The sequence below is a fragment of the Variovorax sp. YR216 genome (assembly GCF_900107745.1).
GTDB lineage: Bacteria > Pseudomonadota > Gammaproteobacteria > Burkholderiales > Burkholderiaceae_C > Variovorax.
In genome coordinates this window covers 113,458-168,045 of sequence record NZ_FNRO01000013.1, presented here as the reverse complement: position 1 = coordinate 168,045, position 54,588 = coordinate 113,458, and the positions used below count along the sequence as shown (strand labels likewise).

57 protein-coding genes (2 of these 57 cut by a window edge) are annotated in these 54,588 nt (G+C 67.6%); 31 read left to right on the top strand and 26 right to left on the bottom strand.

The features are described 5' to 3' along the window. The 6 genes from BLW05_RS25895 to BLW05_RS25870 form a co-directional block, all read left to right on the top strand. Positions 1–117 carry the 3' portion of a GntR family transcriptional regulator gene (locus tag BLW05_RS25895; protein ID WP_093166442.1) on the top strand. Its footprint begins 600 nt before the window's first position, so 117 of the gene's 717 nt are visible here — the last part of the coding sequence; its start codon lies beyond the left edge, outside the window; its stop codon occupies positions 115–117. 65 nt (positions 118–182) lie between these two features. Further along, a complete protein-coding gene (locus tag BLW05_RS25890; protein ID WP_093166441.1) occupies positions 183–734 on the top strand; it encodes a VOC family protein in 552 nt (183 codons plus the stop codon). A gap of 52 nt (positions 735–786) precedes the next feature. Further along, the gene (locus tag BLW05_RS25885; RefSeq protein WP_093166440.1) at positions 787–1,650 is read left to right on the top strand and encodes a fumarylacetoacetate hydrolase family protein; all 864 of its coding nucleotides are present in this window, start codon (positions 787–789) and stop codon (positions 1,648–1,650) included. Positions 1,651–1,747: 97 nt separating this feature from the next. Continuing rightward, positions 1,748–2,719: a Bug family tripartite tricarboxylate transporter substrate binding protein gene (locus tag BLW05_RS25880; RefSeq protein WP_093166439.1), complete on the top strand. Its 972-nt coding sequence runs from the start codon at positions 1,748–1,750 to the stop codon at positions 2,717–2,719. 10 nt (positions 2,720–2,729) lie between these two features. Further along, positions 2,730–3,308: an amino acid synthesis family protein gene (locus BLW05_RS25875; protein WP_093166438.1), complete on the top strand. Its 579-nt coding sequence runs from the start codon at positions 2,730–2,732 to the stop codon at positions 3,306–3,308. A 31-nt stretch (positions 3,309–3,339) separates the two neighbouring features. Further along, a complete protein-coding gene (locus BLW05_RS25870; protein ID WP_093166473.1) occupies positions 3,340–4,332 on the top strand; it encodes a zinc-dependent alcohol dehydrogenase family protein in 993 nt (330 codons plus the stop codon). 11 nt (positions 4,333–4,343) lie between these two features. On the opposite strand, the gene BLW05_RS36080 is transcribed toward BLW05_RS25870, so the two are convergent. Further along, a complete protein-coding gene (locus tag BLW05_RS36080) occupies positions 4,344–4,511 on the bottom strand; it encodes a hypothetical protein (protein WP_177142820.1) in 168 nt (55 codons plus the stop codon). Positions 4,512–4,717: 206 nt separating this feature from the next. Here BLW05_RS36080 and BLW05_RS25865 point away from each other — a divergent pair, with 206 nt between their 5' ends. Genes BLW05_RS25865 through BLW05_RS25840 form a run of 6 tightly spaced genes read left to right on the top strand, consistent with a single transcriptional unit; the run spans position 4,718 to position 10,193 of the window. Next, a complete protein-coding gene (locus BLW05_RS25865; protein WP_093166437.1) occupies positions 4,718–5,980 on the top strand; it encodes an aromatic ring-hydroxylating dioxygenase subunit alpha in 1,263 nt (420 codons plus the stop codon). A 2-nt stretch (positions 5,981–5,982) separates the two neighbouring features. Then, a complete protein-coding gene (locus BLW05_RS25860) occupies positions 5,983–6,456 on the top strand; it encodes an aromatic-ring-hydroxylating dioxygenase subunit beta (protein WP_093166436.1) in 474 nt (157 codons plus the stop codon). A gap of 13 nt (positions 6,457–6,469) precedes the next feature. Continuing rightward, on the top strand, positions 6,470–6,784 hold the full coding sequence (locus BLW05_RS25855; protein WP_093166435.1) for a non-heme iron oxygenase ferredoxin subunit: 315 nt from the start codon (positions 6,470–6,472) through the stop codon (positions 6,782–6,784). A gap of 24 nt (positions 6,785–6,808) precedes the next feature. Continuing rightward, positions 6,809–8,062: an NAD(P)/FAD-dependent oxidoreductase gene (locus BLW05_RS25850; protein WP_093166434.1), complete on the top strand. Its 1,254-nt coding sequence runs from the start codon at positions 6,809–6,811 to the stop codon at positions 8,060–8,062. Between the two features lie 41 nt (positions 8,063–8,103). Further along, positions 8,104–9,468: an MFS transporter gene (locus tag BLW05_RS25845; protein WP_093166433.1), complete on the top strand. Its 1,365-nt coding sequence runs from the start codon at positions 8,104–8,106 to the stop codon at positions 9,466–9,468. 14 nt (positions 9,469–9,482) lie between these two features. Further along, positions 9,483–10,193: a fumarylacetoacetate hydrolase family protein gene (locus BLW05_RS25840; protein ID WP_093166432.1), complete on the top strand. Its 711-nt coding sequence runs from the start codon at positions 9,483–9,485 to the stop codon at positions 10,191–10,193. Between the two features lie 100 nt (positions 10,194–10,293). On the opposite strand, the gene BLW05_RS25835 is transcribed toward BLW05_RS25840, so the two are convergent. The 7 genes from BLW05_RS25835 to BLW05_RS25805 form a co-directional block, all read right to left on the bottom strand. Next, complete coding sequence (locus BLW05_RS25835; RefSeq protein ID WP_093166431.1) at positions 10,294–11,226, bottom strand: LysR family transcriptional regulator; 933 nt, start codon at positions 11,224–11,226, stop codon at positions 10,294–10,296. A 66-nt stretch (positions 11,227–11,292) separates the two neighbouring features. Then, a complete protein-coding gene (locus BLW05_RS25830) occupies positions 11,293–11,709 on the bottom strand; it encodes a GFA family protein (RefSeq protein ID WP_093166430.1) in 417 nt (138 codons plus the stop codon). A gap of 14 nt (positions 11,710–11,723) precedes the next feature. Beyond that, positions 11,724–12,188 (bottom strand): SRPBCC family protein, encoded by a 465-nt coding sequence (locus tag BLW05_RS25825; RefSeq protein ID WP_093166429.1) that lies wholly within the window; start codon positions 12,186–12,188, stop codon positions 11,724–11,726. 2 nt (positions 12,189–12,190) lie between these two features. Then, on the bottom strand, positions 12,191–12,505 hold the full coding sequence (locus BLW05_RS25820; protein ID WP_093166428.1) for an ArsR/SmtB family transcription factor: 315 nt from the start codon (positions 12,503–12,505) through the stop codon (positions 12,191–12,193). 134 nt (positions 12,506–12,639) lie between these two features. Then, positions 12,640–13,494, bottom strand: coding sequence for an ABC transporter permease (locus BLW05_RS25815; RefSeq protein WP_093166427.1), 855 nt, complete (start codon positions 13,492–13,494; stop codon positions 12,640–12,642). Positions 13,495–13,533: 39 nt separating this feature from the next. Continuing rightward, a complete protein-coding gene (locus BLW05_RS25810) occupies positions 13,534–14,316 on the bottom strand; it encodes an ABC transporter ATP-binding protein (RefSeq protein ID WP_093166426.1) in 783 nt (260 codons plus the stop codon). Continuing rightward, positions 14,313–15,323, bottom strand: coding sequence for an ABC transporter substrate-binding protein (locus BLW05_RS25805; RefSeq protein WP_093166425.1), 1,011 nt, complete (start codon positions 15,321–15,323; stop codon positions 14,313–14,315). The genes BLW05_RS25810 and BLW05_RS25805 overlap by 4 nt, the downstream gene beginning before the upstream one ends. 147 nt (positions 15,324–15,470) lie before the next feature. Here BLW05_RS25805 and BLW05_RS25800 point away from each other — a divergent pair, with 147 nt between their 5' ends. Further along, positions 15,471–16,145 carry a response regulator transcription factor gene (locus BLW05_RS25800; RefSeq protein WP_093166424.1) on the top strand — a complete coding sequence of 225 codons (675 nt, stop codon included), beginning with the start codon at positions 15,471–15,473 and terminating at the stop codon, positions 16,143–16,145. Between the two features lies 1 nt (position 16,146). Next, the gene (locus BLW05_RS25795) at positions 16,147–17,562 is read left to right on the top strand and encodes a sensor histidine kinase (protein ID WP_093166423.1); all 1,416 of its coding nucleotides are present in this window, start codon (positions 16,147–16,149) and stop codon (positions 17,560–17,562) included. Here the strand turns inward: BLW05_RS25795 and BLW05_RS25790 are convergent. The 5 genes from BLW05_RS25790 to BLW05_RS25770 all read right to left on the bottom strand — a co-directional run bounded on the left by BLW05_RS25790 (position 17,559) and on the right by BLW05_RS25770 (position 22,825). Further along, positions 17,559–17,903, bottom strand: coding sequence for an FHA domain-containing protein (locus BLW05_RS25790; RefSeq protein ID WP_093166422.1), 345 nt, complete (start codon positions 17,901–17,903; stop codon positions 17,559–17,561). The genes BLW05_RS25795 and BLW05_RS25790 overlap by 4 nt on opposite strands. Positions 17,904–17,979: 76 nt before the next feature. Next, positions 17,980–19,272 carry an MFS transporter gene (locus BLW05_RS25785; RefSeq protein WP_093166421.1) on the bottom strand — a complete coding sequence of 431 codons (1,293 nt, stop codon included), beginning with the start codon at positions 19,270–19,272 and terminating at the stop codon, positions 17,980–17,982. Next, positions 19,272–19,724, bottom strand: coding sequence for a MarR family winged helix-turn-helix transcriptional regulator (locus BLW05_RS25780; protein WP_256330494.1), 453 nt, complete (start codon positions 19,722–19,724; stop codon positions 19,272–19,274). The genes BLW05_RS25785 and BLW05_RS25780 overlap by 1 nt, the downstream gene beginning before the upstream one ends. A gap of 134 nt (positions 19,725–19,858) precedes the next feature. Beyond that, positions 19,859–20,815, bottom strand: coding sequence for a DUF5996 family protein (locus BLW05_RS25775; RefSeq protein WP_093166419.1), 957 nt, complete (start codon positions 20,813–20,815; stop codon positions 19,859–19,861). Between the two features lie 114 nt (positions 20,816–20,929). Next, on the bottom strand, positions 20,930–22,825 hold the full coding sequence (locus BLW05_RS25770; protein ID WP_143044925.1) for a hypothetical protein: 1,896 nt from the start codon (positions 22,823–22,825) through the stop codon (positions 20,930–20,932). A 180-nt stretch (positions 22,826–23,005) separates the two neighbouring features. Here BLW05_RS25770 and BLW05_RS25765 point away from each other — a divergent pair, with 180 nt between their 5' ends. Both BLW05_RS25765 and BLW05_RS25760 read left to right on the top strand, forming a co-directional pair. Continuing rightward, entirely contained in the window at positions 23,006–23,668 is a 663-nt protein-coding gene (locus tag BLW05_RS25765) for a response regulator (protein ID WP_093166417.1), read from the top strand. Between the two features lie 15 nt (positions 23,669–23,683). Then, positions 23,684–25,615 (top strand): sensor histidine kinase, encoded by a 1,932-nt coding sequence (locus tag BLW05_RS25760; RefSeq protein ID WP_093166416.1) that lies wholly within the window; start codon positions 23,684–23,686, stop codon positions 25,613–25,615. Between the two features lie 6 nt (positions 25,616–25,621). On the opposite strand, the gene BLW05_RS25755 is transcribed toward BLW05_RS25760, so the two are convergent. From BLW05_RS25755 to BLW05_RS25745, 3 genes are read right to left on the bottom strand one after another with little or no spacing between them, the layout of a single operon-like run. Further along, positions 25,622–27,232, bottom strand: a complete 1,611-nt coding sequence (locus BLW05_RS25755; protein WP_143044924.1) for a hypothetical protein — start codon at positions 27,230–27,232, stop codon at positions 25,622–25,624. Then, positions 27,222–28,469: an ATP-grasp domain-containing protein gene (locus BLW05_RS25750; RefSeq protein WP_218135229.1), complete on the bottom strand. Its 1,248-nt coding sequence runs from the start codon at positions 28,467–28,469 to the stop codon at positions 27,222–27,224. Before BLW05_RS25750 ends, BLW05_RS25755 begins: the two co-directional genes overlap by 11 nt. Further along, on the bottom strand, positions 28,466–29,974 hold the full coding sequence (locus tag BLW05_RS25745; RefSeq protein ID WP_256330493.1) for a pyridoxal phosphate-dependent decarboxylase family protein: 1,509 nt from the start codon (positions 29,972–29,974) through the stop codon (positions 28,466–28,468). The genes BLW05_RS25750 and BLW05_RS25745 overlap by 4 nt, the downstream gene beginning before the upstream one ends. A gap of 161 nt (positions 29,975–30,135) precedes the next feature. Here BLW05_RS25745 and BLW05_RS25740 point away from each other — a divergent pair, with 161 nt between their 5' ends. Together BLW05_RS25740 and BLW05_RS25735 are read left to right on the top strand one after the other, a co-directional pair. Then, positions 30,136–30,609, top strand: coding sequence for a MarR family winged helix-turn-helix transcriptional regulator (locus tag BLW05_RS25740; protein ID WP_177142819.1), 474 nt, complete (start codon positions 30,136–30,138; stop codon positions 30,607–30,609). Next, positions 30,606–32,129: a DHA2 family efflux MFS transporter permease subunit gene (locus BLW05_RS25735; RefSeq protein WP_093166412.1), complete on the top strand. Its 1,524-nt coding sequence runs from the start codon at positions 30,606–30,608 to the stop codon at positions 32,127–32,129. Before BLW05_RS25740 ends, BLW05_RS25735 begins: the two co-directional genes overlap by 4 nt. Before the next feature lie 107 nt (positions 32,130–32,236). On the opposite strand, the gene BLW05_RS25730 is transcribed toward BLW05_RS25735, so the two are convergent. From BLW05_RS25730 to BLW05_RS25720, 3 genes are read right to left on the bottom strand one after another with little or no spacing between them, the layout of a single operon-like run. After that, positions 32,237–33,568 carry an aspartate aminotransferase family protein gene (locus BLW05_RS25730; RefSeq protein ID WP_093166411.1) on the bottom strand — a complete coding sequence of 444 codons (1,332 nt, stop codon included), beginning with the start codon at positions 33,566–33,568 and terminating at the stop codon, positions 32,237–32,239. Positions 33,569–33,596: 28 nt separating this feature from the next. Then, on the bottom strand, positions 33,597–35,141 hold the full coding sequence (locus BLW05_RS25725; RefSeq protein WP_093166410.1) for an amidase: 1,545 nt from the start codon (positions 35,139–35,141) through the stop codon (positions 33,597–33,599). A gap of 5 nt (positions 35,142–35,146) precedes the next feature. Then, positions 35,147–36,136 carry a Bug family tripartite tricarboxylate transporter substrate binding protein gene (locus tag BLW05_RS25720; protein WP_093166409.1) on the bottom strand — a complete coding sequence of 330 codons (990 nt, stop codon included), beginning with the start codon at positions 36,134–36,136 and terminating at the stop codon, positions 35,147–35,149. A 132-nt stretch (positions 36,137–36,268) separates the two neighbouring features. Between BLW05_RS25720 and BLW05_RS25715 the strand changes: the two genes are divergently transcribed. From BLW05_RS25715 to BLW05_RS25680, 8 genes are all read left to right on the top strand, one after another. After that, entirely contained in the window at positions 36,269–37,192 is a 924-nt protein-coding gene (locus tag BLW05_RS25715) for a LysR family transcriptional regulator (protein WP_256330492.1), read from the top strand. A gap of 111 nt (positions 37,193–37,303) precedes the next feature. Beyond that, entirely contained in the window at positions 37,304–37,657 is a 354-nt protein-coding gene (locus tag BLW05_RS25710) for a RidA family protein (protein WP_093166408.1), read from the top strand. Positions 37,658–37,676: 19 nt separating this feature from the next. Beyond that, positions 37,677–38,915 carry an NAD(P)/FAD-dependent oxidoreductase gene (locus BLW05_RS25705; protein ID WP_093166407.1) on the top strand — a complete coding sequence of 413 codons (1,239 nt, stop codon included), beginning with the start codon at positions 37,677–37,679 and terminating at the stop codon, positions 38,913–38,915. 232 nt (positions 38,916–39,147) lie between these two features. Beyond that, positions 39,148–40,266, top strand: coding sequence for an ABC transporter substrate-binding protein (locus tag BLW05_RS25700; RefSeq protein ID WP_093166406.1), 1,119 nt, complete (start codon positions 39,148–39,150; stop codon positions 40,264–40,266). A 12-nt stretch (positions 40,267–40,278) separates the two neighbouring features. Continuing rightward, positions 40,279–41,316 carry an adenosine deaminase gene (locus BLW05_RS25695; RefSeq protein ID WP_093166405.1) on the top strand — a complete coding sequence of 346 codons (1,038 nt, stop codon included), beginning with the start codon at positions 40,279–40,281 and terminating at the stop codon, positions 41,314–41,316. Further along, positions 41,313–42,110: an ABC transporter ATP-binding protein gene (locus tag BLW05_RS25690; RefSeq protein ID WP_093166404.1), complete on the top strand. Its 798-nt coding sequence runs from the start codon at positions 41,313–41,315 to the stop codon at positions 42,108–42,110. The genes BLW05_RS25695 and BLW05_RS25690 overlap by 4 nt, the downstream gene beginning before the upstream one ends. Further along, a complete protein-coding gene (locus BLW05_RS25685; protein WP_093166403.1) occupies positions 42,110–42,931 on the top strand; it encodes an ABC transporter permease in 822 nt (273 codons plus the stop codon). The genes BLW05_RS25690 and BLW05_RS25685 overlap by 1 nt, the downstream gene beginning before the upstream one ends. Before the next feature lie 33 nt (positions 42,932–42,964). Then, positions 42,965–43,969: an isopenicillin N synthase family dioxygenase gene (locus BLW05_RS25680; RefSeq protein ID WP_093166402.1), complete on the top strand. Its 1,005-nt coding sequence runs from the start codon at positions 42,965–42,967 to the stop codon at positions 43,967–43,969. 9 nt (positions 43,970–43,978) lie between these two features. On the opposite strand, the gene BLW05_RS25675 is transcribed toward BLW05_RS25680, so the two are convergent. Continuing rightward, positions 43,979–44,923 (bottom strand): LysR family transcriptional regulator, encoded by a 945-nt coding sequence (locus tag BLW05_RS25675; RefSeq protein ID WP_177142818.1) that lies wholly within the window; start codon positions 44,921–44,923, stop codon positions 43,979–43,981. Between the two features lie 352 nt (positions 44,924–45,275). On the opposite strand from BLW05_RS25675, the gene BLW05_RS25670 reads away from it, so the two are divergent. Continuing rightward, on the top strand, positions 45,276–47,033 hold the full coding sequence (locus BLW05_RS25670; protein ID WP_143044923.1) for an ArnT family glycosyltransferase: 1,758 nt from the start codon (positions 45,276–45,278) through the stop codon (positions 47,031–47,033). A 17-nt stretch (positions 47,034–47,050) separates the two neighbouring features. Here BLW05_RS25670 and BLW05_RS25665 read toward each other — a convergent pair whose 3' ends face one another. Further along, a complete protein-coding gene (locus tag BLW05_RS25665) occupies positions 47,051–48,076 on the bottom strand; it encodes a 4-hydroxythreonine-4-phosphate dehydrogenase PdxA (protein WP_093166399.1) in 1,026 nt (341 codons plus the stop codon). 25 nt (positions 48,077–48,101) lie between these two features. Then, entirely contained in the window at positions 48,102–49,091 is a 990-nt protein-coding gene (locus BLW05_RS25660; protein WP_093166398.1) for a Bug family tripartite tricarboxylate transporter substrate binding protein, read from the bottom strand. Positions 49,092–49,196: 105 nt separating this feature from the next. Here BLW05_RS25660 and BLW05_RS25655 point away from each other — a divergent pair, with 105 nt between their 5' ends. Beyond that, on the top strand, positions 49,197–50,135 hold the full coding sequence (locus tag BLW05_RS25655) for a LysR family transcriptional regulator (RefSeq protein ID WP_177142817.1): 939 nt from the start codon (positions 49,197–49,199) through the stop codon (positions 50,133–50,135). 24 nt (positions 50,136–50,159) lie between these two features. Here the strand turns inward: BLW05_RS25655 and BLW05_RS25650 are convergent, their stop codons facing one another. Then, positions 50,160–50,618, bottom strand: coding sequence for a hypothetical protein (locus BLW05_RS25650; RefSeq protein WP_093166397.1), 459 nt, complete (start codon positions 50,616–50,618; stop codon positions 50,160–50,162). A 92-nt stretch (positions 50,619–50,710) separates the two neighbouring features. Between BLW05_RS25650 and BLW05_RS25645 the strand changes: the two genes are divergently transcribed. Together BLW05_RS25645 and BLW05_RS25640 are read left to right on the top strand one after the other, a co-directional pair. Then, complete coding sequence (locus BLW05_RS25645) at positions 50,711–51,634, top strand: DMT family transporter (RefSeq protein WP_093166396.1); 924 nt, start codon at positions 50,711–50,713, stop codon at positions 51,632–51,634. Between the two features lie 78 nt (positions 51,635–51,712). After that, positions 51,713–52,135 (top strand): FHA domain-containing protein, encoded by a 423-nt coding sequence (locus tag BLW05_RS25640; RefSeq protein WP_177142816.1) that lies wholly within the window; start codon positions 51,713–51,715, stop codon positions 52,133–52,135. A gap of 28 nt (positions 52,136–52,163) precedes the next feature. Here the strand turns inward: BLW05_RS25640 and BLW05_RS25635 are convergent, their stop codons facing one another. Genes BLW05_RS25635 through BLW05_RS25630 form a run of 3 tightly spaced genes read right to left on the bottom strand, consistent with a single transcriptional unit; the run spans position 52,164 to position 53,645 of the window. Beyond that, the gene (locus BLW05_RS25635) at positions 52,164–52,469 is read right to left on the bottom strand and encodes a hypothetical protein (RefSeq protein ID WP_143044922.1); all 306 of its coding nucleotides are present in this window, start codon (positions 52,467–52,469) and stop codon (positions 52,164–52,166) included. A gap of 26 nt (positions 52,470–52,495) precedes the next feature. Continuing rightward, positions 52,496–52,636, bottom strand: a complete 141-nt coding sequence (locus BLW05_RS36075; RefSeq protein ID WP_177142815.1) for a hypothetical protein — start codon at positions 52,634–52,636, stop codon at positions 52,496–52,498. A 19-nt stretch (positions 52,637–52,655) separates the two neighbouring features. After that, positions 52,656–53,645 carry a zinc-dependent alcohol dehydrogenase family protein gene (locus BLW05_RS25630; protein WP_093166393.1) on the bottom strand — a complete coding sequence of 330 codons (990 nt, stop codon included), beginning with the start codon at positions 53,643–53,645 and terminating at the stop codon, positions 52,656–52,658. A 142-nt stretch (positions 53,646–53,787) separates the two neighbouring features. On the opposite strand from BLW05_RS25630, the gene BLW05_RS25625 reads away from it, so the two are divergent. Next, on the top strand, positions 53,788–54,588 hold the 5' portion of the coding sequence (locus BLW05_RS25625) for a sulfonate ABC transporter substrate-binding protein (RefSeq protein ID WP_093166392.1). Its footprint extends 222 nt past the window's final position; the window shows 801 of its 1,023 coding nt (coding positions 1–801); the start codon lies at positions 53,788–53,790; its stop codon lies off the right edge, out of view.

Here is a 54,588-nt window from a genome sequence, read left to right as displayed (position 1 = left end):
GACGCGGCGCTGCGGCGCGACGCGGACACCGCCTGCGCGCTGCTCGAGGAGCACATCCTGAGCACGCAGCGCAACGTGCTCGCCGCGCTGCGGCATGCCGAAGGCGCCGAGCGGTAGTCGGCACCCCTGACGCGCAAGCGGCCGCAGAGCCGTATTTCGCTACACCAACAACTGGAGACTTCATGCTCAAGGTCAACCGACCCACGCCGTCGCATTTCGGGATCTACGTGACCGATCTCGAACGCATGGTGGCGTTCTATACCGAGACCTTCGATCTCACGATCACCGACCGCGGGGAAGGGCGCACCTTCAAGAACACGCTGGTGTTCACGAGTGCGAGCCCCGACCAGCACCACCAGCTCGTGATCGCGTCGGGCCGCCCGAAGGAGGCCACGTTCAGCACTGTGATGCAGATCTCGTTCGCGGTGCCGGGCATCCAGCACCTGCGCGACATTTCGGCACGCGCAGCGGCGCGCGGCGCCACCGAGATCCGCGGGCTCAACCACGGCAACGCACTGTCTGTCTACATGCTCGACCCCGAAGGCAACACGGTCGAGATCTACGTGGACACGCCGTTCTACGTCTCGCAGCCGCACGGCGACCCGCTCGATCTCTCCAAGGACGACGAGACGCTGATGCGCGAGACCGAAGACATCTGTCGCCGCGACCCGAGCTTCATGCCGCTCGCGCAATGGCAGGCGCAGTTCGCCCGAAAGTCGCCTGCGCCCCACTGATCCGTCATTCCCTCAATCACCTTTCGCATTCACCCACCGGAGTCCCTCACCCATGAAGCTTCTTTCCTTCGTCCATCAAGGTCGCGAAACCTGGGGCGCCGTCGTCGGCGACAGCGTCGTCGATCTCGGCCGTGCGTTCCCGCAATACGCCACCCTTGCCGACTACATCGCAGCGGACGGCCACAAGCAGGCCGCGCAGCATGTGGAAGGACTCGTGCCGGCCGCGAAGCTCGCCGACATCACGTACCTGCCCGTGATCCCGCGGCCCGAGAAGATCGTCTGCGCGGTGCGCAACTACATGGACCACCACCAGGAAGTGCTCGCGGCCGGCATGCAGCGCGAGCTCTCGGAGCAGCCGCCGATCTTCCTGCGCGTGTGGCGCTCGCAATGCGCGCACGACCAGCCGATCGTGCGTCCGCGCGTGTCGGAGTCGCTCGACTGGGAAGGCGAGCTTGCGGTGATCATCGGCCGCGGCGGCCGCGACATCGCGGAGGCCGACGCCTTTGATCATGTGGCCGGCTACGCCTGCTACAACGACGGCAGCGTGCGCGAGTGGCAGTTCCACGCCAAGCAGATCGCCTCCGGCAAGAACTTCGAATCGACCGGCGGCTTCGGCCCTTGGATGGTCACCGCCGATGAAATCGCACCGGGGCGCGAGCTCAAGCTCGAGACCCGGCTCAACGGCGAAGTGGTGCAGAGCAGCCACACCGGCCACATGATCTTCAGCATCCCGAAGCTGATCAGCTATGCCTCGACGATCTTCACGCTGGTGCCCGGCGACGTGATCGCGACCGGCACCCCGGCCGGCGTGGGCTGGAGCAAGAAGCCGCCGCGCTTCATGAAGCCCGGCGACGTGTGCGAAGTCGAGATCGAAGGCATCGGCGTGCTGCGCAATCCGATCGTGCAGCAGGCCTGAGCCTGCCTGCCGAAGCCCCCGGCGCGGTGCCGGGGCACGCGGCACGCGCAGGCGGCGCGGCGCGGTCCATCGATAGAAAAAAGAACGGAGACAAACCATGCGGCGCAGAGCATTTCTCGCTGCAGGCCTCGGCCTTGCCTGCACAGTTTCGACAGTTCCTGCCTGGTCACAGGCTTACCCGGACCGGCCGATCCGGATCTATCAGGGCTTCGCGGCCGGCGGCAATGCCGACACCATCGCGCGCGTCGTCGGCGCCGAGATGACCAGGACCCTGGGCCAGCCTTTCTTGATCGAGGCCCAGACCGGCGCCGGCGGCACGATTGCCGCGGCCACGGTCGCACGCGCCAAGCCCGACGGCTACACGCTGCTGCTGGCGACCGGCGGCCATGCGGTTGCCGGAGCGCTCTACAACAAGCTCGGCTATCAGACCGTCGGCGACTTCCAGATGATCTCCACGGTCACCTACTTCCCGTTCCTGATCGTGGTGCGCGCCGATTCGCCCTACCAGAGCCTCACGCAACTGCTTGCGGCGGCTCGTGCCGATGCCAAGGGCGTTTCCTACGGCTCCGCCGGCGTCGGCTCGACGCACCATCTTGCGGGCGAGTTGCTCGTGCGCAGCGCCAAGGCCGAGATCCTGCATGTGCCGTACCGCGGTGACGCGGCCTCGGTCACTGCGTTGCTGGGCGGCGAGGTGCCGATGATCATCGCGCCGCCGACGGCCGTGATGACCAACATCAAGGCGGGCAAGCTGCGCGCGCTCGCGACCACGGGCGCGCAGCGCTGGAGCGCGATGCCCGAGCTGCCCACGGTGGCGGAGCAGGGTGTGGCAGGTTACGAGGTCACCTCGTGGGCCGGCTTGATGGCGCCCGCGGGCACGCCCCGGCCGATCGTCGAGCAGTTGCGTGCGGCGGCGCTCAAGTCGCTGCAGGTGCCCGGCGTGCGCGCGCGGCTCGAAGACATGGGTGGCGAGGCACGCGGCAGCACGCCCGAGGAAATGACCGCGATGGTGAGCACGGAACTCCAGAAATGGACGACCATCGTCAATGAAGCACACATTCCCAAACAGTGAGGTTCCCCAGATGTCCCTGATCGAGATCCGCAAACGCAGCCTGAACGTCGAGACCACCTACCACGAAGGCGGTCCGCCGGTCGCGACGCCGCTGAAACTGGCCGCAGCCTGCGCCGTCATCCGCAACCCCTATGCAGGCCGCTACGAGCCCGACCTGATGCCTTTCATGGCCGAGCTGCGCACGCTCGGCACCTTGCTCGCGACCGAACTCGTCGATCTGCTGGGGCGCGACAAGGTCGAGGTCTACAGCAAGGCCGCGATCGTCGGCGTGAACGGCGAACTCGAGCATGGCGCGGTCTGGCACGAGGCCGGCGGCTGGGCGATGCGCGAGGTGCTCGGCGAGCCCAAGGCCATCGTGCCGTCGTCCAAGGCCGTCGCATCGGCCGGCTATCGCCTGATGGTGCCGCTGCACTACATCCACGCGGCCTACGTCCGCAGCCATTACAACTCGATGGAAATCGGCATCCAGGATGCGCCGCGCCCCGACGAGATCCTGTTCGCGCTGCTCATGGGCACCGGCGGCCGCGTGCACGCGCGCCTCGGCGGCCTGAGCAAGGACAAGGTGTCCGTGCACGACGGCCAGCGCTAGACGCGACCAGGGAGCACACAGGATGCAGACGATGCAAGCCATTCAGGTGCGCGTGCCGGGCGGTCCCGACGCGCTCGAGCAGGTCGAGTTGCCGGTGCCGCAGTGCGGGCCCGGCCAGGTGCTGGTCCGCGCCGCCGCGATCGGCGCCGGCGGGCCCGACGTGCTGATCCGCAACGGCACCTACAAGTGGATGCCGCCATTGCCGGCGATTCCGGGCAACGAGATGGCCGGCACCATCGTGGCGGTCGGCAACGGCGTCGATTCCGCGCGCGTGGGCGAGCGCGTGTTCGTGAGCTCGCGCGAGCTGCCCGAGCGCGGCGGCTGCTATGCGCAGTACATCGCGGTGCCAGCCGATGCCCCTTTCGCGCTGCCGGACGAGATCAGCGACACCGACGCCTGCGGCCTCGGCAACCTGCAACTGGCGCAGGCCATGCTGCTCGGCACCAACGGGGGCCTGCCGGTGCGCTCGATCCTGGTCCTCGGGGCCGCGGGCGGCGTCGCGACCGCGCTGGTGCAGCTCGCGCGCCATCACGGCATGACCGTGATCGGCACCGCTTCCACGCCGGCCAAGCAGGCGCACGCGCTGGCCCATGGTGTGACCACGCTGGTGGACGGAGACCCGACGGGCCTTCCGGCGCGTGTCCTCGAAGCCACCGGCGGTCGCGGTGTGGATCTGGCCTTCGACCACGTGGGCGGCGAACTGCTGATGGCCTGCATCCGCTCGCTCGCGCCGCTGGGCACCGCGATCTCCTACAACATCGCCGGCGGGCCGCCGTCGCGTGACGTGTTCATGGAGCTGCGTTCGCTGCTCAGCAAGAGCCTCGCGGTGCGGACCTTCTCGATCCACACCTTCGATCAGGACCGCTCGCAGCGCCGGGGCCTCATGGAGAGCGCCATCGCCCTGATGCGCAGCGGGGCCGTCAAGGCGCCTCCGGTGCAGGTGTATCCGCTGGCCGAGGCGCGTCGCGTCCACGAATTGCTGGATGCCGGATCGACGCTCGGAAAGCTGGTTCTCGAACCCTGAAGAGGGGGTCGCTAGAAGCGACCCGTCGCCCGCTTCTGGACCACCGGCTTGGCCGGCGGCTTTTCAGCCTTCGCCGACGCGTCCTTCCGGGGCGCGCGCTTGGCAGGCTTGCGCCGTCCCTTCAGGGACTCGATCAGGGACAGGGCACCCTTGTCGAACTTCGCGTTTTCATCGGGCATGGCGGCCTCCAGATGGCGAGGGCCGGATGGTAAGCCGGGTACGCATCTCCCGCGCACTATCACGACGGGTGATGTGCTGAATCACGCATGCCGCATTGACGGAATATTGCGCGAAATCAATGATCCGTCCCAAGCCGCGAGGTAGTGCGGCCGAACATCAAAAGCCAAGGCGCCCTTCAGTGGCTGCACGTAGCAAAGGAGACCCCATGAGTGAATGCCCCGTCACGGTGTTCCCGCCCCGCATCCAGTGGGAAAGCGATGGAACCAGCCGGATTCCCTTCCAGGCCTACACCGACGAAGCGATCTACAAGAAGGAACTCGATCGCTTCTTCTACCGAAACCACTGGTGCTATGTCGGCCTCGAAGCCGAAGTCCCGAACGCGGGCGACTTCAAGCGCACCGTGGTCGGCGAACGCTCGGTCATCATGGTGCGCGACAAGGACGGATCGATCCATGTGGTCGAGAACGTCTGCGCGCATCGCGGCATGGCCTTCTGCCGCGAGCGGCACGGCAACCGCGAGAGCTTCACCTGCCCCTACCACCAGTGGAACTACACGCTCTCGGGCGATCTGCAGGGCGTGCCCTTCCGGCGCGGCGTGAAGCAGGACGGCAAGGTGCATGGCGGCATGCCGGCGGACTTCAAGCCCGCGGACCACGGGCTCACCAAGCTCAAGGTGGCCACGCGGGGCGGCGTGGTGTTCGCGTCGTTCGACCACGAGGTCGAGTCGCTCGAGGACTTCCTCGGGCCGGTGATCCTCGGCTACTTCGACCGTCTCTTCAACGGCCGCAAGCTCAAGATCCTCGGCTACAACCGCCAGCGCATCCCGGGCAACTGGAAGCTGATGCAGGAGAACATCAAGGACCCGTACCACCCCGGTCTGCTCCACACCTGGTTCGTCACTTTCGGTCTCTGGCGCGCGGACAACAAGTCGCAGCTCCTGATGGACGAGCGTCATCGTCACGCGGCGATGGTGTCGACGCGCGGCGCGGCCGGCAAGGCGGACCAGGTGACGCAAGTGTCGAGCTTCAAGGACAGCATGCAGCTGCACGACGCGCGCTTCCTGGACATCGTGCAGGAGCCCTGGTGGGGCGGTCCGACCGCGGTGATGACCACCATCTTCCCGAGCGTGATCTTCCAGCAGCAGGTCAACAGCGTCTCGACGCGGCACATCCAGCCTGACGGCCACGGCGCCTTCGATTTCGTCTGGACGCACTTCGGCTTCGAGGACGACACCGAGGAGATGACCCAGCGGCGACTGCGCCAGGCGAACCTCTTCGGGCCGGCCGGCTTCGTGTCGGCAGACGACGGCGAGGTGATCGAATGGTCGCAGGAAGGCTTCGAGACCAAGCCCTTCCACCGCACCGTCGCCGAACTCGGCGGGCGCGAAGTGGGCGACACCGACCACATGGTGACCGAGACCCTGATCCGCGGCATGTACGAGTACTGGCGCAAGGCGATGGAGGCCTGATGATGGAATTCCAGGACTACTTCGAACTCACGCAGCTCTACGCCGAATACGCCTCGGCGCTCGACCGGGCGGACTGGGACGCATGGCCCGAGTTCTTCACCGACGACTGCATCTACAAGCTGCAGCCGCGCGAGAACCACGAGCGGGGCTTCCCGCTCGCGACCCTGGCCTTCGACAGCAAGGGCATGCTGAAGGACCGCGTCTACGGCATCCGCGAGACGCTCTTCCACGACCCGTACTACCAGCGCCATGTGGTCGGCACGCCGATCGTGCGCAGGACCGATTCCGAGGGCCGCATCCATTGCGAGGCCAACTACGCGGTGTTTCGCACGCGGCTGTCCAAGGAGAGCACCGTCTTCAATGTGGGACGAACGATCGACGAGATCGTGCGCACGCCCGGCGGACTCAAGTTCGCATCGCGCATCGTGGTCTACGACAGCGAAATGATCCCGAACTCGATCATCTATCCCATCTGACGAGAGGCACTCCATGACGATCAACTGGGTTGACGCGGCCGCGCACGACGACGTGCCGCAGGAAGACGTGATCGGTCTGGCGGTGGCCGGACGCGATATCGCGCTCTACAGCGTCGAAGGCGAAGTGTTCGCCACCGACAACATCTGCTCGCACGGCCATGCACGCCTGTGCGATGGCTTCCTCGAAGGCCACGAGATCGAATGCCCGCTGCACCAGGGCAAGTTCGATGTGCGCACCGGCCAGCCGAGTTGCGCGCCGGTCACCGAAGCGATCCGCAGCTATCCAGTGAAGGTCGAAGGCGGCCGGATCTGGCTCGCGATCGAATAGTCCTTCTCCACTCCCGAGGTCTACATGGACACCATGGCAATGGGTGTCGCGGCCGGCGTTCGCCCGGACGCGACGATCGTGATCGTCGGTGCGGGACAGGCCGGCGGCTGGGCGGCGCAGACCTTGCGCAGCGAAGGCTTCGGCGGGCGCATCGTGCTGCTTGGCGACGAGACGCATCTTCCGCACGAGAGGCCGCCGCTGTCGAAGGCGGTGCTTGCGGGCGAAGCGGCTCCCGAGAGTACCTGGCTCTTCAAGGAAGCGGCGTTCGTGGCGCTCGATCTCGACTGGCGCCCCGGCACGCGCGTCACGCGCATCGACCGGGCAGGCAGGCGGGTCGAATTGGCCGACGGCGAGCCGATCGCCTATGACAAGCTGATCCTGTGTTCCGGCGGACGCGCCCGACCGCTTGCGGCGCCCGGCGCCGATACGGCGCGCATTCACACGCTGCGGACCATCGACGATGCGCAGCGACTGGGTTCCGCGCTCGGCAGCGCGCGCAGCCTCGTCGTGATCGGCGGCGGGTGGATCGGCCTCGAGGTGGCCGCGACAGCGCGCAAGAAGGGCCTCGACGTCGTCGTTCTCGAAGCGCAATCCCGGCTTTGCGAGCGGAGCGTTCCGGCACAGGTGTCCGAGCACCTGCTGGAGCTGCACCGTGCACACGGCACGCGCATCGTGCTCGACGCGAAGGTCAAGGCTTTCGGTAGCGATCACGAGGGCCGCTCGACGGTCGAACTCGATGACGCAGGGACCCTGCGCGCCGATGCGGTCTTCGCCGGCGTCGGCCTGATCCCGAACGATGAGCTGGCCCGCGCGGCGGGTCTGGAATGCGACGGCGGAGTTCTCGTCGACGCGCGCTGCGTGAGTTCCGACCCGGACATCCTCGCCGCTGGCGATGTCGCGGTGACGCCCAACCGATGGGCCGGCCGCCGCCTGCGCCTGGAGTCCTGGCAGAACGCACAGGAGCAGGGCATGGCCGCCGCACGCTCGGCACTCGGGCAGGCGGTGGACCACCAGCCGCTGCCATGGTTCTGGTCCGACCAGTACGACATGAACCTGCAGATCTACGGCATGCCTTCGGCGACAGATCGCGTCGTGATGCGAGGCCGGCCGGATGCGGGCAGCTTCCTGCTCTTCTACCTCGATGGCGACATCGTCCGCGCGGCGATCGGCGTCAACGCCGCGCGCGACCTGCGATTCGCGCGCCGCCTGATCGAGCAGCGCAAGGCGGTCGATGCCGCGCGCCTGGCCGACCCCGGCGTGCCGATGGCCAGGATCTGACACACGACTTCAAGAACAAACGACCACGGAGACGACGCTTCATGCGAAAGATCAATATCCACGCGCTGGCCGACGAGGCCCGGTTCAACGGATTCCACCTGCGGGTCCTCATCACCTGCGCGCTCATCATCATCTTCGACGGCTACGACCTCGCCGTCGTGGGCGCCGCGCTGCCTTCGATCATGAAGGACCTGCACGTGGACCCGACCCACGCCGGCTTCATGGTGAGCTCGGCCCTGTTCGGGATGATGTTCGGCGCGATCGTCTTCGGCACGGTGGCCGACCGCATCGGCCGCCGCTGGACGATCGCGATCTGCATCCTGCTGTTCAGCCTGTTCACGGCCGCGGCGGGCCTCACGCGGGATCCGCTCGTCTTTGGCATCGCGCGCTTCTTCGCGGGTGTCGGCATCGGCGGCGTGATGCCGAACGTGGTGGCGCAGATGACCGAGTATTCGCCGAAGCGCATGCGCGCGACGCTCGTGACGCTGATGTTCAGCGGCTACGCCGTCGGCGGCATCGTCGCGGCGGTGCTCGGCAAGGGCCTCATCGAGAGCTACGGATGGCCATCGGTGTTCTTCGCGGCGGCGCTGCCGGTCGTGCTGATTCCGCCGATGCTCCGGTGGATGCCCGAGTCGATGCCTTTCCTGCTCGCCAAGGGCAGGGCGGACGAACTGAAATCGATCGCGACGCGCCTTGACCTGAGCTACCGCCCGCAAGGCGGCGACGAGTTCGTCGTGCCGCGCGAGGACAAGGCCGACAACGCGCCGATCCGGCACCTGTTCGCCGAGGGGCGCGGCTTCAGCACCGTGATGTTCTGGGTCGCGTTCTTCATGTGCCTGTTCATGGTGTACGCGCTGAGCTCCTGGCTCACCAAGCTCATGGCCAACGCGGGCTACAGCCTCGGCTCGGCCCTGACCTTCGTGCTCGTGCTGAACGTCGGCGCGATCGTCGGCTCGGTCGGCGGCGGCTGGCTCGCGGATCGCTTCCACATCAAGCACGTGCTGGCGGGCATGTACGCGCTGGCCGCGGTGTCGATCACGCTGCTGGGCTTCAAGGTGTCGACCGGAGCGCTCTACGTGCTGGTCGCGCTCGCAGGTGCTTCGACCATCGGCACGCAGATCGTGGCCAATGCCTACACCGGCCAGTTCTATCCGATGGCGGTTCGCTCGACCGGGCTCGGCTGGGCGCTCGGCATCGGTCGCAGCGGGGCGATCATCGCGCCGATCCTCATCGGTGTGCTGGTCGGCATGAACCTGCCGCTGCAGCAGAACTTCGTCGCCATTGCAGTGCCGGCTCTCATCGGCATGGTTGCGGTGCTGCTGATCGACCACACCAGATCGGCCTCGTATCGCGTGCAATCAGCGCCCGCATCGGCCCAAGCCCCTGCGCGTACCGCAAAGATCTGAAGAAAGGACAAGCCATGAACCCACCCACCTACCTCTGGAACCCGCCGCCGGTGCAGTCGATCGCCGTGCAAGGACGCGGCGAACGCTACCCGGTCAACCGGCTCTTTTTCGTCGGCCGCAACTACCACGCGCATGCGATCGAGATGGGGCGGCCTGTCGACAAGTCGGCCGAGGCGCCGTTCTACTTCACGAAGAGCCCGTCGACCCTGGTCGCCTCGGGCGCGACAGTCGCCTATCCGCCGGGCACGCGCGACTACCAGCATGAGATGGAGCTCGTCGTCGCGATCGGCGAGCCCGGCTTTCGCGTGAGCGAGGACCAGGCCGCTTCGCTGATCTACGGCTATGCCTGCGGCCTCGACATGACCCGGCGCGATCTGCAACTGGTGGCGCGCGAGAAAGGACGCCCGTGGGATCTCGGCAAGGACGTGGAGGATTCGTCCGTCGTCTCCGAGATCGTGCCGGCTCCCGGCGTGGTGCAGGGCAGCGGCGAACTCGTGATGACGGTGAACGGTCAGGTCCGCCAGAAGTCCGACCTGTCGCGGCTCATCTGGTCGATTCCCGAACTGATCGCCGATCTCTCGAAGTACTACCACCTGCAGCCGGGCGACCTGATCTTTACCGGCACGCCCGAAGGCGTCGGACCGGTGAAGCCGGGCGACCACATCGAAGGCCACGTGGCCGGCGTCGGGTCCATCGTGCTGAACGTGGGGCCGGAGCACGCATGACGGCGCGGGATGTGCAGGGCCTCGATCCCTTCCGGTTCGGCGACGCGCCCATCCGTAAGGCGTTGCACGCGCACCGGGTGCAGATCGTCGGGCAGGGCGCCTAGCTCGAGATCGCGCCGACCCGGCCGCTGTCCTGGCCGAAGAGTTCGAAGATCAGTTCCCTGAGCCATTGGTGGATCGGGGAGCGATGCACCTTCGCATGCCAGAACACGTTGATGGCCACTTCGGGCAGCGCGGCGGGATGCGGGCGATAGCTCAGCTGGAAGGGTTCCACGAGGCTCGCGGCCAGAGTTTCGGTCACCGTCGCGACGAGGTCCGTCTCGCGAAGGATGTGCCCGACGCTCACGAAGTGCGGCACCGAGAGGATGATGTTGCGATCGACGCCGGCGCGGCGCAGCAAGTCGTCGACCTTGCCGTGACCTGTTCCCGCCGAAACGATCGCCAGATGTTCGGCGGCCTTGAAATCCGCCATCGTGATGCGCTTGCGGTCGAGCCGGTGCCCGCGCCGGAACACGCACACATAGCGCTGGCGGAAGAGCTGCCTCTGGAAGAATCCGCCCCGTAGTTGCGGCAGCGGGCCGATCGCGAGATCGACCTTGCCGGACTCCATGTCGTCGCGAAGATTGGCGACCGAGTTGCGCACCGTGTTCAGGCGCACGCCGGGCGCCACTTCGCGAAGGCGCTTCACCAGGGCCGGCAGGAACACCACCTCGCCGATGTCGGTCATCCCGATCGTGAGAAGGCGCTTGGCGCTCGCCGGATCGAACTGCGGCTGCTGGTTCAGGCCACCGTGGATCATGCCCAGCGCCTTGCCGACCGGCTCCGCCAGTTGCTCCGCAAAGGGCGTCGGGACCATGCCGGCACCGGTGCGGACGAAGAGGGCGTCGCCAAGCTGGCGGCGGAGCTTGGCGAGCGAGTTGCTGACGGCGGGCTGCGAGACGCCGAGGGTCTCGGCAACTCTCGAGACACTGCGTTCGACCGTCAGTTGGTGGAAAAGGACGAGGTGGTTGAGATCAAGCTCTGTGAGTTCCATGCGCCGGTGTTATCACAGATCGTGATAAGGGGCAAACCGCCTATTCCGTCTATTCCGCCTATGTGCTCAAGCGGTCGGCATCCGCTCGAAGGCCTTCAGCGAAGGATCGATGGCATCCCACGCCAGCCCGCGCATGCTGTACGTCAGCACCTGCGGCTCGAAGCGGTCCGGCTCGTCCAGGCTGGCCGCGGCGACCGCGATCAGGTCCGGCATCGCCGCAAAGCGCAGGTAGACCGGCGTGCCGCAGACCGGGCAGAAAGCGTGGATCTTCATGTTGCCGCTGTCGCCGGCAACCTCCCAGTGCGTTGCCTCGCCGGTGATCGTCATCTCGGCGCGCGCGGGAAAGGTCAGGTAGGAGCCGTGCCCGGTGCCGCTTCGCCGCTGGCAGTCGCGGCACTGGCAGTGGTTCTGGAAGATCGGTGCGTGATTCGTTGCGTAGCGGATCGCGCCACAGGCGCATCCGCCGGTGTAGGGCTGGGTCATGGGCGACTCCCGGTTCAGGCTGCCTTGGGCTTGGCGAAGACGTCGATGCCTTGCCCAGTCTCGAGCAGGGACTTGAGGCTGGAGAGAACGATCGGCCATCCCTGCGTGACGCCTTTGGCCATTGCGCTGCCGGCCTCGAGTTCGTCGTGGGTGACGGTCAGCCGCACCATGTCCTCGTACGACTCGACATCGAAGGTCACGCGGCTGTAGCTGGCCGGATCTGCGGCCTCCGACGGGCTCGCCCAGCTGATGACCAGGCGCGACGGCGGCGAAGTCTCGACCACCTTTCCGACGATGTTGACCGTGCGCTGCTCATTGGCGCGCACGTGCTCCCAGGTGGATCCAGGCTTCCATTCGGAGACGTTCTCGTGGCCCCAGTAGCGCCGCGTGATCTCCGGCTTCGTGATGGCCTCGAACACCTTCTCGGGCGTCGAGCGGATGTAGGTCACGTAGACGAAGCGGGTTCTGTCTTTGTTCATCGTCACTCTCCTTCGAGTTCCTTCTTCAGGTCGTGCAGCAGGCCGAGCCGCCGGCGTTCGAACTTGCGCACCCACCGCTCGTAGACCGCGTGAAGCGGCACCGGATTGATGAAATGCAGTTTCTCCCGGCCGCGCCAGACGATGCTCACCAGGTTCGCCTCTTCGAGGAGGCCGAGGTGTTGCGTCACCGACTGCCGCGCCATGTCCAGGTGCTCGCAGAGTTCGCCCAGCGTCTGCCCGTTGTTCTCATAGAGCAGGTCGAGCAGCTTTCTGCGTGTCGGGTCGCTCAGCGCCTTGAAAACCTTGTCTGCGTCCATCCGTTGCGTTCGTGCATCGGCGAATAATATGCAGGTAAATACCTGCATGTCAAGCCAGGCCCCGAGCAGACAAGAAAAATGGCCGGGGCAGCCTCATCGGCTGCACCCGGCCATGCGCGGCGCGGAGACGAAGCTCAGAAGGCCGCGGGCCTCCATTTGAGAAGTCGCTTCTCCAGCGACGTGAGGAGGAAGTCCGCCGCAAGCGCCACCACCGCCAGCACGATCATCGCGGCGAACACGCCGCTGGCGTTGAACGCACCTTGCGCGGTCGATATCAAGAGGCCGATGCCTTCCTTGGCGCCGAGGAATTCACCTACGACGGCACCCACCAGCGCGAAGCCGAAGCTCACATGCAGGCTCGCCAGGATCCACGACATGGCCGAGGGAATGACGACCGACATGGTGACCTGGCGCGGCGATGCACCGAGGATCTGCGCGTTCGCGATCATGTACTTGTCCGCTTCGCGCACGCCCTGGAAGGCGTTGCCGAAGACGACGAAGAACACCATCACCACGGCCAGCGCGACCTTCGACGCCATGCCCAGGCCGAGCGCGATCACGAAGATCGAGCCGAGCACCACGCGCGGGATCGAGTTGGCGATCTGGATGTAGAGGCTGAAGACATCCGACAGCAGCTTGTTGCGGCCGAGCAGGATGCCGCAGATCACGCCGGCGATCGAGCCGATGAGGAAGCCGATGACGGTTTCCTCCAGCGTGACCGCCACCTGCATCCAGAGCGAGCCTTGCGCGGTGCCTTCACGCATCCATTCGACGAGCTGGTCCCAGATCATCGAAGGCATCGAATAGAAGAACGGATCGATCCACTTGTGGCGGGCGGCCAGTTCCCAGCCGCCGAGGGCGATCACGAGCACCAGCACGCGCAGCGAGATGATCATGGTGCGGCGGCGCCGGATGCGCGCCTGCGCGCTCTCGGATTCGCGGGCCAGCGCTTCGTCGCTCAGGACGGCCGGCAGGACGAGTTCGGTCATGCTTGAAAAGACTCCAGGAAACGGGATTCGGCAACGGGTTCAGGCAAGGACGGCTTCCTGGCGAAGGTCTTCCCAGATGTGCTTGGACAGCTCGATGAACTGGGGTTCGTAGCGCACCTGCGAGGTCACGCGCGGGCGCGGCAGATCGATGTCATACACGCGCTTGAGCATGCCGGGCCGCGCCGACAGCACGAACACGCGGTCGGCGAGCGCGATCGCCTCTTCGAGATCGTGGGTGACGAAGACCACCGAACCGCCGGTGCCCGACCAGAGCTTGAGCAGCTCGTCCTGCATCAGCGTGCGGGTCTGCATGTCGAGCGCCGAGAAGGGCTCGTCCATCAGCAGGATCTCGGGGTTGTTGATGAAGGTCTGCGCGAGCGCGACGCGCTTGCGCATGCCGCCCGACAACTGGTGCGGGTAGTGGCCGCCGAACTTGCCGAGGCCGACGCGCTGGATCCAGTCGCGGGCCATCTCGTGCGCTTCCCTCTTCGACTTGCCGCGGAACATCGGCCCGGCCGCGACGTTCTCGAGCACGCTGCGCCACGGGAACACCGCGTCGGCCTGGAACACGAAGCCGATGCGCGGGTCGATGCCCCGCACCGGCTGGCCCATCACCTTCACTTCGCCCACGGTGGGGCGCAGCAGGCCGGTGACCATGTTCAGCGTGGTCGACTTGCCGCAGCCGGTCGGACCGACGATGGCGACGAATTCGCCGCGCGCCACCGACATGCTGAAGTTGCGCAGGGCAACCGTGGCATTGCCGTCCGCCGAGATGAAGCGCAGCGAGACGTCGCGAAACTCAATGGCTGGCGTATCGGTCACTTGGCGCTCGCCGCGAGGTAGGCGTTGGTGTAGGTCTTCGCCAGGTCGATGTTCTTGCTCTTGATGAGCGGCTTGTAGGTGGCCAGCACCTTCAGCACGGTCTCGGGTCCGCCGGCGGGCATCTTCGCGTCGGCGGTGAACATCGGGAGCGATGCGGCAAGTGCCTGCACGTACAGGGCCTTGTCGCTGCCGTAGTAGTCGCGCGGCACCTTCTCGGCGATCTCCTCGGCGCTGTGCGTGTGGATGTACTCCATCGTGCGGGCGAAGGCATGGGCGAGCTTGGCGGCCTGCTCCTTGTGGGACTCGGCCCAGGCGTTCTGCACGTAGAAGCTCGCGGCCGGATAGAGACCGCCCAGTGCCGCGGTCGTGTCCTTCTCGGTGCGCAGGTCGACCAGCACCTTCGCGTCGCCGGTCTTCAGCATCTCGGAGACAGTGGGTTCGGTGGTCATGCCGGCCTGGATGCGGTCCTGCTTCATGGCCGCGACGAAGGTGTTGCCGGCACCGACCGGCAGCAGCGAGTAGTCCTTGGTGGCGACGCCCTGGCGATCGGCCAGGTAGCGCGTGAGGAATTCGGTGGACGAGCCAAGGCCCGTCACGCCGAGCGTCTTGCCCTTGGCGTCGGCCATCGTCTTGAAGGTGGGCGCCGCCTTGGTCGACACCAGCTCGACTTCGCCGGGCACCTTGCAGAACACCGCGATGGCCTGGATCTCCTTGCCCTTGCTCTGCAGGTCGATGGTGTGGTCGTAGAAGCCGACCACGCCCTGCACGGCACCGGCGATGAGCTGGTTCTCGGCATCGACGCCGGCCGGCTGCGATTGCAGCTCGACGTTCAGGCCTTCATCCTTGAAATAGCCCAGCGCTTCGGTGAGCTTGGCCGGCAGGTAGATGATCTTGTTGATGCCGCCGACCATGATGGTGATCGGCTCGGCAGCCTGGGCGAAGGGGGCTGCGGCAGCCATTGCGGAACACACGGCGGCGGCGAGCAGGTGGCGGTGGAAGGCGCGCATTGGGAATCAGTCTCCTGGGTATCTAAAGGGTGAAGGCCAGTCTAGGTGGCGCGATCTTTCGGCTTCCTTTCGGCGCGCGTCGCGATTCCTGGTGGTTAACCCTAGGTTCAGCGGCCGTTTCGTGCGTTCCTAGAATCCCGCACCGTCATGAAACTCCTCCTCGTCGAAGACAACGCGCAGCTCGCCTTGTGGCTGGCCAATCTGCTGCGCGAACAGGACTTCGTCATCGATCACGTCGAAGACGGGGATGCCGCCGACCGGTTGCTGCAGCAGACGCGCTATGACGTCGTGCTGCTCGACCTCAACATCCCCGGCCTGTCGGGCAAAGGCGTTCTGCGCCGGCTGCGGGCCCGGCGCGACGATGTGCCGGTGCTGGTCCTGACGGCCACCGCCTCGCTCGACCAGAAAGTGATGTGCCTGGAGATCGGCGCCGATGACTACCTCGTCAAGCCCGTCGAGGTGCGCGAGCTGGTGGCGCGCATCAAGGCGCTGGTCCGCCGCCAGGTGCCGGGCAAGGCCAACGACATCGCCTGCGGCGACCTTCACTACGACCTGCGCACGCGGCAGTTCACGCTCGCCGGCGCCGAGCTGGCATTGCCGCCGCGCGAACGCACGCTGCTGGAGACACTGATGCTCAAGGTGGGCAGCACGGTTTCCAAGCAGACGCTGGTCGACGCGATCTTCGGTCTCGAAGACGAACCCAGCGTCGACGCGGTGGACCTCTACGTGCATCGCCTGCGGCGCAAGCTGGAAGCGGCGCAGGCCACCATCATCACCCTGCGCGGCGTCGGCTATCTGCTGCGCACGCGCGACGAAGGCTGACTTGCTTTCGAGCCTGCGCGTTCGACTGGCCGCGTGGCTGCTGTTGCCGCTGTCGGTGTTCGTCGTCGTCTGCGGTTACCTGAGCTGGCGCAACGCGGCCGCGGTGGCGGACTACGTGCAGGACCACGACCTGCTGGCTTCGGCGAAGGTCCTGTCGGAGCGGCTGATCTGGGAAGGCGACAACGTGCAGGCCAGCATTCCGCCCTCGGCGCTGAGCCTGTTCGCCTCGCCCGATCGCGACCAGGTCTTTCTCAGCGTGACCGATGCCGGGGGCAACCTGCTTGCGGGAACGCCCGGGTTTCCGTTGCCGGCGAAGCGTCAACTGCAGGGCGTGGACCGCGCGCAGTGGTACGACACCGAGTTCAACGGCCTGCGGCTGCGCGCCGTCGTGACCGAACGCGCCATGTATGACGTCGGCGGCGGCGCTGACGTCACCATCGCGGTGGGGAAGACCACGCGCAGCCGCGACCACATGCTGAGCAAACTGTGGCTGCCAACCGTCGGCTTCCTGCTCATCGCCCTGGTGCTGGCCATCGCCCTGACCACGCTGGCGTTGACCTGGGAACTGCGCCCGGTGCTCAAGCTGAGCCGGCAACTGGCCCGGCACGATCCGCTGCGGCTGGATTTCGCGGTCGACGCGCGCGCGCTTCACTCCGAACTGCAGCCCGTCGCGGAGACCATCAACAGCTTCGTGCGGGAACTGCGGGCGCATTCGGAGGCGCAGCGCCGCTTCATCGCCGATGCCGCGCATCAGCTGCGCACCCCGCTCGCGCTGCAGGCCTCGCAGATCGAGTACGCGCGATACACGCGGCAGCATCGCGGAGAGTGGGAAACGCGCCGCGCCGACATGGATGCGATGTGGATGGCCATGCAGACCAGCAACCGGCGGCTGGTCGACGTCACCAACAAGCTCCTGCTGCTGGCCCAGGCCGAGCATCGCGATGCCTCGGAGAGCCTGGAGCGCGTCGATCTCGCGGCGGCGGCGCTGCACGGCATCGAGCAACTGGCCGCGCTGGCCGATCGCCGCCGCATCGACCTCGGCATGGAACGCCCGGCGGGCGACGACCCCCTCTGGGTGCGGGCGCAACCCGCGTTGCTCGACGCATTGGTGAGCAATCTCGTGGACAACGCGCTGCGCTACACCCAGGAAGAGGGTCGCGTGACCGTTCGCTTGCGCCGCCTCGGCGATGAGGTCGAGCTCTCGGTGGAAGACAACGGCCCCGGCATTCCGGCCGAGGCGATCGAGCGTGTGTTCGAGCGCTTCTATCGCGTGTCGCAAAACACCGAAGGGACCGGCCTGGGCCTGGCCATCGTGCGCGAGATCGCACGCGCATTCGGTGCCGCGGTCTCGCTGACCTCGAACGAAGACAGCCGGACTGGGTTGCGAGCGACGGTGGTGTTTCCCGGTCCGGTCTAGACCGTGCGACCCCAGTCGGTCAGCGCCAGATCCTTGGGCAGCTCGAAGTGGGTGTGGCGCGTCAGGAAACGGATGCTGCAATCGCCGATGTCGATCACATCCCCGTGCTGCAATGCCCGGTGCTTCACCAGACGGCCGTTGACCAACGTCCCGTTGCGGCTCGCCAGATCGATGAGCCAGGTGGTGGCCCCTTCGACGCGAAATTCCACATGGTGCCGGCTCACCTGGGGATGGTCGATCCGGAGGTCGTTGCTTGCATCGCGGCCGACGAGCGTCCGTTCGCCGGACAGTTCGATTTGCTTCGGGGTACTGTTCTTTCGCATCAGGAGCAAGCGGGCCATGGGCGGGGACTCAATTTGCAGGGATGTAAGACTTAATGTTACATCAAAATGTAACCTAAATGCTTATACCGTTGAATTAAATCGTCCGTGAGATTTCGCGGCCCGGCTCCACCCCCGCAGGCTGCGAGCCGAAGCGCAGCCGGTATCCCTCCACCCGAGGCCGCAGGCCGTGGTGCTTGATCAGGTGGCGCAGCCCGATCGCGGCGGAGCAGAGCCCCGCGGCAGCGGCCACGCCCATCGCCCAGCGCGGGCCGAAGGCATCGGCCACCCAGCCCACCACCGGCGCGCCGATCGGCGTGCTGCCCAGAAGGGTCGCCAGCAGGATGGCAATGACACGGCCGCGCAAGGCCGGCTCGGTCGAAAGCTGCACCAGGCTGTTGGTCGACGTGGTGATCGTCTGCGCGGCCACGCCGGTCACGATCAGCGCAATGCCGAAGCCGATGACATTCGGCATCAGCGCCGCCGCGAGGCAGCCCAGCCCGAACACCGCCGAACCCACCATCAGCAACCCGAAGCGCGGCTTGGCCCGGCGGGCGGCCAGCAGTGCGCCGGTGACCGAACCGATGGCCATGGTCGATGAGAGCAGGCCGTACTGGCTGGGCCCGCCGTGGAAGGCGCCGACCGACATCGTGGAGATGAAGATCGGGAAGTTCAGGCCGAACGTGGCCACGAGGAACAGCATGGCGAGGAGGGCGCGCAGATCGGGGCGGTTCCAGACATAGCGGAAGCCTTCCATCAGGCCGGCCTTTTTGCGCCCCGCTGCGTCCTGCCGCGGAAACAGTTCGCGCTGGCGCAGGCAGGCCAGCGAAACCAGCACCGCCACGAAGGAGAGCGCATTGAGCAGGAAGGCTTCGCCGGGGCCCGTGGCCGCGATCACCAGCCCGGCCACTGCCGGCCCCACCATGCGCGCGGCGTTGAAGGAGGTGGAGTTGAGCGCCACGGCATTGGCCAGTTCGGCATCCGACACCAGCTCGGCCACGAAGGTCTGGCGCGCCGGCGCATCGAAGGCCGCGACGCAGCCCAGCAGCAGCGCGAAGACGTAGACGTGCCAGAGCTGCGCCATGCCGCTCACGGTGAGCAGGCCGAGGCCGAGCGCCAGCAGGCCCATCGACGCCTGCGTGGCGATCAGCAGCTTGCGGCGGTTCAGCCGGTCGGCCGCCAGGCCGGTGAAGGGCAGCAGAACCAGCTGCGGGCCGAACTGCAGCGCCATCACGATGCCGACGGCGGTCGCGTTGTGATTCGTCAGGTGCGTCAGCACCAGCCAGTCCTGCGCGGTGCGCTGCATCCAGGTGCCGATGTTGGACACCAGCGCGCCGGCTGCCCAGAGGCGGTAGTTGCGGATGCCGAGGGAACGGAAGGTGTTGCCCATCACGCCTCCAGCAACCGCTGCAACAGGCGCACGGCGCTGGCGATCTGCTTCTGTTCAGCCGCGGAATAGCGTGCGGAGATGGTGCGCTGCAGCCAGTCCTCGCGCGCGGCGCGGACCTGCCGGAACATCTTGCGCGTCTGCGGCGTGATCGACAGCAGCGTGCGGCGGCCGTCGACAGGGTCCGGCGCGCCCTTGATCCAGCCGGCCTCCATCAGCGCGGACACCGTGGCCCCCATGGACTGCGAGCGCACGCCCTCCGCCTGCGCCAGCTCGGTCACCGTGGCGCCGTCCTGGCGCTCCAGCCGCAGGAGCACCGCGCGCTGGGATTCGGTCCAGTCGGCGACGGAGGCTTCCTGCCGCAGGCGGCGGCGCAGTTGCCCGGCGAGCATGCGCAGTTCCACCGCCAAGGCGTGAGCGGTGTCGGTTTCGTGGCTGGCAAGGTCTGTGGACAAGCGCATGGCTCCTGGCGTGCGTGCGGTCCTCCACTGCTGGTCGGATCAGCAGCATTGGACAGGAAGACTACGAAGTTTAGCTTCCTAATTTGTCCCTTGCTGCCGTACGGCAAAAACCGTCGGCTTGTCCTCTTCTAACCGTGAACCGCCCTCGGCCTGCCCGGCACGCCGACGCCGCAGGCCAGGCCCCGATCCCAACCCGCGAGATCGGAAGCCGCGCGATAGCTGGAGGACAGGAACTCCAGCAGGGCCGCATCAGGATCCGCGGCCTTCCGCACGGCGTCATAGGGCAGCAGCCACTCGCCCATCGCGTCGCTCCAGATCGCTTCGCCAGGGCCGACCTTCGCCTGCCCGAACCCCGGCGGGGTCGGATAGGCATAGGAAAAGAACGCCGCATCCGGATACGCGTCGTTGCCGGGCCAGAAGCCGGCACTGCTGACTTCATGCGAGTAGGCCTCACGCGTCACCGGATCTGGCAGTCCCGGGAAACCGCCCGGATGCACCGGTGCCGCGCGGCCCGAGAAGCGCGTCACGGCCAGATCGAAACTGCCCCAGAAGAAGTGCACCGGACTGCACTTGCCGAGGAAGCTGGTGCGGAAGACCTTGAACAGGCGATCGACCTGCACCAGCGCGCGCCAGAAGCGATGAACCGCATCCGCGTCGTAGGACGCGTGCATCTCGTCATCGGGAAAGCGGATCGGCGAGGGCAGCTCGTTCGGCACGACATTGATCGTGACCGGGAACCCCGCCGTCTGCAGCTCGCGCATCAGGCGACGGTAGAAGGATGCGACCGACATCGGTCCCAGATCGAAGCCGCCATCGGGCCCTTCGGAGCCCCGGACGACCAGGCGGTGCTCGACGAAGTCGAACTCGATCTCGACGATGCCGCCTCCGGCATGGATGGCCGATGTGCCGAGCCCGCGCGCGGTGACATACAGCGGGACCTGCCATCCATGGTTGAGCCAGGGCGACAAGGTCAGGCGGACCTTGCCGACGATCTGTGTCCACAGGTGCAAGGTCTGCAATGTCTCCCGCCACTGCGCGTAGTCGAGGACCGGCCATGAATTGCGGAGGGTGTCGGCTTGCTGCATCGTGGTTCCCCGGCAGTGCGAGGTCTGGATGGTAGATGCGTTGGCCCACCCGAAGCAATCGAACCCGCGCGGGCCGCCTCCCGCGATCCGCGCTGGTTCCCACGACCCTTCGCTCTACTTGTGATAGTAGGTCTGGATGCTGCGACGGTTCTGGTCGGGGGACTCGACCCACATCATCTGCGACGCGACGGTCTGCTGAGCCGGGTTGAAGGTGAGGGTGGTCGAGATGGCGCCCGAGGCGTTCGGCAGCACGGACTTCTCGACGTTGTCGATCGTGGCGTAGCCCGCGTCCGAGCGCTTCATCTGCACATACGCCTGCGACAGCGGATAGAGGTTGCTCGCGCCGAACGGGATCGTGCCGCCGGTGGTGGGGAACGCGCTGAATGCGCTGATGGTCGACGCATCGATCACCGGGAACACACCGGTCGCGCCAGCCTCCGCCAAGGTGAGCGGGCGCCGCTCGATCTTGAAGCGATAGATGCCGTCGGCCGGTGCGCTTGGCGACTTCACCAGCGTGTCGCTACTGTCGTACGGGGTCAGCGTGTACTGCGCGTTGTCGGGGATGGCGGCGATCTGCGCGTCGCTCATCCCGGCAGCCGTGGTGTTCGCGCAGGTGGTGGCCAGCAGGTAGGTCTCGGTGCCGATGCCGTCGATCAACCAGCGTCCGCCGAGCGCGGGCTCCGTGTAGCGCAGGCCCGCTGGCGGCAGGCCCGGGCCCTGCACGATGATGTACGAGATGGGGGTGCTGCCGTCGTTGGTCTTGACGGGATCCTCGATGTTGAACTCGAGGCCCGTCTTCACGCAGTCCGAGCTGCCAGGCAGTCCATGATGCTGCGTCGTGACCGCGAACCACTCGAGGTTGAGCGAGCGCTGGTCGCCGTGAAGACGCCAGATGCCATCCGTCGGGCTCTTGCGGACCTTCCAGTTGTCGAGACGGCCGAGCTCCACGCCGCTGCTCGTCTTCACCGAGAACGACAGGTGCGCGGTCACGCCGTTGGGGTTGTCGTAGTCGATCTGGCGCAACTCGATGTCGGTGAACGTGACGCCGATGAACGCAGCGTTCGAGGTGAACTCGGCCACCGCGGTCGCGCGGTCCGAGTCGCTCCAGAGGAAGCCACTGGTCATCAGCGGCGTCAGGTCCCCGCTCTTGGGCGATCCGTTCGCGAACTTCGCGGTGAAGTCCTTGAGCACCTGCCGCACGAGGTCCTGATCGGTCGCGCCGGAGGCGACATTGGTGCCGCTGAGCGTCGCCGGCGAAGCCTCCGCCGCGGCCTTGACCGCGAGATCGTCCGTGACCGTGATGGCGTTGACCACGTTGGAGATGGTCGCGGTGTTCGCCGCGGTGTCGTAGCTCACGCGGATCACGTCGAGCGCCTTGTCGAGCGGGTCGGACAGCGGCGTGAACGCGCTGTGCAGCAGATCGATGGCGGCATCCACGCCAAGTGCGGTCAGCACCGGCAGCAGCTTCTCCTTCAGCTTGGCGACCTCCGCATCGACCAGCGCCTTGTCCGCCAGGGTGCTGTTGCCGCTCTGATCGAACTTGTCGAAGTAGTCCTGCGCGAGCTGGCCCGCGATGTTGGAAACCACCAGGTCGGTGAGCTGCGTGATGTTGATGCGGCCGTTGAGATCGGCCTGTGTGGCGATCGAATGGACGATCGCATGCACGCCGTTGGCGGAGCCTTCGGCGCGGAACACGAAGGGAGCGGTCATGCCGCTCACGTCGATCGAATAGCTGCCGTTCGTGCCGATCGGCGCGGTCCGGGTCGCGCCCAGCGCATCCTTCACGGTGACGGTGCCGACCAGCGGCGCGCCCACGGCTGCGACGCCGCTGATCTTGGTGCTCGTCTGCGTGCCGTTGCCATCGGAGCCGCTGCCGGCCGTGCCCGTGCTGCTTCCGGTTCCGAGCGCGGCAAGACCGCTACTGCCACCACCGCCTCCGCCGCACGCGGCCAGCGAGGCTGCGAGTGCGAGCACGGCACCATGAATTGCCCAACGCTTTGCTGATTTCATCGAACTCTCTTTCGGTCTTTGCAGGTTGTTGTTCTCGCCGCCGCCCCCTTCGGGCGATGGCCGACGAAGAGAGGCTACCGATGGCCTGCGCACCCCACATCCCTAGTTCATGGGGCCGGGTCACAGAGAAAAGTCTCCCGGGACGTGCGAATATTCACACCCCACCTTCCCTCCGCCGAAATGTCGAATCCAGCCTCCGTCAGCGTCGCCCTTGTCGAAGACGATCCGGCCATGCGCGAAGTCCTGGAGCGCGTGATCCGCGCCGAACCCAGCCTGCGCTTTGCCTTCGGCGCGTCCACCGCCGCCGAACTGCTCGCGTGGTTCGAGACTCATCCGATCGATGTGCTGCTGGTGGACCTGGGCCTGCCGGATCAGCCGGGGCTCGAGGTGATCCGGCGCTGCCGCGAACTGCAGCCGCAGTGCGCGACGATGGTGCTGACGATCTTCGGCGACGAGGTCAACATGCTCAGCGCCTTCGAGGCAGGCGCCAGCGGTTATCTGCTGAAGGACGGCACCGAAGCCGACCTCGCCGCGCACATCCTGAGCCTGCATGCCGGCGGCTCGCCCATGTCGCCCACCATCGCGCGACAACTGCTCGTGCGCTGGCGGGGACGCAGTCCCGCGCAACCCGCGGCGTTGCCTTCCAGCGATGCACTGTCGCCGCGCGAGATGGAAGTGCTGAGCCTGATCGCGCGCGGCTTCACCTATGCCGAAGTGGCCACCCGGATGGACATCCTGCTGTCGACGGTGCAAAGCCACGTGCGCAACATCTACGGCAAGCTCGATGTGCACAACAAGGCCGAGGCCCTGTTCGAAGCGCGGCAGCTCGGCATTCTGAGCTGACCGGCGGACGGGCGCATGGTCATTCGTTCATCGAACCCCGCGCCCCACGCCCTGCGATGGCTCCTGGCATGCGCGGCCGTGATCGCGCTCGTCCTCGGCATGAAGGCCGCCATCGCGCCGCCCGCCGAACCTGAGGGGACGATCCGGACCTTCGATTCGGCGGATGCCCTGCTCGAGCCCGATGGAAGGGCGCCCATCGAGGGGCCGGTCGACCTTGCGCGCCGCTGGGACGGCGATTTCCCGGGGCAGGGCGGCCGCGCGAGCTACCGCATCATGCTGCCGCCCCGTGACGGCCACGTACCCATGGCGCTCCTGTTCTCCCGCGTCGGCAGCCAGGTCGAGGTCCTCGTCAACGGCGGGGTCGTCCAGCATTGGGGGACGCTGGGCGACCCGCTCTTCGACGCCGCCAAGCATCCGGTGATGGCCGTGGTCCCGGCCGCGCTGCTGCATGCCGATCGCCCGAACGAGCTGCGCGTCAACGTGACGATCCAGCCGCAAAGGCTCGGCGGACTGTCGGTGCTGCGCTATGGACCGCAGGACGCGATCGAGGCGATGTACGACACCAACCGTCGCTGGCGAGAGATCGCCATGCTCGTGTTCGCGGTCGGGCTGCTGGGCATGGGCGTCTTCACCGGCGTGCTCTGGATGCGGCAGCGCCTGCCGATGTACGGGTGGTTCAGCCTGGGTGCGCTGCTGGGCATGCTGCGCATCGTCGACCGGGCCTGGGCGGACGTGCCCGTGCCATGGCCCTGGCTCGGCGCCCTGGCGGCGATCTGCTACATGTCGCACATGGCGCTGATGTGCCGCTTCGCGGTGCTCGCTACCGGAGCGGCGCCGCGGGCCGTCGATCGCTCGGTCGACGTCGCCATCGTGGCCAGTTCGTTGCTCACCGTGCTTTCATACGCGCTTTGCAAGCCGCTGCTCCTGACCCTCGGGATCTGCACGATCGTGCCGATGGCCCTTGCGTGCCTGTGGACGGTCGCGAGGCGCGCCTGGGCGGGCGGCGGCGCCGGTGCGTGGCTTCTCGCGGCTGCGCTCGTGGCGTCCATCGCGGCGGGACTGCACGACCTTGTGCTCGTCCGCCTGTCCAACGCGAGCGGGCTGCGATCGACCTATCTCCAGCACGCGATGTTCGCGTTCGTGCCGATCATGGGCTGGCTGATCGCGGAGCGCTATAGCCGCACCGCCGCGAGCTTCCAGGCGCTCAACGCCGACCTCTCGCGCCGCGTGGACGAGCGCGAGCAGCAGCTCCGGGCGGCCTTCGACGTGCTGCGCGAGCAGCAGCATCTCCAGGCGATCTCGAACGAGCGCCAGCGGATCATGCGGGAGATCCACGACGGCGTCGGCTCGCAATTGGTGGCGCTCCTGAACATGGTGGCCCGTCCCGGTGCGCAGCCGCAGGCGCTGCGCGAGCATGTGCAGTTCGCACTGGACGAGATGCGCATGTCGGTCGATTCGCTGCAGCCTGCCAACGACGATCTCGCCACGGTGCTCGCGACGCTGCGCTACCGCCTGCAGCCGAGGCTGGAAGCCGCGGGCATCGGCGTCGTGTGGGACGTCGCGGAACTGCCGGAGTTGCGGGAGCTGTCGCCCAACATGGTCATGCATGTGCAGCGCATCCTGCTCGAAGCCTTCACCAATGTGCTGAAGCACGCGCGTGCGACCCGCATCATCGTGCGCGCGCGGCTGTGCGACGAGGGATCGGCGGTGACGCTGCAAATCGCCGACAACGGCGTCGGCCTGCGCGGGGATCCGGCGGCGACAGGCGCCGGCCGGCGCCGCGGCGGACGCGGCCTGGACAACATGCGCTCGCGGGCCCGCGCGATCGGGGCGAAGTTCCACATCGACCAGTCAGCGGAGGGCGGTACGTGCATCACGCTCACGCTCAAGGTCGAGCCCGGCGAGTCGGCTTTCTCGGCTTTGTCGCGGCCGCTGGAGCTGGGCTGAGCGCTTCTAGATGCCGGCCAGTTTTTCGGCAGATTCCCTCATCCGGATGGGTGCCCGCGTCAGGGCGATCGAAGCGCCGTGCTTTCGGCTGGAGATCGATGCCGCGATGCTGTCCAGGCAGGCCATCCCCTGGTCGATGATGCCGTCGCCAAGATCGCGATCGCGCGCGGCCTGAACGACCAGCCTCGCGCTCATGCAGAGGCGCAACGCGCTGACCTGAACGCCCGATCGTTGTCCGGCGTCCACCGGCTGCCCCACCTGGAAGGCCCAGGCGCGGCTGTCCGAGGCTGCCGCTTCCATGCGGCGATGAATGGCCGCCGTTTCGTCGCGGCCCAGCGGAACACGTGCGCCGCCGCGTGCCGGCCGGTGCAACAGGAAGGGATGGATCGTCTGGATGCCATCCCACGCCGAGGGCGCATGAAGCGCAGCCCGGTCGAGCGAGGGAACAGGCAGCGCCGCGAAACACGGATCGCGCGCGAGCCGCGCTTGCACAGCGGCGGCGAACCGCCGGAGGATGTCGCGCGCCTGCAGAGGCGGAATCGCCTGGAATTCCCGCAGCTCGTGGATCGCGGCCTGCCAGCGCATCAGCAGGCCGAAGTTCGCATGCGACGCCAGCGCCTGCGCGCAAGGCCAGTCTCGAGGCCATTCCTCGCGGGCGGAGTAGGCGCGCAACGGCGTCGAAGCGAAGTGCCCGCGCTGCGTCGCGCTCAGTGAAGGCGGCAACAGCAGCGCACCGGAGAACGGCGGACCGGTCAGGAACTTCGACCCCGTCACCGCAACCATGAAGCCGCAGCGCAGATAGGCACGCAGCGTGCCGGGTTCGATCCGGAACTGACAGGCATCGACCAGCACCTGCACCGCGGAACCCCAGCGACGGCGAATTTCAAGGACCGAGGCGATGCCCGGCGCGATGCAACCTGTCTTGGACAGGTCCATCAGCACCAGCAGCACCCGGCGCCCATCACGCACTGCGCGGTCGACGAGCGCGGTGACTTCCGCGTCCACCCGCTTCGCATCGCGAGGAACGCCATCGACCGTGCGGATCGGTACGTCGAGGATCTCGCCGTCGCACGAATCGCCGACCGGCTCTCCCGGCACTGTGGCGCGCCCGAGTGCGCTCCAGGTGCTGAAATGCCGCCCGGCCAACGCGGCCGGCACGCCGCTGCCGCTTTCGGAACCACCCGCCGTGATGATGGCCAGCGGCTTGTCGATATGGCTTTCGCGGGCCATCCGCGTCGCGAGAAGATGAACATCCGTGCCTGAAGCCGCGAAGACGAGCCCGGCACCGGAAGACGCATCGATGCCGCACATCCGCAGCAGTTCGAGGCGCAGCCGGTCCATCTCCTGCCCATAGAGCCATGCCGGCGAACAACCCTGTGCCAGGCTGCCGGCGAGTCGATCGCGAAGCGCATCGACCACGGCCAGCGCCGACGGCGAGATCCCCGAAGAGGTGGACGATCCGAAAGGCACCACGTTCGATGTCGCGATCGGGCTGCATCCGTACTTGTTCCGGCCGGTCACCGGGTCCAGCGCGATGCGGTGATCCCCGCCGCTGACCAGCAATTCGCGCACGGGCGGCAAGGCCGCGCGCGCAGCGGCCGCGGCCTCACTCGGCATGGGCACGCCGGCTGGCATGAATCAGCAGGGCCCTGAACGCGTCGAACACCTTGCGCATCGGCGCCTGCTTGTAGGGGAACACATCGATCGGGTCGATGTCGTGCACGACCATCGCGGTGTCGGCTTCGAAGACGAGCAGCTCTCCCGTCGGCATTTCCGCGCAATCGAGTCCGAGGTAATCGAGGTCCATGCGCTCCTGGATCAACGCCAGGGCGCGCCGGTGACGCAGCGCGAAGCCCTTGTCGAAGTCGCGCATGATGGCCGCTTCCTCCTCGCGCTTCGCCGCGTTCTCCGTCATGCCGGCATTGAGGTAGTGGATCATCCAGTGGCTGGAGATGCCGACGTGGCAGATGTAGGGGCGTCCCTCGATGAGGACGATCCGGTACTTGCGAAATTGGCCGTCCGCGCCGCGATAGTCGATGAACCTCGACACATAGAAGGCTGGCGCGGCGCTCCCGGTGAGATAGTCGGCGAGTGCCGCCGCGTCGTCGATCTTCTCGAGGCCCTTGCCGGCATGCGAACCCAGCGGACGGACGATGATCGGGAAGTGTCCATCTGGCAGCACCGCCCCGAGCCCGCGTCGCCCTTGCGCGATGTCGTTGAGTACCTGCCTGTCCACTCGCGACGTGGGGGGCATGCAAACGCCCGGCAGGCCGGCGAGCGTCGAGGCGGCCGCGTCGCGCGACAAACGCTGCACGCGCTCCGGCAGATTCAGCACGGGGCGCGGCCAGATCGCGGCGAACTCGCGAAGATGTTCCAGCACCGGCTGCGTCCGATCGGATTCGCCGACTGCGATGAACAGCACGTCATGCTCGGGAACGGACTCGGGCAGCGGCTGCTCCGGCGTCACGTAAAGCACTTCGAGCGCGATGTCGGAATCGTGGAGCAGGCACTCCAGGGGCGTGTTCGACATCAGGTCGCCCGACACCGCGATCGCCAGCACGCGCAGGCGAACGTTGCCCTCGCGAGGCGCGATCACGCGATAGAGCCGCTGGGCCTGCAGCGCTTCCGCCTGCACGGTCATCGCCAGCGCGCGATCGCCGATCAGCTGGAGCACGAGCGACAGATCCATCAGTGCATAGGCGTCGTCGGGCTGTGCCTGCACGTGCGCGACCAGCGCCGCGCCAAGCGGGCGCAGGTCCTGGTTCAGGTGCGCGGCCTGCATGAGGTCGCGCAGGCTCATCAGGGTGGGCTCGGAAAGGCTGGCCGCGGTCGCGGGCTCGTGAATGGCATTCATAGCGTGGAGCCGATGGCCCGGGAGATGGAGGATGAAGCGCACAGCGATCGGCCGAGCGCGAGGGTTGCGTCCAGAAGCGCATCGATCTCCCGCACCGAGCTGCGGTGATTGAAGAGCGCGACGCGGATGGCGAAGCGTCCGTCGAGCACCGTCGACGAAGGCGCGGCCGTGCCGGACTCCTGAAGCGCTACGACGAGATTGCGGTTGAGCGCATCGAGCGTGTCTTCATCGCCTGCGGCGTCGTACGTGCCGACGTGGCGAAAGCAGACGATGTTGAGCGACACCGGCGCCAGCAGTTCGAGCTCCGGCGTCTCGCCGATACGCTGCGCGAGGTGTCGCGCGAGTTCGCAGGTGCGGGCGATCATCCCGCCGAGGCGCTCGGCGCCGTAGACCTTGATCGTGAACCACGTCTTCAGCGCGCGAAAGCCGCGCGACAGATCGGGGCCGAAGTCGCACGGCCAAGGCGAGCCGGCGGACATGCCTCGCTCGCCCCGGCTGAGATAGGTTCCCTCCTGCGTGGCGAAGGTGCGCAGATGCAGTTCGCGGTCTCTGACCACGATGAAGCCCGCGTCATAGGGGACTTGCAGCCACTTGTGGAAATCGAAGGCAATGGAGTCCGCAAGCTCGATGCCGCGCAGACGTGGCGCCAGCGCCGGGCTGAGCATCGCCATGGCGCCGAATGCGCCGTCGACGTGGAAATGCAGCCGCTCGCGCCGGGCGAGCGCGGCGAGCCCGGTCAGATCGTCGATAGCGCCGGTATCCACGGTGCCCGCCGTGCCCACCACGAGAAACGGCGTCAGGCCCGCCGCGCGGTCGATGGCAACGGCAGCGGCAAGACTCGCCAGATCCATCTGGCCATCGGCGTCGACCGGGATGGCGCGCAGCTGTTCGCGACCGAGCCCGGCGAGATCCATGCCCTGTGCGATGCATCCGTGCGCCCGCGCAGAGGTGTAGGCGACGAGGCCCGGCGAAAGCCGCGCGACGCCACGGCTTCTGACCTCGGCGCCAAGGGCTCTCGTTCGTGCGACGAGCACGCCGATCAGGTTGGCCATCGATGAGCCCGTGAGGAACAGCCCGCTCGCGTCGCCCGGAAAACCGAACAGTTCGATGACCCATCGCAAGACCTGCGCTTCCACCTCGATCGGCACGTGGTCGCGGCCACCGAGGTTGGCGTTCAGCCCGGCGGCAAGCATCTCCGCGAGCATCCCGACGACCGTGCCGCCGCCGTGCACCCAGCCCATGAAGCCGGGATGCGCATTGCCCACCGAGAAGGGGAGGATGTCCTGCATGAAGCTCAGATGCGCGTCCTGCAGATCACAGCCGTCGAGCGGCAGGGGCGCGCGGAATTTCCGGCGGACGGCGTCCGGCGCCGGCTGCCAGACGGGGCGCTCGCGGATGTCCTCGAGATAGTCCAGGATGTCGTCGAGCATCCGGTGGCCCTGCGCCCGTGCCGCGCGCCAATCGTCGGGATCGAGGCTGCCAGGGGCAGTGGAGGGGGTGGGCATGAGGGATGGCTCTCGCAAGGCACTGTGCAGGGCAGCTTATCTCCGGGGCGGCCGATCCAATGCAGCGAACACAGCGGCTTTCACGCGTCACTTCCCCGCGTCGGGGGAAATTCTCCGCGGGCCTGCGGCGATTAGTAAATGCATTTAATATCCATGCGTTTATGAAATACGACCATACGCAACGTTTCAGCTTTCTGGTCAACCATGTGGCCAAGCTGCACGGTGCGCACTTCGACCGGCTGGCACGCGAACGACTCGGACTGTCACTGGCCCAGTGCCGCCTGATCGGGGCCCTGGCCACCCATGAAGGCGCGGTTCCACTTTCCCAGGCCGAGCTCGCGCAGCGGCTGGAACTCAGCGCAATGGGCGTGGCGGCGCTGTGCGACCGCATGGAAACCGCGGGCTGGATTCGCCGGGAACCTTCCGCCACCGACCGCCGGGCGAACTGGGTGCATCCGGAGCCGCGAGCGCTGACCGCCTTCGACGAGGCGCTGAAGGTCAGCGACGAGGTGCAGGCGCACGGCTTGCGCAATCTCAGCGCGGCCGAGCGCAAGCAACTCATCGCGCTGCTTCGCAAGGCGCGCGAAGGCCTGCTGGCCTGGGAACCCGATGCATCGAAAGGCGGGAAGGCATGAGCCCCTCGACGCACGCCGTTCCGAACCGCGGAATGATCACGATCTCGATCATGCTCGCGACCATCATGCAGGCGCTGGACACCACCATCGCCAACGTCGCGCTGCCGCACATGCAGGGGAGCCTGCAGGCCTCGCAGGACCAGATCACGTGGGTGCTGACGTCCTACATCGTCGCCTCGGCCATCGCGCTGCCGCTCACTGGCTGGCTGTGCGGGCACTGGGGGCGCCGGCGCGTGTTCCTGGTCTCGGTGATCGGCTTCACGATCGCGTCCGCGCTGTGCGGGCTCGCCGGCTCGATGGCCGAGATCGTGGCGGCGCGGCTGCTGCAGGGCAGCTTCGGCGCGGCGCTGGTGCCGCTGTCGCAGGCGGTGCTGCTGGACATCAATCCGCCGCAGAAGGTCGGCCAGGCCATGGCGATCTGGGGCGCCGGCATCATGGTCGGCCCCATCCTCGGCCCGCTGCTGGGCGGCTGGCTCACCGACCAGTTCGACTGGCGCTGGGTGTTCTTCATCAACCTGCCGGTGGGCCTCTTCGCACTGTGGGGCATCGGGCGGTTCCTGCCCGAGAGCCGGCCCCGCGCGGAGAAGCTCGATGTCTTCGGCTTCGTCACGCTGAGCCTCGGCATCGGGCTGTTGCAGTTGTTCCTCGATCGCGGCGAGCAGCTCGACTGGTTCGACTCATGGGAGATCCGCCTGGAAGCCGCCGGCGCGGTGATCGCACTGGCGTTCTTCGCGGTGCACACCTGGACGGTGCGGGGCCAGAGCTTTCTCAACCGCGAGCTGCTCAAGGACCGCAACTTCGTCACCGGGCTGCTCTTCGCCTTCATCGTCGGCATGATCCTGTTCGCCACGATGTCGCTGCTGCCCACCTTCCTGCAGGGCCTGATGGGCTACCCGGTGGTCTACACCGGCGCCGTCACCGCCCCGCGCGGCGTGGGCACGATGATCGCCATGATGGTCGTTGGCCGGCTGGTGCAGCGGGTGGACGTGCGCGGCATCATGGCGGTGGGCTTCGGCCTCACGGCCTTCTCGCTGTGGCAGATGACGCGCTTCACGCCGGACATGGACAGCACGCTGATCGTCACCTCGGGCTTCATCCAGGGCCTGGGCATCGGCTTCACCTTCGTGCCGCTGTCGACCGCCACCTTCGCCACGCTGGCGCCGCACCTGCGGCACCAGGGCACGCCCATCTTCAGCCTGCTGCGCAACATCGGCAGCAGCGTCGGGATCTCGATCGTCCAGGCCCTGCTGACCGAAGGCTCGAGTAGCGCCCATGCCAACCTGGCCTCGCTGGTCGCGCCGGGCAATGCGGGCCTGGCCTATCTGGGGAGCGCCGCGAACATCGGCACCCCCTCCGGCCTGGCGGCACTGAACATGGAGGTGACGCGTCAGGCGGCGATGATCGCCTACCTCGACGACTTCTGGATCATGATGGCGATGACCGCGCTGTCGATCCCGCTGTTGCTGCTGATCCGCAAGCCGCGCCGGGCAGCGAGCGGCCCTGCGGAAGTGCCGCACTAGGTTCTCCCCCAGCCTCGCCCACTTTGTGTGGCTCGGACACCCCCTTCCGGGGGCAACCCCGGCGGCCCGGCAAAGCCGGTTCCGCGGGGTTCCTGGCCTCGGCTGGGTCAGTTTGGGGCGCGTGCTGCCAGCAGGTGCCCATAGCGCGCGAGGAAGTCGGCAACGGCCTCTTCGAGGCGGGCGATGGCATCGTCGCCCAGCGGCAGCGACAACACGATGAAGCCCCGCGGCGAGGCATAGATGCCACGCGCCAGCAGATGGAAGAACAACAGCTGGCGCAGGCGCGCGTCGACCGCCGCGAGCTCCTCGGGCCGCAGGATCTCGCCGCCGACGAAATGCGCGTTCATCACGGAGCCGACGCCGGTGAACTGCAGCGCGACACCGGCCTCGGCGCAACGGGCGTTGAGGCGCTCGCGCAGCCCGGTTCCACGAGCCGCCAATGCATCGGCCGCGGCTGGCGTGAACAGGCGCGTCAGGCCTGCATGGCCCGCGGCCATCGTGACCACGTTGTTGTTGAAGGTGCCCGAGTGCGCGAGCGGACCGCTGCGTGGGTCGAACAGCGCCATGATGTCCGCGCGGCCGCCGAATGCGCCGAACGGCATGCCGCCGCCGATGTACTTGCCCAGGGTGCACAGGTCGGGCGTGATGCCGTGCCGCGCGGCGAGGCCGTGCCCCGCGAGGCGCGAGGTCATCACCTCGTCGATCACCAGCAGTGCGCCGGCCTCGGTCGTCAGCGCGCGCAGCGCCTGCAGGAAGCCGGGGCGACCGGGGATGCACCCGCTGGCGCCCAGCATGGGCTCCACCAGCACAGCGGCGATGTCCTGTCCCTCGCGCGCGAAGGCCTCGCGCACGCTCGCCTCGTCGTTGTAGGGCAGCACCAGGAAGTCGAACGGCACGGTGGTGGGCGCGGGCTGCGCACCGAAGCCCAGCACGCCGCCGTGGTAGCCACCCGAGAACACGACGATTCGTGACCGCCCGGTGAAGCGCAGTGCCGCGGTGATCGCCATCAGGTTGGCCTCGGTGCCCGAATTCGTGAAGCGCACGCGCTCGATCTGCGGAAAGCGTTCGCAGATCAGCTGCGCGAGCCGGCCCTCGCGCAGGTTGTGGCCGGTGAGGTTGATGCCGCCTTCCATGGCTTCGAGCACCGCGTCCCGGATCTCCGGCGCCGAGTGGCCATAGACGCCGGCGGTGTACTCGGCGATGAAGTCGTCGTAGCGATGCCCGTCGAGGTCCCACAGGAAGGCGCCTTCGCCGCGCGCCATCGTGAGCGGGAACGGCGCGTAGAAAAGGACCGACCGGCTGTTGGCGCCGGGCATGAAGTGCGCGTGGGCCTCGAAGCGCTCGCGGCTGGCGAGGTTCGAGGCGACGAAGCGGTCCGTCAGATCGGCGAGGGCCTGGTCGAGTTCGGGGAGCGTGGCGGTGGTGGGAACGGCGGCCATGGTGTTCGTGCGTGGTGGTGCTTCGAGCCTATACGACCGAGCTGCTCGCGCCGCGGGTGTTCCCTGCATCGCGCCAGTCCACCGGGGGCGGCGCGGTGACGATCGAGTCCAGCGCAGGCGCCGGCATGCGCAGGGCAGAGAGGTCGGGGCGCGGGCGGCGCAGCGCCGGGTCGGACGCGAAGGCCTGTTCCATCGCCAGCGCGGCCGACAGCACCTGCAGGTCGCCCCGGAACGGCCCCACGATCTGAAGCCCGAAGGGCATGCCCTTCGCGTCGGTGCCGCAGGGCAGCGACAGCGCAGGATGCGTCGTCAGCGTGGTGACGTAGGTCAGCGCGAGCCACCGGTAGTAGTTGGCCTGCGGCCTGCCGTCCACCACGCGGGCGTAGGGCTCGGTCCACGGGAAGGGCGAGACCGGCGTCGTCGGCGCCAGCACCAGGTCGTAGTCGGCAAAAGTGGTCTGGAAGCGCCCGAGGATGCGGGTCTGCTCGGCCTGGGCCCAGGCGCTGTCGAGCAGGCTCATGCGGGCGCCCAGTTCGTAGTTGGCGCGGGGGTTCTCGCCGAGGCTCGCGGGGTCCTTCTCGTAGGCCTCGCGCATGCCGGCCACGAAGGCTTCGGCGCGCAGCACGTCGAAGCAGCGATGCACATCGCCGAGGTCGAAGCGCACCTCGTCGCAACGCGCGAAGAGATGCCGCATCGCGGCGATCCGGGCGGTGAAGGTGGCGCGGATGTCCGGGTCGACGTCGCAGCAGTCGAAGTCGGTGGTGTAGGCCACGCGCAGCCGGCCCAGCTCGGCCGCGTGCGGCGCGAGGAAGGCCAGCGGATCGAGCGGATGGCTGAGCGGGTCGCCCGGATGCATGCCGGCGGTGGCCGCGAGTTGCAGGCAGGCATCCGCGACGGTTCGGCCCATCGGGCCGACCACCGAGATCGGCGTCCAGCCCAGCAGCTTGCGCACGCTGGGCACCACGCCGGGCGACGGGCGGAAGCCAACGACGCCGCATTTCGAGGCGGGGATGCGCAGCGAGCCGCCGGTGTCCGAGCCGGTGCACACGGGCAGCATGTCGCAGGCCAGCGCGGCCGCCGAGCCGCCTGAGGATCCGCCGGCATTCAGGTTCGGGTCGAAGGGGTTGCCGGTCGCGCCCCAGACCGGGTTGCGCGAGTTGGCGCCGGCGCCCATCTCGGGCACGTTGGTTTTGCCGGCAACGATGCCGCCGGCGCGGCGCAGGCGGGCCACCAACTCGATGTCCTGCGCCGGCACGTTCGCGCGAAAGGCCGGTGAGCCGAAGGTGGTGAGCAGGCCGGCGGTGGGCTCCAGGTCCTTCACGCCCACGGGAAGGCCGTGCAGAAGGCCCAGCGGTTCGCTGCGCAGCACCGCCTTCTCGGCGGCGCGCGCCTCGCCTCGCGCTCGCTCGAAGCAGGTCGCGGTGACCGCGTTGACGTAGGGATTGACCGTCTCGATGCGCTCGATGCAGGCCTCCAGCAGTTCGACCGGCGAGACCTCGCGGCTCGCGATCATCCGGCGCAATTCGACGGCGGTGTGCTCGACCAGGGCCGTGGTATTCGATGGCTGGCGCATGCTGCTCATTCCGGCTGGATGTTCGCGCGCGCCGCGACCGCGCGCATCAGGGGCAGTTCGGCCTCGAGATGGGCGGCGGCCTTGGCCGAATCGACGAAGCTGGCCTCCACGCCCTGATCGGCGAAGCCCTTGCGCACCCCCGGATCGGCGATCGTTTCCGCCAGCGCCTTCTCCAGCTTCGCGTGCACCGCCGGCGGCAGGCCGCGCGGCGCTGCCACCATGCCCCAGCTGTCGAGCACCGCTGTCGGGTAACCGGACTCCGCAAAGGTGGGCACGTCGGGCAGCAGCGGCGAGCGCTTGGCCGTCGTGATGGCGATCGCCCTGACCTTGCCCGCCTTGATCTGCGGCAGCGCGGCGGTCACGGTGTCGAAGGAGAATGGCACCTGCCCGCCGATCAGGTCGGTCATGGCCGGACCGCTGCCCTTGTACGGCACGTGCATCAGCCGGATGCCCATGGCCTGCAGCGCCATCTCGGCCGCGAAGTGCGAGCTCGTGCCCGAGCCGAACGAGGCATAGCTGTACTTGTCGGGTGCCGGCTTGGCGGCGGCCACCAGCTCCTTGAGGTTGTTCACGGGGACCTTGGGATTGGCCAGCAGCACCAGCCCGACCCGGCTGATGATGCCAATCGGCTCGAAGCTCTTGACCGGGTCATAGGGCAGCGACTTGCGGATCGCCGGGTTCAGCGTGTAGGTGGAGGCGGAACTCATCAGCAGCGTGTAGCCGTCGGGCTTCGCGTTGGCGACGAAGGCCGCACCGATGGCGGTGCCGGCGCCGGGCTTGTTGTCGACGATCACGGTCTGGCCGAGCTTCTCGCCCATCTTCTGGGCCACCAGGCGCGTCTGGACGTCGCCGCCTCCGCCCGGTGGAAAAGGTACGACGATCGTGATCGGCCGCGAGGGGAAGCTGTCCTCGGCGAGGGCAGCGGCAGGGAGTCCGAGGGCGCTGAAGGCGCCGAGGGCGGCGAGCCCGAATGTGCGCAGGAACGGGGTGTGCATGGCGGCGGCGGGTGCGTGTGGGGTGGGGATGGCGGGGGCGAGACCTCATCGTAGGAAGGCCGACCATTCCCAGCAACAGCCATGATCTGAACGTATTGTTGCGATAATCGCAAATCACATCAGGGTCAACCCGTGGTCAAGAACATCAACCGACGCGTCCTCCAGGACACTGCACTGCGCCACTTCCTGGAGGTCGTTCGCACCGGCTCCGTCACCGCCGCGGCCGAGCGCCTGAGCGTGGCGCCCTCCGCGGTCAGCCGCCACATCGCGCACCTCGAAAGCGAACTCGACACCCTTCTGTTCGAGCGCCGGGCACGCGGCATGGTGCCCAACGCAGCCGGCGAACTGCTGGCCGCGCATGCCAAGCGCGCCTGGCAGGACATCGAGCGCGTGACCGACGACATCCAGGCGCTGCGCGGCCTGCAGACGGGGCTCGTGCGGATCGCCAGCACCGAGGGCTTTGCGTCCGAATTCCTCCCCAGCCTCATCGCCGAGTTTCAGCGCGAGTACACCGGCATCCGCTTCGCGCTGAACGTCCACATGCAGGCCGAGATTCCCCAGCTGGTGCGCGACGGCGAGGTCGACATCGGCGTCACGCTCAGCACCAGCTCCGAGCGCCAGATCAACGTCGAGCTGCGCCATCCGTCGCCCATCCTCGCGATCATGGCGAAGGACCATCCGCTCGCCTCGCGGCGACAGCTGGCGCTCGCGCAGCTGGTCGGCTACCCGATGGCGATGCCGGGGCCGTACTCGACGCTGCGCCAGCTGTTCGACATCAGTTGCAGTCGCCAGGGCCTGCAGTGCGAGCCTGCGCTGCTGAGCAACCGGCTCGATGCCTCGATCTCGTTCGCCGCGGCCGGCGGCGGCATCGCGCTCAGCGGCGAAGCCGCGCTGCGCAACCGCCTGAAGACCGGCAACCTCGTCGCCGTGCCATTGCGCGACCGCGAGATGAACGAGCGTCACTTCGAGATCCAGACCATGGCCGGACGCACCTTGCCCGGCGCCTGCCGCGCCTTCCTCGATCACCTGCGGGAGGCGGTGCGCAGGGAAGGGTAGAGGACGACGCATCGGATTGCGATATTCGCAACGATGTCTTCAATAGATTGCCAACCGAAGACGGCGGTCGCATTTCACAATCGCACGTTCACTGCAAGGACGCCTCCGCTCATGACCCAAGCACCCGCACTCCCTTTTTCCAAGCTCCGGCTCGCCAAGGGCCTGGCCTTCCTGTCCGGCGAGATGCCTTTTGCGGACGACGGCAGCATCCCCGACGGCATCGCGGCGCAGACCGCGCTGGTGCTGCAGCGCATCGGCTCGACGCTAGGCACCGTGGGCCTCGGCCTCGACGACGTGGTGCAGGTGGCGGTCCATCTGGTCGATGGCGCCGACTTCGCGGCCTTCAATGCGGAGTACCGCAAGCACTTCCGCGATCCGCTTCCGGTGCGCACCACCGTGGTCGCGAGCCTGCTGGCGCCCGGCGCCCGCCTCGAGGTCACCGTGACGGCGGCGCAGCGCGACTGATCCCGCAAGGAGCGCGCGCATGTCCACCGAGGTCCTCGTCCTGGGAGCCGGCATGGTCGGCACCTGCACCGCGCTGCAGCTCGCACGGCGCGGGCATGCCGTCGCAATGGTCGACCGTCGGGCACCCGGGCGGGAGACCTCCTACGGCAACGCCGGGATCATCCAGCGCGAGGCGGTCGAGCCCTATGCCTTTCCGCGCGAGTGGCAGGCGGTCTTCGACGTTGCTTTCAAGCGCGGCATCGACGTCAACTACCACCTGAGCGCGCTGCCGGAAGTGCTGCCGCGGCTCGCGCGCTACTGGCATGCCTCGGCGCCTACGCACTACGCGCCGATCGCGCAGGCCTACAGCCGGTTGATCGCGCATTGCCTGACCGAGCACGAGGTGCTGATGGCCGAGTCCGGTGCGCACGACCTCGTGCGCAAGGAAGGCTATCGCTTCGTCTTTCGCACGCCCGCCGCGATGGAAGAGGCGGCGACGCGCGCGGCCCGGCTTGCGGCCGAGTACGGCGTGAGCCATGCGCTGGAGGACGGCGACGCGTTGGCCCGGGCGGAACCGGGCCTGCGCCAACGCATGGCCGGTGCGCTGCACTGGCTCGACCCCTGGTCCGTGAGCGATCCGGGCGCGCTGGTGGCGCGCTACGCGCAACGCTTCGAGGCGCTGGGCGGCCAACTGGTCGAGGGCGATGCGTCCAGCTTGCAGGCCGCAGGCGGCGGGTGGCAGGTCCAGACGGCCGCCGGGCCGCTGACGGCGCGGCACGCGGTCGTGGCTCTCGGCCCATGGGCCGATGCACTGATCGCGCCGCTCGGCTATCGGCTGCCCCTGTTCGTCAAGCGCGGCTACCACCGGCACTACCGCGGCGGTCCCGGCCTGCGGTTGCCGATGCTCGACGCCGAATGCGGCTTCGTGCTCGCGCCCATGGCGCAGGGCGTTCGCCTCACGACGGGGGCGGAGTTCGCCCGCATCGGCGCGCCGGCCACGCCGGTGCAGCTCACCAAGGCGGAAGCCGCGGCGCGCGAACTTCTCGACCTGCCGGATCCGGTCGAAGCCGAGCCCTGGGTGGGCAACCGCCCCTGCACCGCGGACATGAAACCGGTCATCGGCCCGGCGCCGAACCATCCGGGGCTCTGGTTCAACTTCGGTCACGCGCACCAGGGGTTCACGCTGGGGCCGGCCAGCGGCCGCCTGATGGCAGACCTGATCGAGGGCGTGGCGCCCTTCATCGACCCGGCGCCTTACCTGGCAAGCCGCTTCCGGTAGTCGGCGCTTTTCGACGCCCCGCACCAACGCAGTGCCTTGAACCCGAGGGGCTGTGCCGCATCCGCCTTCGGCGTCGGAACGTGCCCAACGACGATGCTTTCTGCCCCGAATGAATGCAGAAAAGGTCCGATTAAATGCGCTAATTTTCAGATCATTACCGTCTGAATATTGATCACAGCAAACGCATTCACGTTGCTAATCTTCGAGCGAATTCCGCAATCAAGGACGCTCGATGAAAGCCTCGTTTCTTCCTAACTTCGCACGCCTCGTGGCCCTCGCGGCCGGCGCTGCGCTCAGCCTGCTGGCCCTCGACGCGGCGGGCCAGACCACGCCTGCCAAGCCGCTGAAGCCGGTCACCATCGCGCTGGGCACGCAGGTGGTCAACGTGACCTATCCATGGCTCACGCTGCCGATCGCGCTCGGCTACTGGAAGGACGAGGGCTACGACGTCAGAATCGTCACCACGGCCGGCTCGCTGCAGGGCATCCAGCAGATGGTCGCGGGCGGCGTGGACTTCGCGCAGGTCAACTCGACCGGCCTGATCCAGGCCAACGTCGACAACGACGTGGCGGTGCGCGGCCTGATGGGCACCGGCGTGATCGATTGGGGCATCGGCGTTCCGCAGGACAGCGCCATCAAGTCGGTGACCGACCTCAAGGGCAAGAAGATCGGCATCTTCAGCCTCGGCACGGGCGGCATGCCGCTGCTCAAGGGCTATCTGCGCGCGAACGGCATCAATCCGGATACCGACGTGCAGATCATCGCCACCGGTGCGGGCGCCCCGGCGCTGGAGGCGATGAAGTCCGACCGCGTGCAGGCGCTGATGTTCTGGGGGTCGGCCCTCACCGGCTTCGAGAACGCCGGCACGAAGATGCGCGTCCTGTTCGACCCCGCGTGGCGCGCGTTGCCCGACTTCACCTTCGCGACCATGCAGAAGACCATCGACACCGATCCGGCCATGGTCGAGGCGATCTCCCGCGGCGCGGCCAAGGCCACGCTCTTCGCGCAGACCAACCCGGAATGCACGCGCAAGATCCACTGGAAGTACTTCCCGAGCACCAAGCCCACCGGCGCGGATGAAGCGACGCTCGCCAGGTGGGATCTCGCCTTGCTGCAGACGCAGCTCGAGACCATGTCGGCCGCGCAGGCGATGAACGGTGGCAAGCTGATCGGCGCGATGAGCCCGGCTGCCTATGGCCGCATGCAGGACCAGATGGTGAAGGACGGCCTCGTCAAGCGCACGGTCGCGCCCGAATCGATGCTCTACCTCAAGCCCGGCTTCGTCGAGGCGATCAACAACTTCGACCACAAGGCGGTCGTCGATGCCGCCAAGGCCTGCAAGGGCGTTTGAGTGACGCCCGCGATGACACCCGAGCAGTTCGTGGCCGGCCTGCCGAAGGCCGAACTCCACATGCACATCGAAGGCTCGATCGAGCCCGACCTGTTCCTGCGCCTGGCCCGCCGCAACGGCGTGGCCGTGCGCTGGCAGACGGAGGACGAGCTGCGCGCCGCCTACCGCTTCACCGACCTGCAGGACTTTCTTGACCTCTACTACGACGGTTGCCGCGTGCTGGTGAAGGCACAGGACTTCCACGACGTCACCCGCGACTACCTGCGCCGTGCGCATGCCGACCATGTGCTGCACGCCGAGCTGTTCCTCGGTCCGCAAGGACACACCACGCGCGGCGTTCCGCTTGCCGCCGTGATGGAAGGCGTGCTCGGCGCGATGGCCGATGCGCGTGCGGAAGATGCCGTGACCTCGGGCCTGATCGTTCTGGCGCAACGGCATCGCACCGAGGAGGAAGCCCTGGCCATGCTGGACGCGCTTCGCCCCTGGCACGGCCAGTTGCTGGGCTTCGGGCTGGGCGGCGCCGAAGTCGGCAATCCGCCCGCCAAGTTCGCCGAGTTTTTCCGCCGCTGCCGCGCACTCGGCTTCAAGGTCGTGGCGCACGCGGGCGAGGAGGGGCCGGCCGCCTACGTGCGCGATTCGGTCGACGTGCTGGAAGTGCATCGCATCGACCATGGCAACGCCTGCATCGACGATCCATCGCTGGTCGCGGAACTCGCAAAGCGCCGCATCCCGCTCACGATGTGCCCGCTGTCCAACCTCAAGCTGCAGGTCATTCCCGCGGTGGCTGCGCATCCGCTCAAACGCCTGCTCGACGCCGGCCTGTGCGTGACCGTGAACTCGGACGATCCGTCCTTCTTCGGCGGCTACGTCAACGACAACTACCTCGCGTGCCAGCAGGCCCTCGGCCTCAGCCGCGAGCATCTCGCGCAGCTCGCGCGCAACAGCTTCGAGGCCGCGTTCATTCCCGAGGCACAGCGCGACGACGCGCTCGCTCGCATCGACGACTGGCTGGCAAGGTCCCGTCCTCACCATCCCAAGGAGCACGAATGAGCTCAGCCGTGGCGTCGGAAGCGAGGCCGGCCTTCCGCTTCGACCGATTGCGAAAGACCTTCCGCTCGAAGGACGGAGGCGATGTCATCGCCTTGCAGGACGTCGACTTCCGCGTGCAGCGCGGGGAATTCGTCACCGTCGTGGGTCCCAGCGGCTGCGGCAAGAGCACGTTGCTGCGCATTCTTGCAGGGCTGGATCGCGCGACGGGCGGCAATGTCGAACTGGGCGGCCGCGAGCACACCGGCCCCAGCCGCGAGATCGGCGTCGTCTTCCAGGCGCCGGTGCTGCTGCCCTGGCGAAACATCCTCGAGAACGTGCTCGTGCCCGCGCAGATCCAGGGCCGCGACCCGAAGACCGCGCGCGAGCGTGCGATGCACTACCTCCAGCTCGTCGGGCTCGCGGGGTTCGAGACCAAGTACCCGAACGAACTCTCGGGCGGCATGCAGCAGCGCGTGGGCATCGCGCGTGCGCTGGTCAACGACCCGATGCTGCTGCTCATGGACGAGCCCTTCGGCGCGCTCGACGCGATGACGCGCGAGACCATGAACGTCGAGCTGCTCAAGCTGCGCGAGCGCACCGGCGCGACCATCATGCTCGTCACCCACAGCATCCCCGAGGCGGTGTTCCTCGGCGACCGGGTGATCGTGATGTCGCCGCGTCCCGGCCGCGTGACGCAGGTGATCGACGTCGATCTTCCGTCGCCGCGCACGCTGGACGTGATCAACACCGAGCGCTTCGGCGCCTATGTCTCCGGCATCCGGGCCAACCTGAACGCGAGCGGAGGGCTCGACTGATGGCCACCCCTGCAACCTCGTCCGAAGTCCAGGCGAACGCGCTCACGCCCCTGAAGCGCCGCATGCTCATCGCGTTCTTCTTCATCGCTGTGATGGGCATCTGGCATGTCGCCATCTCCGCGTTCGGTGTCTCGCACCTGATCTTTCCGGGGCCGGAGCGCGTCGCGCGCGCGGTCTACGACGTGCTGGTGTCCGGCGAGATCTGGTCGCACCTGTGGGTCACGCTCTACGAGATTCTTGCGGGCTTCGCGGTCGGCGCGCTTGCGGGCTTCCTGCTCGGCGCGCTGATCGGGCAGAGCGCCCTGCTCGAAGCGGTGCTGTATCCGTACGTGGTCGCCTTCCAGACGGTGCCCAAGGTCGCGGTCGCGCCCTTGTTCGTGCTGTGGTTCGGCTTCGGCACCGCGTCCAAGGTGGTGATCACCGCGACGATCGTCTTCTTCCCGGTGCTTGCCAACACCATCGTCGGCCTCAGGTCGGCGCCGCGCGACCAGATCGACCTGATGCGCGCTTTCACCGCATCGGGCTGGCATGTGTTCCGCATGGTGCGGCTGCCGCATGCGCTGCCCTATGTCTTCGCGGGGCTCGACATCGGGATCGTGCTCGCGGTCATCGGGGCCATCGTCGGCGAATTCGTCGGCGCGCAGGCGGGCCTCGGCTACCTCATCCTGCAGCGCAACTTCTCGATGGATGCCGCGGGCATGTTCGCCATCCTCATCATCCTGTCGCTCATCGGCATCGTGCTGCACGCGATCGTCAAGGCCATTGCGCGTCGCGTCATCTTCTGGGCCGATGCATTCACGGACCAGTCGCGCGGCAGCTGATCCCACCCCAACGCCAACCAAGGAGCAAATCGAATGAACCTGAATGAACATCAGGTGGCTGCGCCGCGCCGCGCATCCGCCACGGAAATGCCGATCCTCGACCTCGGCGAGTGGCTCGCGGGCGGCCCGATCGGGCCGGTCGTGGAGCAATTCAAGGCGGCCTGCACCAACACCGGCTTCTTCTATGTGAAGAATCACGGCGTGCCGCAGGCGACGATCGACGGCGTCTTCGAGGCCACCCGGCGCTACATGTCGCTGCCGATGGAAGAGCGGCTTCGCGACAAGATCGACGAACGCTTCCGCCGCGGCTTCATGCCGATGGGCGTGACGCAGCACCCGGGCCACAAGCCCGACCTCAAGGAAAGCTACGAGCTCGGCATGGACCTGCCCTTGAGCGATCCCGATGTCGCCTCCGGCCGACCGCTGCATGGCCCCAATCGCTGGCCTGCCGACAAGCCATGGCTGGAAGAGGCGGCCATGAAGTACTTCGACGCGACGATCCTGCTCGGCCGCAGCCTGCTGAAAGTCTTCGCGACCGCGGTGGGCAAGGAAGAGGACTTCTTCCTCCAGTACGCGAAGAAGCCGATGGTCCAGTCGCGGCTCTTCCACTATCCGCCGCAGCAGTCGTTCACCAACCTCGAGCTCGGCGCCGCGGCGCACACCGACTACGGCATGCTGACGCTCCTGGCGCAGGACCCCATCGGCGGCCTGGAGCTGTGCACCCGCGGCGGCGAATGGGTCGCGGCGCCCTACATCGAGGGGACGCTCGTGATCAACCTCGGCGACCTGGTGAAGGTCTGGACCAACGACGTCTATGTCTCGAACCCGCACCGGGTCGCGAACCGCACCGGCAAGGAGCGCTACTCGATCCCTACCTTCTTCAACCTTGACTACGACACGCCGGTCGCCTGCCTGCCCGAATTCGTGCCGGCGTCGGGCGAGCCCCGGCATGCGCCGATCAAGTCGGGCGAGTACCTCGTGAGCCGGTTCGCGTCGGTGCAGAAGTACAAGACGCCGGCGGAGCTGGCTGCGGGCTGAGTCCGTTCGTCATGCAGCAGCGGCGCGCGGCGACTTGGCGCGCCGCTCCACCTCCGCGAGCACGCGCGTGAGCTCGCGCAGGAACGCATCGACCGCCAAGGGCAGGTTGCGGCCCTTGTGGACGCTCAGCGCGAAACGCTGCGGCCTCGCGCGGGAATCCTTCAGCGGAATGTACGAACCGGCCCGCGGATTGCCGAAGGGGTCGTCCAGCGGCCGGGTCGTGAACGTGAGGCACATGCCTTCGGCTGCGACATTGCGCATGAGCTCGTAGGAGTTGGTCTCCAGCGCGACCCGCGGCCGGATCTTGGCCTTGGCGAGCATCTCGTCGTACTGCTGCTTGGCCCAGAGCGACGAGTCCAGCGTCGAGAGGCCGTACTCGGCGCAATCGCTGAGCCGGAGCGTCTCGAAGTGCTCGAGCGGATGCCCCTTGGGCACCAGCACGAAAAGCGGCAGAAGCCGTGTGTAGAGAACCGAGAGATCCTGCAGCGGCACATCGCCGAAGGTGAAGCAGGCGTCCAGTTCGTCGTTCAGCACCATCTCCGCGAGCCTCGGGCTGCCCGCGACATGGACGTTGAACGAAATCCCCGGAAAGCGGTTCGAGAAGTCCGAGAGGAACTTCGGCATGAGATCGCGCACGAGCGACTCCGGCATGCCGAAGTTGATGTGCCCGCGCCTGAGGCCCTGGAGCGACTCGATCTCCGAATGCAGGCGCCGGGATTCGTTGCTCACGTTCTTGTAGTAGCGCATGAGCGCTTCGCCGGCGGCGGTGAGCTTCACCTTCCCGCGGCCCTGGCGGCGTTCGAGCACCGGCGCGCCGAGCGCGTCTTCGAGCATTGCGAGCTGCCGGCTGATCGCCGAGGAGGCGACATAGAGATTTTCCGAAGCGGCGCGGATGGAGCCGGTCCGCACGACTTCCGCGAAGTACCGAAGCGAGGTCGAAGAGACGAGATTCAATGGGCCGGCCCTTGAAAGCGATCCGCGCATTGGATCATGCGCAGAGGTTCATCCCGGTCTCGCGCAGGAAGAGGCGTCTCACCACGGTGCTCTGCGTGCTCGCGATTCGCACCCGAATGCGACCAGGTCGAAGTCGCGGCCCGGACAGGTCTTGACGCCGGCGACCTCGAAGCCCACGCGATCAAGCCGAGCCGGTCGCCCAGTATCGTGAGCGGTGCGCTCGCCAGCGCACCGAATTCTTCGACCAGCCCGGCCTGCGCATTGCATTCAGGCGCTGTTCAGGTGCATTAACCTGAGATTCATTCCCGCGGCGCAACCTCGGCCGCTTCCATCTGGCGACCTCCGACATCACGTGTTTCCTGCAATACGACTACGCGCATCCAGGAAGAGCGCTCTTCCCGGCAGCGGCACCCCGCCCGGCGACTCCGACAGCTGGCTGCCCCCTTCCGGCGCCGGAAGCATCGGCGAGCCTGCCGCGATCGGGACGTTCGCTCTCGTCCTGATGCTCGTGCTGCTGGGCGTGCTCTGGTTCGCCGATCTCGGCTCGCGCTCGCTGATCAGTCCGGACGAAGGCCGCTATGCCTCGATCGCGCTCGAGATGGCGCGCAGCGGCGACTGGATCACGCCGCGCCTGAACGGGCTGATCTATTTCGAGAAGCCGGTCATGCAGTACTGGATAGGCGCGCTCGCCTTCCTCGGCTTCGGCGTCTCCGAATTCTCTGCACGCCTGTGGCCCGCGCTTTCGGGCTTCCTCACGCTGCTGATGGTGGGCTACACCGCCGCCCGACTTTGGGGGCGCGAGAGCGGCATCCGTGCGCTGGCGATCGCGGCCTCCATGACATGGGTCGTCGGCAACAGCCACTTCCTCACGCTCGATGCAGGGCTGACCTTCTTCCTGACGGTCACGCTCTGCGCGGTCCTGATCGCCGAAGGCGCTGCGACGGACGCCGCGGCGCGGCGCCGCTGGATCTGGCTTGCCTGGGCGGCGATGGCTGGCGCGGTGCTGAGCAAGGGACTGGTGGGCGTGGCCATCCCGGCTGGCGTGCTGTTCGTCACCAGCCTGTGGCGCCGCGATGTATCGCTGATCCGCGGCATGCACTGGTTTTCCGGGCTGCTGATCCTCTTCGCACTCGCGACGCCCTGGTTCGTCCTGGTGTCGATGCGCAATCCGATCTTCGCCCAGTTCTTCTTCGTGCACGAACACTTTGCGCGCTACCTGACCACCGTGCACCAGCGGCAGGGCGCGTGGTGGTACTACGTGCCGCTGCTGCTGGGGGGCATGCTGCCATGGACCAGCACCTTGCCCTGGCTGGGACGGTCGGGCGCACAGGAGGTTGAACGCCGCGATGGCCAAGTGCGCGACCTGCTCATCGTCTGGTGCGCCTTCGTGTTCCTGTTCTTCAGCGCCTCGGGCTCCAAGCTGCCGTCGTACATCCTGCCGATGTTCCCGGCGCTCGCGCTGCTGGCCGCGCGGGCGCTGCGCGACATGAAACCAGGCACATTGCGCTGGCATCTGCTGCTGCCGACGCTCGCCTGGGTGGCGGCTTTCGTCATCTCGATGAATGCGGCCCGGTTCGCATCAGCTGCGGCGCCTGCCGAGGTGTTCGCGCCGATGGCGCAGGCCTTTCGTGTCGGCGCAGTCGTCTTCGTGGCCTTTGCCGGCCTTGGCTGGTTCAGCCTCGCCCGCCGGAAGGTGACGGTCGCGATCCTGTGCGTGGCATTCGGCCATCTGATCGCGACCACGGTGGTCCTTCGATCGCACGACGCGTATGGGCAGCTCAAGAGTGCGGCGCCTTTCGCCGCGGCGCTGCGCGCGGAACTGCACCCGGGTACGCCGGTGTTCGCCGTCGCCGCGTACGACCAGACACTGCCTTTCTATCTCGGCCGCGACGTGACCTTGGTGGCCTACATGGATGAATTCGCCCTCGGCGAAGTCCAGGAGCCCGACAAGTGGCTCAAGACCGTCGACGAGTTCGTCACGCGCTGGCAGGCGCTCCCACAGGCCGCGGCTTACATCAACCCGGTGATCTGGACCGAGCTGCAGCAGCGCGGGCTGCCGATGCGCGTCATCTACCGGGACTGGGGCCGCGTCGTCGTGGTGAAGAAGTAGGACCGGCCGGCGCGCGGTCAGCCGGCCGCCTGCGCCGCTCGTGCATCTGCTGATTCGCGCGCCATGCGCACGCACAGGTCGAAGGCATGCTGCAGGCCCTCGATCTTCGCGAGGCCCTGGCCCGCGATGTCGAAGGCGCTGCCACTCGCGGAGGTGGCCACCGGCACCGGGAGCCCGCCGTGCAGCGTCACGCCCTGCTCGAAGCCCATGAGCTTCATCGCGATCTGGCCCTGGTCGTGGTACATCGACACGACCGCGTCGAAGTCGCCGCGCCGCGCGCCGATGAAGACCGTATCGGGCGAGTAGGGGCCGCGCGCATCGATGCCCTGCGCCTGCAGCGCGCGCACCGCCGGCGCGATGACCTCGATCTCCTCGGAGCCGATGGAACCGCCGTCGCCCGCATGCGGATTGAGGCCCGAGACCGCGATGCGCGGCGCCTCGACACCGGCGCGGACGAGGGCGCCGTGGATGATCCGCACCGCGTCCTGCACCGCGTCGCCGGTGATGAGGGCCGCGACATCCTTGAGCGGTACGTGCGATGTCACGCGCGAGGTCCACAGGTGGCCCGTGATGTTGAATTCGCACACGAAGCCCGGCACGTCGAAGCGCTCCTGCATGTAGCGCAGCTCGTCCTCATGCTGCAATCCGCCGAGCCGCAACGAATGCTTGTTGAGCGGGGCGAAGACGATGCCGTCGACCAGCCCCCGGCGCACCGCCTCGGTGGCGAGTTGCATCGCCTCGAAGGAGGCCTTGCCGGAGTGCGCATTCGACTCGCCGAGTACCGGCGCCCGTCCGCCCATGGTGTCCTGCACCAGCAGACTCGGTCGGCCCGCTTCGAAACGCAGCGCGTCGAGCCCCGGCAGTGGCAGCGGGTCGGGCGCGGCGCCGCCGGCGATGCGCCAACCGCTTTCGAGCACCAGTGGATCGGCGATCAGCAGCAGGTCCGCCGCCTCGATGTTGTGTGCCCGCGCGAGCAGCCTGGCCGTCATTTCGGGGCCGATGCCGCTCGGGTCGCCGGGCAGCACTGCGATTCTGGGTTTCATCGACGTTCTATCCTCAGGTTGTGTGTCACTCGGCGCGCATCCCGGTGTCCCGGACCAGCTTGCCGTAGCGTTCGAACTCGCTGCGGTTCATCTCCGCGAAGGTGGCGATGTCCATCGGCGTGATCTCGCCGCCGAGCGCCTTGATGCGTTCCTGCACGTCGGCCATGCGCAGGCTCTGGGTGAGCTCGACGTTGAGGCGCTCCACCGCCGCGCGCGGCGTGCCGGCGGTGACGAAGAGGCCGTACCAGGTATTGACGTCCGCACCGCTGACGCCGGCTTCCGCGAGCGTCGGCACGTCAGGCAACTCGGGCGTGCGCTTGGCCGCCGCGACCGCGAGAGGCCGCAGCTTGCCCGCCTTGATCTGCTGCATGGCCGACGAGGTGCTGTCGAACATCATCTCGACCTGCCCGCCGATGATGTCGATGTGCGCCTGCGAGCTGCCGCGATAGGGCACATGGATGGCCTTCGTCCCGGTGGCCAGCGCGAAGGCCTCGCCGCCCACGTGCTGCGTGCTGCCGATGCCCGAGGAGGCGTACCTGAACGCGCCGGGCCTGGCGCGCATCGCCGCGACCAGTTCGTTCACGCTCTGGTAGGGCGACGTGGACGGCACCACCAGCACGTTGGGCATCACCGCCACCAGGCCCACCGGCTGCAGGTCCTTGAGCGGGTCGTACTTGAGCTTGAGCAGATGCGGCGCGACCGCCTGGCCGGTGTTGGTGGCGAGCAGCAGCGTGCTGCCGTCGTTCGCTGCGCGGGCCGTGAGTTCGGCCGCGATGGTGTTCGAGGCGCCGGGCCTGTTCTCGACGATGACCGGCTGCTTCAGGGCAACGGCGAACTTGTCCGCGAGCAGGCGCGCGAGGATGTCGGTGCCGCCGCCCGCCGACGCACCGACCATGATCCGCACGGGCTTGTCGGGGTAGGCGTTCTGCGCGGCCGCCGCGAGCGGCACCGCGATCAGCAGCAGGACGGCGAGTCCGCGGACAGCGGCGCCGCGCAGCAAGGGCTGGAATGGCATGGGGGCGTGTCTCCGAGTCTTTTTTGAAGTCCGACGCAAAGAGCTTAGGGATGTTCGCCATTCCAATCCAATCGCGATTTCTGAAGAATTCATATACGTACGTATATGACTCGTCCGTCCACCGATCTCCCGCCATGGCGCCTGCTGCTGCGGCTTCGCACGCGGCAATGGGTGCTGCTCGCGTTGCTCGACCAGCATCGCAACCTCGGCCGCGCCGCGGCGGCGATGAACATCAGCCAGCCGGCGGCGACGAAGCTCCTGCAGCAGCTCGAAGAGACCTTCGCGGTGCCACTGTTCACCCGCATCGCGCGCGGCATGACGCCCACGCCCTACGGCCAGGCGCTGGTGCGCCATGCCCGATGGGTTCTCACCGATTTCGGCGCAGTGTGCGAGGAAGTCGAGGCGTTGCGCTCGGGCCTCAGCGGCGCGCTCCGCGTGGGCAGCGTGCCGGGCGCGGTGCCGGAACTGCTCGCGCCGACGCTGGTGGCCTATCAGCAAGAGCACGAGCGCGTGGCGGTCAGCGTCGTGGTCGACACCAGCGACGTGATGCTGCGCCTGCTCGCGCGTGGCGAGGTCGACCTGATGCTCGGCCGCCTCACGGAGGACCACAGCGCCGAGGCCTTCGACTGCGTGCCGTTGCTCGGCGAGCCGCAGGTGGTCGTGGTGCGCAAGACCCATCCGCTCCTCAGGCGCAGGTCGGTGTCCTTGCGCGAACTGGTCGAGTGGCCGTGGCTGCTGCAGCCGCCCGGCTCACCGCAGCGCGGGCGCTTCGAGGCGGCACTGCACGAGGCCGGCATCCAGGAGCGGCTGCGCGTCACGGAGACGGCGTCGCCGATCGCGATGACCGCATTGCTGGAGCACTCGGACATGTGCGCGGTGATGCCGGCCTCGCAGGCGGCGCACTATGCGCGGCTTGGTGTGCTGCGCACTTTGCCGGTGAAGCTGCCGATCCGCGTGCCGCCGATCTACCTGATCACGCGCAGGGCATACAGCCTGTCGCCCGCAGCGGCGGCGTTCGTGGCGCTGCTGCGGCCGGCCTCGTGATCTCGTCGCCGGAGGGCCGACCGCTCACTCGAGGAAGTCGACGAATTGCGGAATCACTTCCCGCAGGAAGTGGATCTCCTCGGTGGGAATGCTGCGCGGCTCGAGGTCGAAATGGATGAAGGTCCCATAGGGCGTACCGCACTCCTTCGTGAGCACACGGCCGTAGTACGACTCGACCATGCCGGTATAGGGCCGGTTGGCCAGGCGCTGGTCCCGGGACGCGTGGCTGGTCACGAATTCGCCGTGTTCGACCGCGTGCTGGCAGAAGCTCTTCCCGAGCGGCACCACCTTGAGCCACGTGCGGTATTCGGACTCGCGATCGAAGGCGTGCGCCGCATGCATCACGTCGCCGTTAAGCTTGTAGATTGCCGTGAACCGGAAAGAAGTCCTGTCGTTGAGCATGGCCAGCGCCGGGACGATCCCGCCGGAGGCCAGAAGGTTGCGAACCGCTGCTGCGGGCGTGGGCAAATCGTCATCGGGCATGAATAAACTGTTTGGGGCGCGAGCTCGAATCTTACGCAATTCTTACGGCGCTTCGAGGCAGGGTTCCACCTGCGGCACACAAAGCTCCCCCAATGCAAACCATCTCGCTTCGCCAGATCGCACTTCTCGTTCCGCTGACGCTGGCGTGGGGCCTCAACTGGCCCGTCATGAAACTCGGCGTGGCCGATTACCCGCCGCTGACGTTCCGGGCCCTGTCGCTCTGGCTGGGCCTGCCGGTCCTCGGCCTGGCGCTGGTGGTCATGAAGACGCCGTTCCGGGTGCCGCGCAGGCACTGGCCCGAATTGCTCTGGCTGTCCGCGACCAACATGTTCGTCTGGCACGCCTGCATCATCCTCGCGGTGAAGGCGCTCTCCAGCGGGCGTGCGGCGATCCTCGGCTACACGATGCCGGTGTTCTCCGCGGTCATCGGCGCGCTGCTTTTCAAGACGGTGCTCTCGCAGCGCGGTTGGCTCGGCGTGAGCGCGTGCGCGCTCGGCGTGGGGCTGTTGCTGTGGAACGAGTTCACCGATCTGGCCGGACGCCCCGGTTACGTCGCGCTGGCGCTGGTGGCCGCGGCCACCTGGGCACTGGGCACGCAGTTGCTGCGGCACACGCGCATCGAGGTGCCCACGCTCACGCTCTCGTTCTGGATGACGGCGCTGACCGCCGTCGTGATGGGCTTGCTGGCCGTGCTCTTCGAGCGCCCGCAATGGCACGCACCGAGCCCGGCCGCCTGGGCCGCGATCGCCTACAACGCGGTGCTGATCTTCGGCTTCGCGCATGCCGCGTGGTTCTACCTCGCGCGCGGGCTGCCGCCTGTTGCCTCGACGCTCAGCGTGATGCTGATCCCTGTGCTCGGCGTCTTCAGCGGCGCCATCTGGCTTGGCGAGACGGTGTACTGGCAGGACTGGACCGCAGTCGCGTTGATGATGGTGGCCATCGCTTCGGTGCTGTGGCCGCAGCGTCGCCGGCGCGACGAGCCGGTGCCTGCCGCCAGCCTGCCCATCGAAGGCTGACCCTACACAATCGCGGGATGCGGCCGATATACGATGCGTGCGCTGAGGTCTTGTGACCGCGCGCCAGGACCACCCACCATGCCAACCCTTCTCATGATGACCGCGACCGGCGAAACCCGGCAGGTACAACTCGCTCCCCAGGGGAACAGAGTGGGTCGCGGCCCGACCAACGACGTGATCGTCGATTCCGCGCAGGCCAGCCGCGACCATGCGCTGATCGACGTCGAACAGGCCTTCGTCACCATCACCGACCTCGGCAGCCGCAACGGCACCTTCGTCAACGACGTGCAGATCGAGACCCAGGTGCTCGTCGACGGCGACGCGATCCGCCTCGGCACCTACGAGATGCGCTTCGTCGCGACCGACCAGGAGTTCACCCAGATCGAGGCGCTGCGCATGCTGACGATGCACGGGCTCTTGGTCAACATCCCGCGTCCGGCCGCCGACGCCGATGCGCCAACCGCGCCGGAAGCGCCGCTGAGCGGACGCGGGAAGCTCTAGTGTTGAGTTTGAGTCAATAGGTTCTGCGTCATTCTGCGTCCCATCGGGCCAGCAAGTCTGGTGGAATGGCTTGCGCCACTTCGGCGAAGCGTCTTCCCAGAAGGCGTTCGGCCTGCTTGAGCAGAATCACGACGGGACTGCTGGGCTCGCACTGTTCCAGCCATTCCTTGGCCGTGCGCAAAGTCGCCCGCACTTGTTCGCGCTGATCGAGATGGGAGCCCCACAGACTGCGGTCCGCCGCGTCCGGCGGCGGCTGCAAAGACAGCGGGAACGTATCGAGTGGAGACGAAGTGGGATGTGGCAATGTTGTCGCAGGGATATCGCTGGTCTGCATTTCGGATGACGTCTCCGCCGGTGCGGCTACGAGGCGCGGTAGAGGCCAGCATGCTTCTGCTCGTCGATGAACTCGAAGGTTTCTTCGGCCGCGAGGTCGTCGATCGACGCATTCGCGAAGGTGTAGGGCGCATACAGCGCCGAGCTGTGGATCGAGTGCACGACCACCTTGCGCGCCTCTTGATCGTCACGGAATCAGCACCGCAGCACCCGCGATCCGGCCCGCGCGCAGATCCGCCATCGCCTCGTTGGCCTGCTCGAGCGCGTAGGTGGTGACGTGGACCTGCGGCGGATGCGTGCGCACGACCTCAAGGAACTCGCGGCCGTCGGCGCGCGTGAGGTTCGCGACCGAGACCAGCTCGCGCTCTTCCCACAGCAGCCGGTAGGGGAAGGCCGGAATGTCGCTCATGTGGATGCCGCCGCAGACCACGCGCCCGCCCTTGCGCACGGCCTGCAGCGCGAGCGGCACGAGGGCCCCGGCCGGCGCGAAGATGATCGCGGCGTCGAGCCGCTCGGGCGGCACTTCGTCCGATGCCCCGGCCCAGACCGCGCCGAGCGAACGCGCGAAGGCCTGACCTGCGACGTCGCCGGACCGCGTGAAGGCGTAGACCTCGCGCCCCTGCGCGATCGCCACCTGCGCGATCAGGTGCGCCGCCGCGCCGAAGCCGTAGAGGCCGAGCCGCCGCACGCCTTCGCCGGCCGCCTTCAGGCTGCGCCAGCCGATCAGCCCCGCGCACATCAGCGGCGCGATGTGCGCCGGATCCTGTGTCGCATCGCCGAGCGGCAGGCAGAAATCGGCTTCCGCCACGACGTGGCTGGCGAAGCCGCCGTCGCGGTCGTAGCCGGTGAAGCGCGGTGTGTCGCACAGGTTCTCGCGCCCGGCCGTGCAGAACGCGCAGTGCCCGCAGGTATGGCCGAGCCAAGGGACGCCGACGCGGTCGCCGATCCCGTGCCCGTGCACGCCGGCGCCGATGGCTTCGACCTCGCCCACGATCTCGTGGCCCGGCACGATCGGCAGCGTGCGCAGCGGCAGGTCGCCATCGACCACATGCAGGTCGGTGCGGCACACCGCGCAGGCCAGGACCCGCAGGCGCAGTTCGCCGGCGGCGGGGAGCGGAACCGGGCGCTGCTCCAGCCGGAGCGGCTGGCCGGCGGCATGAAGAACCATCGCGCGCATCGTGCGGGCATTGTGCGCCCCGGTGCCTTGGTTGTTTGGGTCATATGCATCTGAAATAACGGTCGTTCAGCTTTGCACGGGTGCTTCGGACAATGCCGCTCGTTTTTGTCGCCCGTCGCGACGCGATTCCCGAGGACACCCCATGCCGACCGCCAGACACTGCGAATCCTGCGCCATCCCTCCCACGCCGCGTCACAGGCTGCGCAGCTTCATCGCCGGCGCGCTGCTGCTTGGCGTGATGGCGTTCGTCGCACTTTTCTTCGGCACGTCGTCCGCGCACGCGCAGCAGCCCAAGGGCGAGCTTCGCATCGGCTACCAGAAGTCGGCCAGCCTCTTCGTGCTGCAGAAGGCGCAGGGCACGCTCGAGAAGAAGCTCGCGCCGCTCGGCTTCGGCGTGAAGTGGGTCGAGTTCCCGGCCGGCCCGCACCTGCTCGAAGGGCTGAACGTCGGCGCGGTCGACGTCGGCTACGTCGGCGAGGCGCCGCCGATCTTCGCGCAGGCCGCGGGCGCGCGCTTCGCGTACATCGGCTTCGATCCGGCCGCGCCGCGCGCCGAGGCGATCCTCGTGCTCAAGGATTCACCGATCAAGTCGGTGGCCGACCTGAAGGGCAGGAAGGTCGCGCTCAACAAGGGCAGCAACGTGCACTACCTGCTCGTGAAGCAGTTGGAGAAACACGGCCTCTCGCTCGCGGATATCCAGCCGGTCTACCTCGCGCCCGCCGACGGCCGCGCGGCTTTCGAAAGCAGGAACGTCGATGCGTGGGTGATCTGGGATCCGTTCCAGGCCGCTGCCGAAAAGGCCATCGGCGCCCGCGTGCTCGCCGACGGCACGCCCGACGTGGTCAACAACTACCAGTTCTACCTGGCCGAGCGCGGCTTCGTCGCGAAGCATCCGCAGGTGATCGATGCGCTCTTCGAGGATTCCGTCTCGCAGGGCATCTGG

Excerpts from the sequence above, each read along its gene's own strand:
- BLW05_RS25890 (WP_093166441.1), top strand. The coding sequence starts at position 183 with ATGCTCAAGGTCAACCGACCCACGCCGTCGCATTTCGGGATCTACGTG.
- BLW05_RS25885 (WP_093166440.1), top strand. The coding sequence starts at position 787 with ATGAAGCTTCTTTCCTTCGTCCATCAAGGTCGCGAAACCTGGGGCGCC.
- BLW05_RS25880 (WP_093166439.1), top strand. The coding sequence starts at position 1,748 with ATGCGGCGCAGAGCATTTCTCGCTGCAGGCCTCGGCCTTGCCTGCACA.
- BLW05_RS25875 (WP_093166438.1), top strand. The coding sequence starts at position 2,730 with ATGTCCCTGATCGAGATCCGCAAACGCAGCCTGAACGTCGAGACCACC.
- BLW05_RS25870 (WP_093166473.1), top strand. The coding sequence starts at position 3,340 with ATGCAAGCCATTCAGGTGCGCGTGCCGGGCGGTCCCGACGCGCTCGAG.
- BLW05_RS36080 (WP_177142820.1), bottom strand. The coding sequence starts at position 4,511 with ATGCCCGATGAAAACGCGAAGTTCGACAAGGGTGCCCTGTCCCTGATC.
- BLW05_RS25865 (WP_093166437.1), top strand. The coding sequence starts at position 4,718 with ATGAGTGAATGCCCCGTCACGGTGTTCCCGCCCCGCATCCAGTGGGAA.
- BLW05_RS25860 (WP_093166436.1), top strand. The coding sequence starts at position 5,983 with ATGGAATTCCAGGACTACTTCGAACTCACGCAGCTCTACGCCGAATAC.
- BLW05_RS25855 (WP_093166435.1), top strand. The coding sequence starts at position 6,470 with ATGACGATCAACTGGGTTGACGCGGCCGCGCACGACGACGTGCCGCAG.
- BLW05_RS25850 (WP_093166434.1), top strand. The coding sequence starts at position 6,809 with ATGGACACCATGGCAATGGGTGTCGCGGCCGGCGTTCGCCCGGACGCG.
- BLW05_RS25845 (WP_093166433.1), top strand. The coding sequence starts at position 8,104 with ATGCGAAAGATCAATATCCACGCGCTGGCCGACGAGGCCCGGTTCAAC.
- BLW05_RS25840 (WP_093166432.1), top strand. The coding sequence starts at position 9,483 with ATGAACCCACCCACCTACCTCTGGAACCCGCCGCCGGTGCAGTCGATC.
- BLW05_RS25835 (WP_093166431.1), bottom strand. The coding sequence starts at position 11,226 with ATGGAACTCACAGAGCTTGATCTCAACCACCTCGTCCTTTTCCACCAA.
- BLW05_RS25830 (WP_093166430.1), bottom strand. The coding sequence starts at position 11,709 with ATGACCCAGCCCTACACCGGCGGATGCGCCTGTGGCGCGATCCGCTAC.
- BLW05_RS25825 (WP_093166429.1), bottom strand. The coding sequence starts at position 12,188 with ATGAACAAAGACAGAACCCGCTTCGTCTACGTGACCTACATCCGCTCG.
- BLW05_RS25820 (WP_093166428.1), bottom strand. The coding sequence starts at position 12,505 with ATGGACGCAGACAAGGTTTTCAAGGCGCTGAGCGACCCGACACGCAGA.
- BLW05_RS25815 (WP_093166427.1), bottom strand. The coding sequence starts at position 13,494 with ATGACCGAACTCGTCCTGCCGGCCGTCCTGAGCGACGAAGCGCTGGCC.
- BLW05_RS25805 (WP_093166425.1), bottom strand. The coding sequence starts at position 15,323 with ATGCGCGCCTTCCACCGCCACCTGCTCGCCGCCGCCGTGTGTTCCGCA.
- BLW05_RS25800 (WP_093166424.1), top strand. The coding sequence starts at position 15,471 with ATGAAACTCCTCCTCGTCGAAGACAACGCGCAGCTCGCCTTGTGGCTG.
- BLW05_RS25790 (WP_093166422.1), bottom strand. The coding sequence starts at position 17,903 with ATGGCCCGCTTGCTCCTGATGCGAAAGAACAGTACCCCGAAGCAAATC.
- BLW05_RS25785 (WP_093166421.1), bottom strand. The coding sequence starts at position 19,272 with ATGGGCAACACCTTCCGTTCCCTCGGCATCCGCAACTACCGCCTCTGG.
- BLW05_RS25775 (WP_093166419.1), bottom strand. The coding sequence starts at position 20,815 with ATGCAGCAAGCCGACACCCTCCGCAATTCATGGCCGGTCCTCGACTAC.
- BLW05_RS25770 (WP_143044925.1), bottom strand. The coding sequence starts at position 22,825 with ATGAAATCAGCAAAGCGTTGGGCAATTCATGGTGCCGTGCTCGCACTC.
- BLW05_RS25765 (WP_093166417.1), top strand. The coding sequence starts at position 23,006 with ATGTCGAATCCAGCCTCCGTCAGCGTCGCCCTTGTCGAAGACGATCCG.
- BLW05_RS25760 (WP_093166416.1), top strand. The coding sequence starts at position 23,684 with ATGGTCATTCGTTCATCGAACCCCGCGCCCCACGCCCTGCGATGGCTC.
- BLW05_RS25755 (WP_143044924.1), bottom strand. The coding sequence starts at position 27,232 with ATGCCGAGTGAGGCCGCGGCCGCTGCGCGCGCGGCCTTGCCGCCCGTG.
- BLW05_RS25750 (WP_218135229.1), bottom strand. The coding sequence starts at position 28,469 with ATGAATGCCATTCACGAGCCCGCGACCGCGGCCAGCCTTTCCGAGCCC.
- BLW05_RS25745 (WP_256330493.1), bottom strand. The coding sequence starts at position 29,974 with ATGCCCACCCCCTCCACTGCCCCTGGCAGCCTCGATCCCGACGATTGG.
- BLW05_RS25740 (WP_177142819.1), top strand. The coding sequence starts at position 30,136 with ATGAAATACGACCATACGCAACGTTTCAGCTTTCTGGTCAACCATGTG.
- BLW05_RS25735 (WP_093166412.1), top strand. The coding sequence starts at position 30,606 with ATGAGCCCCTCGACGCACGCCGTTCCGAACCGCGGAATGATCACGATC.
- BLW05_RS25730 (WP_093166411.1), bottom strand. The coding sequence starts at position 33,568 with ATGGCCGCCGTTCCCACCACCGCCACGCTCCCCGAACTCGACCAGGCC.
- BLW05_RS25725 (WP_093166410.1), bottom strand. The coding sequence starts at position 35,141 with ATGCGCCAGCCATCGAATACCACGGCCCTGGTCGAGCACACCGCCGTC.
- BLW05_RS25720 (WP_093166409.1), bottom strand. The coding sequence starts at position 36,136 with ATGCACACCCCGTTCCTGCGCACATTCGGGCTCGCCGCCCTCGGCGCC.
- BLW05_RS25710 (WP_093166408.1), top strand. The coding sequence starts at position 37,304 with ATGACCCAAGCACCCGCACTCCCTTTTTCCAAGCTCCGGCTCGCCAAG.
- BLW05_RS25705 (WP_093166407.1), top strand. The coding sequence starts at position 37,677 with ATGTCCACCGAGGTCCTCGTCCTGGGAGCCGGCATGGTCGGCACCTGC.
- BLW05_RS25700 (WP_093166406.1), top strand. The coding sequence starts at position 39,148 with ATGAAAGCCTCGTTTCTTCCTAACTTCGCACGCCTCGTGGCCCTCGCG.
- BLW05_RS25695 (WP_093166405.1), top strand. The coding sequence starts at position 40,279 with ATGACACCCGAGCAGTTCGTGGCCGGCCTGCCGAAGGCCGAACTCCAC.
- BLW05_RS25690 (WP_093166404.1), top strand. The coding sequence starts at position 41,313 with ATGAGCTCAGCCGTGGCGTCGGAAGCGAGGCCGGCCTTCCGCTTCGAC.
- BLW05_RS25685 (WP_093166403.1), top strand. The coding sequence starts at position 42,110 with ATGGCCACCCCTGCAACCTCGTCCGAAGTCCAGGCGAACGCGCTCACG.
- BLW05_RS25680 (WP_093166402.1), top strand. The coding sequence starts at position 42,965 with ATGAACCTGAATGAACATCAGGTGGCTGCGCCGCGCCGCGCATCCGCC.
- BLW05_RS25665 (WP_093166399.1), bottom strand. The coding sequence starts at position 48,076 with ATGAAACCCAGAATCGCAGTGCTGCCCGGCGACCCGAGCGGCATCGGC.
- BLW05_RS25660 (WP_093166398.1), bottom strand. The coding sequence starts at position 49,091 with ATGCCATTCCAGCCCTTGCTGCGCGGCGCCGCTGTCCGCGGACTCGCC.
- BLW05_RS25655 (WP_177142817.1), top strand. The coding sequence starts at position 49,197 with ATGACTCGTCCGTCCACCGATCTCCCGCCATGGCGCCTGCTGCTGCGG.
- BLW05_RS25650 (WP_093166397.1), bottom strand. The coding sequence starts at position 50,618 with ATGCCCGATGACGATTTGCCCACGCCCGCAGCAGCGGTTCGCAACCTT.
- BLW05_RS25645 (WP_093166396.1), top strand. The coding sequence starts at position 50,711 with ATGCAAACCATCTCGCTTCGCCAGATCGCACTTCTCGTTCCGCTGACG.
- BLW05_RS25640 (WP_177142816.1), top strand. The coding sequence starts at position 51,713 with ATGCCAACCCTTCTCATGATGACCGCGACCGGCGAAACCCGGCAGGTA.
- BLW05_RS25635 (WP_143044922.1), bottom strand. The coding sequence starts at position 52,469 with ATGCAGACCAGCGATATCCCTGCGACAACATTGCCACATCCCACTTCG.
- BLW05_RS25630 (WP_093166393.1), bottom strand. The coding sequence starts at position 53,645 with ATGCGCGCGATGGTTCTTCATGCCGCCGGCCAGCCGCTCCGGCTGGAG.